Origin of the sequence: Rhodopirellula bahusiensis (assembly GCF_002727185.1) — a bacterium.
GTDB classification, from domain to species: Bacteria; Planctomycetota; Planctomycetia; order Pirellulales; family Pirellulaceae; genus Rhodopirellula; species Rhodopirellula bahusiensis.
This window is the reverse complement of sequence record NZ_NIZW01000006.1, coordinates 230,686-288,356: the sequence shown is the minus strand read 5'-3', so window position 1 is coordinate 288,356 and position 57,671 is coordinate 230,686. Positions and strand designations below refer to the sequence as shown.

General features: G+C 55.6%; 48 protein-coding genes and 1 tRNA gene (2 of these 49 only partly in view). 20 read left to right on the top strand and 29 right to left on the bottom strand.

What is annotated here, in order from left to right; all coding sequences use genetic code 11:
- The 4 genes from CEE69_RS08985 to CEE69_RS08965 all read right to left on the bottom strand — a co-directional run.
- On the bottom strand, positions 1–741 hold the start of the coding sequence (locus CEE69_RS08985; RefSeq protein ID WP_099260338.1) for a glutamate synthase subunit beta. The gene continues 762 nt to the left of window position 1, outside the view; only the first 741 of its 1,503 coding nucleotides appear in the window; its start codon is at positions 739–741; its stop codon lies off the left edge, out of view.
- Positions 742–885: 144 nt separating this feature from the next.
- Positions 886–5,451, bottom strand: coding sequence for a glutamate synthase large subunit (gene gltB, locus CEE69_RS08980; protein ID WP_099260337.1), 4,566 nt, complete (start codon positions 5,449–5,451; stop codon positions 886–888).
- A 67-nt stretch (positions 5,452–5,518) separates the two neighbouring features.
- Entirely contained in the window at positions 5,519–6,490 is a 972-nt protein-coding gene (locus tag CEE69_RS08975; protein WP_261341337.1) for a LysR family transcriptional regulator, read from the bottom strand.
- 277 nt (positions 6,491–6,767) lie between these two features.
- Entirely contained in the window at positions 6,768–7,163 is a 396-nt protein-coding gene (locus CEE69_RS08965; RefSeq protein ID WP_099260335.1) for a Dabb family protein, read from the bottom strand.
- Between the two features lie 219 nt (positions 7,164–7,382).
- Here CEE69_RS08965 and CEE69_RS08960 point away from each other — a divergent pair, with 219 nt between their 5' ends.
- A complete protein-coding gene (locus CEE69_RS08960; RefSeq protein WP_099260478.1) occupies positions 7,383–8,621 on the top strand; it encodes a DUF1559 domain-containing protein in 1,239 nt (412 codons plus the stop codon).
- A gap of 49 nt (positions 8,622–8,670) precedes the next feature.
- Here CEE69_RS08960 and CEE69_RS08955 read toward each other — a convergent pair whose 3' ends face one another.
- The 8 genes from CEE69_RS08955 to CEE69_RS08920 form a co-directional block, all read right to left on the bottom strand.
- The gene (locus CEE69_RS08955) at positions 8,671–9,852 is read right to left on the bottom strand and encodes a DUF1570 domain-containing protein (protein WP_233215068.1); all 1,182 of its coding nucleotides are present in this window, start codon (positions 9,850–9,852) and stop codon (positions 8,671–8,673) included.
- Between the two features lie 131 nt (positions 9,853–9,983).
- Entirely contained in the window at positions 9,984–11,114 is a 1,131-nt protein-coding gene (locus tag CEE69_RS08950; protein ID WP_233215067.1) for a crotonobetainyl-CoA--carnitine CoA-transferase, read from the bottom strand.
- A gap of 153 nt (positions 11,115–11,267) precedes the next feature.
- Positions 11,268–11,612 carry a rhodanese-like domain-containing protein gene (locus CEE69_RS08945; RefSeq protein WP_099260334.1) on the bottom strand — a complete coding sequence of 115 codons (345 nt, stop codon included), beginning with the start codon at positions 11,610–11,612 and terminating at the stop codon, positions 11,268–11,270.
- A 110-nt stretch (positions 11,613–11,722) separates the two neighbouring features.
- On the bottom strand, positions 11,723–13,801 hold the full coding sequence (locus tag CEE69_RS08940) for an NAD(+) synthase (RefSeq protein ID WP_099260333.1): 2,079 nt from the start codon (positions 13,799–13,801) through the stop codon (positions 11,723–11,725).
- A gap of 84 nt (positions 13,802–13,885) precedes the next feature.
- Positions 13,886–14,599, bottom strand: coding sequence for a metallophosphoesterase family protein (locus CEE69_RS08935; RefSeq protein ID WP_099260332.1), 714 nt, complete (start codon positions 14,597–14,599; stop codon positions 13,886–13,888).
- The gene (locus CEE69_RS08930) at positions 14,600–15,379 is read right to left on the bottom strand and encodes a YqgE/AlgH family protein (RefSeq protein ID WP_099260331.1); all 780 of its coding nucleotides are present in this window, start codon (positions 15,377–15,379) and stop codon (positions 14,600–14,602) included. It abuts the gene before it with no gap.
- A gap of 40 nt (positions 15,380–15,419) precedes the next feature.
- Entirely contained in the window at positions 15,420–16,430 is a 1,011-nt protein-coding gene (locus CEE69_RS08925) for a ketoacyl-ACP synthase III (RefSeq protein ID WP_099260330.1), read from the bottom strand.
- Positions 16,431–16,590: 160 nt separating this feature from the next.
- Positions 16,591–16,663 (bottom strand) — tRNA-Gly (locus tag CEE69_RS08920).
- 254 nt (positions 16,664–16,917) lie between these two features.
- Between CEE69_RS08920 and tig the strand changes: the two genes are divergently transcribed.
- Positions 16,918–18,438 carry a trigger factor gene (tig, locus tag CEE69_RS08915; protein ID WP_099260475.1) on the top strand — a complete coding sequence of 507 codons (1,521 nt, stop codon included), beginning with the start codon at positions 16,918–16,920 and terminating at the stop codon, positions 18,436–18,438.
- 115 nt (positions 18,439–18,553) lie between these two features.
- Here tig and CEE69_RS08910 read toward each other — a convergent pair whose 3' ends face one another.
- Positions 18,554–19,321, bottom strand: coding sequence for a (5-formylfuran-3-yl)methyl phosphate synthase (locus CEE69_RS08910; protein WP_233215065.1), 768 nt, complete (start codon positions 19,319–19,321; stop codon positions 18,554–18,556).
- 181 nt (positions 19,322–19,502) lie between these two features.
- Here CEE69_RS08910 and CEE69_RS08905 point away from each other — a divergent pair, with 181 nt between their 5' ends.
- Positions 19,503–20,717: a ribonuclease D gene (locus CEE69_RS08905; RefSeq protein ID WP_099260474.1), complete on the top strand. Its 1,215-nt coding sequence runs from the start codon at positions 19,503–19,505 to the stop codon at positions 20,715–20,717.
- Positions 20,718–20,775: 58 nt separating this feature from the next.
- Here the strand turns inward: CEE69_RS08905 and CEE69_RS08900 are convergent, their stop codons facing one another.
- Entirely contained in the window at positions 20,776–21,882 is a 1,107-nt protein-coding gene (locus tag CEE69_RS08900; protein WP_099260328.1) for a leucine-rich repeat domain-containing protein, read from the bottom strand.
- A gap of 287 nt (positions 21,883–22,169) precedes the next feature.
- Entirely contained in the window at positions 22,170–22,940 is a 771-nt protein-coding gene (gene bioD, locus CEE69_RS08890; RefSeq protein ID WP_099260327.1) for a dethiobiotin synthase, read from the bottom strand.
- On the opposite strand from bioD, the gene CEE69_RS08885 reads away from it, so the two are divergent.
- Positions 22,939–23,805 (top strand): carbon-nitrogen hydrolase, encoded by an 867-nt coding sequence (locus CEE69_RS08885; protein WP_099260326.1) that lies wholly within the window; start codon positions 22,939–22,941, stop codon positions 23,803–23,805. The genes bioD and CEE69_RS08885 overlap by 2 nt on opposite strands.
- A gap of 47 nt (positions 23,806–23,852) precedes the next feature.
- Here the strand turns inward: CEE69_RS08885 and CEE69_RS08880 are convergent, their stop codons facing one another.
- On the bottom strand, positions 23,853–24,680 hold the full coding sequence (locus tag CEE69_RS08880; protein WP_099260325.1) for an inositol monophosphatase family protein: 828 nt from the start codon (positions 24,678–24,680) through the stop codon (positions 23,853–23,855).
- A 99-nt stretch (positions 24,681–24,779) separates the two neighbouring features.
- Here CEE69_RS08880 and CEE69_RS08875 point away from each other — a divergent pair, with 99 nt between their 5' ends.
- From CEE69_RS08875 to CEE69_RS08855, 5 genes are read left to right on the top strand one after another with little or no spacing between them, the layout of a single operon-like run.
- Complete coding sequence (locus CEE69_RS08875) at positions 24,780–26,123, top strand: TlpA disulfide reductase family protein (RefSeq protein WP_099260324.1); 1,344 nt, start codon at positions 24,780–24,782, stop codon at positions 26,121–26,123.
- Positions 26,124–26,125: 2 nt separating this feature from the next.
- Positions 26,126–26,770 carry a DUF2238 domain-containing protein gene (locus CEE69_RS08870; RefSeq protein ID WP_233215064.1) on the top strand — a complete coding sequence of 215 codons (645 nt, stop codon included), beginning with the start codon at positions 26,126–26,128 and terminating at the stop codon, positions 26,768–26,770.
- A 46-nt stretch (positions 26,771–26,816) separates the two neighbouring features.
- The gene (locus tag CEE69_RS08865; protein ID WP_099260323.1) at positions 26,817–30,050 is read left to right on the top strand and encodes an FAD-binding and (Fe-S)-binding domain-containing protein; all 3,234 of its coding nucleotides are present in this window, start codon (positions 26,817–26,819) and stop codon (positions 30,048–30,050) included.
- Entirely contained in the window at positions 30,047–30,307 is a 261-nt protein-coding gene (locus tag CEE69_RS08860) for a MoaD/ThiS family protein (RefSeq protein WP_099260322.1), read from the top strand. Before CEE69_RS08865 ends, CEE69_RS08860 begins: the two co-directional genes overlap by 4 nt.
- Positions 30,308–30,310: 3 nt before the next feature.
- Positions 30,311–30,817 carry a molybdopterin synthase catalytic subunit gene (locus CEE69_RS08855; protein ID WP_099260321.1) on the top strand — a complete coding sequence of 169 codons (507 nt, stop codon included), beginning with the start codon at positions 30,311–30,313 and terminating at the stop codon, positions 30,815–30,817.
- Between the two features lie 55 nt (positions 30,818–30,872).
- Here the strand turns inward: CEE69_RS08855 and csrA are convergent, their stop codons facing one another.
- The 3 genes from csrA to CEE69_RS08835 form a co-directional block, all read right to left on the bottom strand.
- On the bottom strand, positions 30,873–31,097 hold the full coding sequence (gene csrA, locus CEE69_RS08850; RefSeq protein WP_007325270.1) for a carbon storage regulator CsrA: 225 nt from the start codon (positions 31,095–31,097) through the stop codon (positions 30,873–30,875).
- A gap of 456 nt (positions 31,098–31,553) precedes the next feature.
- Positions 31,554–32,018, bottom strand: coding sequence for a flagellar assembly protein FliW (fliW, locus tag CEE69_RS08840; protein WP_099260472.1), 465 nt, complete (start codon positions 32,016–32,018; stop codon positions 31,554–31,556).
- Between the two features lie 206 nt (positions 32,019–32,224).
- The gene (locus CEE69_RS08835) at positions 32,225–34,180 is read right to left on the bottom strand and encodes a flagellin N-terminal helical domain-containing protein (RefSeq protein WP_099260319.1); all 1,956 of its coding nucleotides are present in this window, start codon (positions 34,178–34,180) and stop codon (positions 32,225–32,227) included.
- Positions 34,181–34,350: 170 nt separating this feature from the next.
- Here CEE69_RS08835 and CEE69_RS08830 point away from each other — a divergent pair, with 170 nt between their 5' ends.
- Positions 34,351–34,983: a zinc-ribbon domain-containing protein gene (locus CEE69_RS08830; protein ID WP_099260318.1), complete on the top strand. Its 633-nt coding sequence runs from the start codon at positions 34,351–34,353 to the stop codon at positions 34,981–34,983.
- Between the two features lie 52 nt (positions 34,984–35,035).
- Here the strand turns inward: CEE69_RS08830 and CEE69_RS08825 are convergent, their stop codons facing one another.
- On the bottom strand, positions 35,036–35,332 hold the full coding sequence (locus CEE69_RS08825; RefSeq protein WP_099260317.1) for a DUF202 domain-containing protein: 297 nt from the start codon (positions 35,330–35,332) through the stop codon (positions 35,036–35,038).
- A 2-nt stretch (positions 35,333–35,334) separates the two neighbouring features.
- The gene (sthA, locus tag CEE69_RS08820; protein WP_099260316.1) at positions 35,335–36,828 is read right to left on the bottom strand and encodes a Si-specific NAD(P)(+) transhydrogenase; all 1,494 of its coding nucleotides are present in this window, start codon (positions 36,826–36,828) and stop codon (positions 35,335–35,337) included.
- 165 nt (positions 36,829–36,993) lie between these two features.
- Between sthA and CEE69_RS08815 the strand changes: the two genes are divergently transcribed.
- Positions 36,994–37,851, top strand: a complete 858-nt coding sequence (locus CEE69_RS08815; RefSeq protein WP_099260315.1) for a carbon-nitrogen hydrolase family protein — start codon at positions 36,994–36,996, stop codon at positions 37,849–37,851.
- Between the two features lie 28 nt (positions 37,852–37,879).
- On the opposite strand, the gene CEE69_RS08810 is transcribed toward CEE69_RS08815, so the two are convergent.
- Positions 37,880–38,773, bottom strand: a complete 894-nt coding sequence (locus tag CEE69_RS08810; protein ID WP_099260314.1) for a C39 family peptidase — start codon at positions 38,771–38,773, stop codon at positions 37,880–37,882.
- A gap of 314 nt (positions 38,774–39,087) precedes the next feature.
- On the opposite strand from CEE69_RS08810, the gene rph reads away from it, so the two are divergent.
- From rph to CEE69_RS08785, 4 genes are all read left to right on the top strand, one after another.
- Positions 39,088–39,828 carry a ribonuclease PH gene (gene rph / locus CEE69_RS08800; protein ID WP_099260312.1) on the top strand — a complete coding sequence of 247 codons (741 nt, stop codon included), beginning with the start codon at positions 39,088–39,090 and terminating at the stop codon, positions 39,826–39,828.
- Between the two features lie 169 nt (positions 39,829–39,997).
- The gene (locus tag CEE69_RS08795; protein ID WP_099260311.1) at positions 39,998–41,056 is read left to right on the top strand and encodes a Gfo/Idh/MocA family protein; all 1,059 of its coding nucleotides are present in this window, start codon (positions 39,998–40,000) and stop codon (positions 41,054–41,056) included.
- A complete protein-coding gene (larE, locus tag CEE69_RS08790; protein WP_099260310.1) occupies positions 41,053–41,973 on the top strand; it encodes an ATP-dependent sacrificial sulfur transferase LarE in 921 nt (306 codons plus the stop codon). The genes CEE69_RS08795 and larE overlap by 4 nt, the downstream gene beginning before the upstream one ends.
- A gap of 20 nt (positions 41,974–41,993) precedes the next feature.
- Positions 41,994–43,601 (top strand): serine/threonine-protein kinase, encoded by a 1,608-nt coding sequence (locus tag CEE69_RS08785; RefSeq protein ID WP_099260309.1) that lies wholly within the window; start codon positions 41,994–41,996, stop codon positions 43,599–43,601.
- A 39-nt stretch (positions 43,602–43,640) separates the two neighbouring features.
- On the opposite strand, the gene CEE69_RS08780 is transcribed toward CEE69_RS08785, so the two are convergent.
- Complete coding sequence (locus tag CEE69_RS08780; RefSeq protein WP_099260308.1) at positions 43,641–44,039, bottom strand: hypothetical protein; 399 nt, start codon at positions 44,037–44,039, stop codon at positions 43,641–43,643.
- A 262-nt stretch (positions 44,040–44,301) separates the two neighbouring features.
- Here CEE69_RS08780 and CEE69_RS08775 point away from each other — a divergent pair, with 262 nt between their 5' ends.
- The gene (locus CEE69_RS08775; protein ID WP_099260307.1) at positions 44,302–45,165 is read left to right on the top strand and encodes a GAF domain-containing protein; all 864 of its coding nucleotides are present in this window, start codon (positions 44,302–44,304) and stop codon (positions 45,163–45,165) included.
- Positions 45,166–45,201: 36 nt separating this feature from the next.
- Here the strand turns inward: CEE69_RS08775 and CEE69_RS08770 are convergent, their stop codons facing one another.
- From CEE69_RS08770 to CEE69_RS08760, 3 genes are all read right to left on the bottom strand, one after another.
- A complete protein-coding gene (locus CEE69_RS08770; protein WP_099260306.1) occupies positions 45,202–45,978 on the bottom strand; it encodes a transcriptional regulator in 777 nt (258 codons plus the stop codon).
- 430 nt (positions 45,979–46,408) lie between these two features.
- On the bottom strand, positions 46,409–47,335 hold the full coding sequence (locus tag CEE69_RS08765; protein WP_099260305.1) for an aminotransferase class IV: 927 nt from the start codon (positions 47,333–47,335) through the stop codon (positions 46,409–46,411).
- Positions 47,332–48,459, bottom strand: coding sequence for a fatty acid desaturase family protein (locus CEE69_RS08760; RefSeq protein WP_099260304.1), 1,128 nt, complete (start codon positions 48,457–48,459; stop codon positions 47,332–47,334). Before CEE69_RS08760 ends, CEE69_RS08765 begins: the two co-directional genes overlap by 4 nt.
- 172 nt (positions 48,460–48,631) lie before the next feature.
- Between CEE69_RS08760 and CEE69_RS08755 the strand changes: the two genes are divergently transcribed.
- Complete coding sequence (locus tag CEE69_RS08755) at positions 48,632–49,975, top strand: BaiN/RdsA family NAD(P)/FAD-dependent oxidoreductase (RefSeq protein WP_099260303.1); 1,344 nt, start codon at positions 48,632–48,634, stop codon at positions 49,973–49,975.
- A 69-nt stretch (positions 49,976–50,044) separates the two neighbouring features.
- Complete coding sequence (locus CEE69_RS08750; RefSeq protein ID WP_099260302.1) at positions 50,045–52,153, top strand: adenylate/guanylate cyclase domain-containing protein; 2,109 nt, start codon at positions 50,045–50,047, stop codon at positions 52,151–52,153.
- A gap of 163 nt (positions 52,154–52,316) precedes the next feature.
- Here CEE69_RS08750 and CEE69_RS08745 read toward each other — a convergent pair whose 3' ends face one another.
- The 3 genes from CEE69_RS08745 to rsfS all read right to left on the bottom strand — a co-directional run bounded on the left by CEE69_RS08745 (position 52,317) and on the right by rsfS (position 55,318).
- Positions 52,317–52,712 (bottom strand): hypothetical protein, encoded by a 396-nt coding sequence (locus CEE69_RS08745; protein WP_099260301.1) that lies wholly within the window; start codon positions 52,710–52,712, stop codon positions 52,317–52,319.
- A gap of 124 nt (positions 52,713–52,836) precedes the next feature.
- Complete coding sequence (gene argS, locus CEE69_RS08740) at positions 52,837–54,852, bottom strand: arginine--tRNA ligase (protein ID WP_099260300.1); 2,016 nt, start codon at positions 54,850–54,852, stop codon at positions 52,837–52,839.
- Positions 54,853–54,913: 61 nt separating this feature from the next.
- Positions 54,914–55,318, bottom strand: coding sequence for a ribosome silencing factor (gene rsfS / locus CEE69_RS08735; protein ID WP_099260299.1), 405 nt, complete (start codon positions 55,316–55,318; stop codon positions 54,914–54,916).
- Between the two features lie 321 nt (positions 55,319–55,639).
- Between rsfS and bcp the strand changes: the two genes are divergently transcribed.
- Together bcp and CEE69_RS08725 are read left to right on the top strand one after the other, a co-directional pair.
- Complete coding sequence (gene bcp / locus CEE69_RS08730; RefSeq protein ID WP_099260298.1) at positions 55,640–56,122, top strand: thioredoxin-dependent thiol peroxidase; 483 nt, start codon at positions 55,640–55,642, stop codon at positions 56,120–56,122.
- Between the two features lie 5 nt (positions 56,123–56,127).
- A protein-coding gene (locus CEE69_RS08725; RefSeq protein ID WP_099260297.1) for an Hsp70 family protein crosses the window boundary here: on the top strand, positions 56,128–57,671 show its 5' portion. Its footprint extends 319 nt past the window's final position; the window shows 1,544 of its 1,863 coding nt (coding positions 1–1,544); its start codon is at positions 56,128–56,130; the stop codon falls past the right edge of the window.

Sequence of the window (57,671 nt, the reverse complement as noted above, 5' to 3'; positions counted from 1 at the left end):
TGGCAAATCGCGTGGCTTGGTTGCACCACACGCCAACAAGACGGCGTCGAACTCGCTTTGCAAGTCCTTCGGCGAGATGTCCTTGCCGACATTCACTCCGGTTTTGAAGGTCACGCCTTCTTCGGTCATTTTGTCGATCCGGCGCTGAATCGCCTTCTTCGACAACTTCATGTTGGGAATCCCATACTGCAACAAACCGCCAATGCGATCGGCTCGTTCGTAAACGGTGACCAAGTGCCCGGCTTTGTTGAGTTGGTCCGCGGCGGTCAATCCGGCTGGACCACTGCCGATGACAGCGACTTTCTTTCCGGTCCGTTGCTCAGGCGGTTCGGCAACGATCCAACCTTCTTCCCAAGCACGATCCACGATCGCGTTTTCGATGTTCTTGATCGTCACAGGCGGATTGGTGATTCCCAACACGCACGAGCCTTCACAAGGTGCCGGGCAAACGCGACCGGTGAACTCAGGGAAGTTGTTGGTCTTGTGCAGACGTTCGATCGCTTCTTTCCAGCGATTGTTGTAGACCAGGTCGTTCCACTCGGGAATCAAGTTGTCGATCGGGCATCCGGTCGCGGACTGACAAAAAGGAACACCGCAATCCATGCAGCGAGCGCCCTGACGTTGCAGGTGCTCGGTCTTGGGTTCGGTGTAGATCTCGTCGTAGTCATTGATCCGGATGACTGGCAATCGCCAAGCAACTTTTTCGCGATCGAATTCCTTGAATCCAGTGGGCTTGCCCATGGCAGAGTCCTCAAAATGGGGTGATGTGTACGGTTGATGTGGGGTGGGTTTTCGCGGCGATGGCCACGCGTGCCGGGCGAAGCGATTCGCTTCGCCCGATCGTTTTCAATCGCTTTGCAAAGCAAGCGATGTGCGCCGTCATTTTCAGACGCTGACCGCGTCTTTCTCGGCAGCCATTTCGGCCAGCACGCGTTTGTAGTCCGTTGGCATAACCTTCACGCACTGCGAAACAAACGTGTCAAAGTCCGCCAATGCTTCGGCGGCCAGCGCACTCTTGGTGTAATCGTGATGCTTTTGGATCATTCCCTTGACGTCCGCGAGCTCTTCATCGCCTTCGATTTTTTCCAACTCGACGGTTGCCAAGTTGCAATGAAGGTTGAAGTCACCCTTGCGATCCCAGATGTAAGCGATACCGCCTGACATACCCGCGGCGAAGTTGCGTCCGGTTTCACCGAGACACACCACACGTCCGCCAGTCATGTATTCGCAACCGTGGTCCCCGACACCTTCGACGACGGTGCGAGCACCGCTGTTTCGAACGCAGAATCGCTCTGCAGCCCGGCCGCTGAAGTAGGCTTCGCCGCTGGTCGCACCGTACAAGCAAACGTTGCCGACGATGATTTCGTTGGCAGCATCGAAGGTACTTTCGCGAGGCGGGTAGACCATGATGCGTCCGCCGGACAAACCTTTGCCGACGTAATCGTTCGCGTCGCCTTCCAGTTCAATCGTGACACCGTGAGCGAGAAACGCACCGAGGCTTTGTCCCGCAGAACCCGTCAGATCGATGTGGATGGTGTCGTCGGGCAGGCCGGCTTGTCCGTGTCGTTTGGCGATCTCGTGCGACAAGATCGTTCCGACAGTCCGGTTGATGTTGATGATCGGCGACGTGATGCGAACGGATTCGCCGTTTTCGATCGCAGGCATCGCTTCGGCGACCAACTTGGTCATGTCCAGCGACTTTTCCAAACCGTGGTCTTGGCCTCGCGTGCAGATCACTTCGACCTTGTCGTGAGGACGCTGCGCGGGGCTGAGGACGGAGGTCAAATCCAACCCATCGCTCTTCCAGTGTTTGATCGCGTCGTCGGTCGACAACACATCGCTGCGGCCAACCATTTCGTCGATCGTGCGGAAACCGAGTCGTGCCATGATCCGGCGAGCTTCCTCGGCGACCATGAACAAGTAGTTCACCACGTGCTCGGGTTTGCCCGAGAACATCTTGCGAAGTTCGGGGTCCTGAGTCGCGATGCCGACGGGGCAAGTATTCAAGTGACACTTCCGCATCATGATGCAGCCGAGCGTGATCAACGGTGCGGTTGAGAAACCAAACTCTTCGGCTCCGAGCAATGCTGCGATGACAACGTCACGTCCGGTTTTCAAACCGCCGTCCGTTTGCAACACAACGCGGCTACGAAGATCGTTGAGCACTAGGACTTGGTGAGTTTCGGCAATCCCGAGTTCCCACGGCAACCCAGCATGCTTGATGCTGGTCAAAGGCGATGCCCCCGTTCCACCGGTGTCACCGGAGATCAGGATGTGGTCGGCATGAGCCTTGGCAACACCCGATGCAATCACACCGACGCCCACTTCGCTAACCAGCTTCACGCTGACGCGTGCCGATGGGTTGCTGTTTTTCAAATCGTGGATCAGCTGAGCCAAATCCTCGATCGAATAAATGTCGTGGTGAGGCGGAGGACTGATCAGTCCCACACCCGGCGTGCTGTAACGGATGTTGGCAATGTAGTTGTCGACTTTCTTGCCGGGCAACTCACCGCCTTCGCCGGGCTTGGCACCTTGCGAGACTTTGATTTGCAACTCATCCGCGTTGGTCAAGTATTCGATCGTGACACCGAAGCGTCCCGAAGCGATTTGCTTGATAGCGGATCGCTTGGTGTCGCCATTGGGAAGCGGCTGGAATCGTTGTGGATCTTCGCCGCCTTCACCGGTATTGCTCTTGCCACCCAAGCGGTTCATCGCGATGGCGAGTGTCTCGTGAGATTCCGCACTGATGCTGCCGAGGCTCATGGCACCGGTGCAGAATCGTTTGACAATGTCTTTGGCCGATTGAACTTCGTCCAAAGGCAACGCAGGTCCGCCAACGCCTTCCTTGAAGTCCAGCAATCCACGCAACGTGCAACGCGTTCGGTTGTCCTCGTTGATTTCGTGCGAGAACTTCCAGTACGCGTCTTCGTTGTTGTTGCGAGCTGCGATTTGCAGCGAGCTGATCGCCTGGGGACTCCAAGCGTGCTTTTCGCCTTCGGCACGCCAGTGGAATTCACCGAGGTTTGGCAATTGAGTCAAACGGTCAGCTTCCTTTTCCGGGAAACCAAGCTCGTGACGACGCAGCGTTTCTTCGGCAATGACGTCAAACGTCACGCCTTGGATGCGGCTGGCGGTGCCAACGAAGCAACGTTTGATGACTTCATCGCGGAGTCCCAACGCTTCGAAGATCTGAGCACCCTTGTAGCTTTGCAGAGTACTGATGCCCATCTTGGCCATGACCTTCAGCATGCCTTTAGCGACACCCTTTCGGTACGCGGCAACGATCTTGTCGTCGTCCAATGTGGGCGACATCAAGCCGTCGCGGTGGGCTTGCCACAACGCTTCGAATGCGAGGTACGGGTTGATCGCATCGGCACCGTAACCAATCAGCAAGCAGTGATGATGCACTTCGCGAGCTTCACCGGTTTCGACGGCAATCCCCACGCGAGTCCGCTTGGCCTTGGCAACCAAGTGATGGTGAACCGCACCGGTGGCCAACAGCATGCTGACAGGCACACGGTCGTGCGAAACGTCGCGATCGCTCAGGACGATGATTTGCAGACCTTCGTCGACGGCCGCTTCTGCTTCGGCACAAATTCGATCCAAAGTCTTCGTCAGACCAGCCTTGCCTTCGGAACGATCGAACGTCGTGTCGATTACGCGGCTGTGCCAACGCTCGTGGTCGACATGCTTGAGAGCGGCGACTTCTTCGTTGGTCAAAATCGGATGATCGATCAACAGTCGGTGGCAGTGCTCTGGCGTTGCGGCCAGCAAGTTTTGCTCAGGACCGATGTAGCATTCCAGTGACATGATGACTTCTTCGCGAATCGAATCGATCGCGGGGTTGGTCACCTGAGCAAACAGTTGCTTGAAATAGTCATAGATCATCCGCGGCTTGTCGGACAAACAAGCGAGCGCCGAGTCATTGCCCATCGAGCCGACCGGGTCACGCAGTTGCTCGACCAACGGACGGAGCATGAAGTTCATCGTTTCGGCGGTGTAGCCGAACGCTTGCATGCGAGGCAGCAAAGTGTCGCCGTCAAACCCGTGGCCTTCGGCTTCGGGGTGCAAATCAGCCAAGCGAATCCGTTGCTGCTTGAGCCATTTGCCGTAAGGTTTTTTGCGAGCGAAATCGGCCTTGAGCTCTTCGTCGGGAATCAAACGTCCCGCTTCGAAGTCGATCAAGAACATCTTGCCAGGTTGCAAACGACCCTTTTCGCGAACGATGGATGGGTCGACTGGCAACACACCGACTTCGCTGGCCATGATCACGCGATCGTCGTGGGTGATGTAGTAACGACTTGGACGCAGGCCGTTGCGGTCGAGCGTCGCGCCGATGCATTTTCCATCGGTGAACGCGATCGAAGCCGGGCCGTCCCAAGGCTCCATCATGCAGCTGAAGTATTCGTAGAAAGCACGCTTTTCTTCGGGCATGGTTTCATGCTTTTGCCATGCTTCGGGAACCATCATCATGATGGCTTCTTGCAAGGTGCGGCCGTTCATCAACAAAAACTCGAGCACGTTGTCGAACGTTCCCGAGTCACTCAAATGAGGCTCGACAACGGGGAACAACTTCTTCAGTTCGTCGCCGTAGATTTCGCTGGCGGCCGTTCCTTCGCGAGCACGCATCCAGTTCGCGTTGCCGCGAAGCGTGTTGATCTCGCCATTGTGGCTCATGAAACGAAGTGGCTGAGCACGGTCCCAGCTGGGGAACGTGTTCGTCGAAAAACGGCTGTGAACCATCGCCAAGTGCGTTTCGAAATCGTCGTCACGCAGATCGGGGAAATACGGCATCACTTGGGCCGGCGTGAGCATGCCCTTGTAGATAATGACTTTGGTCGACAAGGAACAAACGTAGAACATCAACGCTTGCTTGATCTTCGTACCGCCGCGCAGTTCGTGACTGGCTTGCTTGCGGATCAAGTAAAGCTGGCGTTCGAATTCTTCATTGGTGAGGCCATCTGCTGCACCGACGAACAACTGTTCGATGACAGGTTCGCTTTGGCGGGCCGTTGGGCCAACGTCAGCGGCATCGGTTTCTTGAGGCACGTCTCGCCAACCGATCAACTTCTGACCGGTCTCTTCGATCAAACGAGCGATCGTTTCTTTGCAGGTCTTTCGCTCCGCATCGTCAGTCGGCAAGAAAATCAAACCGGCGGAGAACTTGCCTTCCTCGGGCAGTTCAACACCGAGGTCCGCTTTGGCGACCTTCTGCAAGAACTTGTGAGGCAAGCCGCACATGATCCCAGAACCGTCGCCGGTGTTGGGTTCACAGCCGCACGCACCACGGTGGTCCATGTTTTGCAAAATCGTGTCGGCATCGATCACGATTTGATGGCTGGGTGCCCCTTTGATGTGGGCAACAAATCCGACGCCACACGCATCCTTTTCGTGCTCAGGGTCGTACAGTCCTTGGGCCGGTGGCAGGTGATACAAAGGTTGCTTGGTCATAACTGAAACAACTTGGGGATGGGGAAATGTGTGGATGATGAAAGGGCGTTTGAGTCTGGGCCGCGGATCATGCGACGACCGAGACCGCCCGGTCTTTGGTTTGGTTTTTCTTGCGGTCTGCTTTCGCAGCTTCTGACTTGGTTCTCAGTTCAGGTTCCATCTCCCGACCCAGGAGAAGCGACCCCAATTCGATTGCCGCTCGGCTGAGTTTGCTGCTGCGGCGAAAGATGATTCCAAGTGGTCTGACCATCTGAATTTCGGGACAAGCGACCACACGTAAGGTTCCGTTGGCCGTTTCTCGACGCACGGCGGCTTCGGGCACAATCCCCAACCCTCGGTTCGCTTGGATCGCACGCACCATCGAATCCGCGTTGTCGAACTCCATCTGAGTCACAACCGAAATGCCAGCCCGTTTCAAACATTGGTCGATGGCCTGACGAAGCACCAACCCTCGTTCAAAACCAACCATCTCCATGCCGCTGAGTTCTGAGGCGGAGACTTCGGTGCGTTTCGCGAAAGGATGGTTGTCGGAGCAAACCAAACGCATCGGTTCGGATTGCCAAGGAATCGTGCCCAACGCTTTCGTCGTGCGCGGGAAGCTGACCAATCCGAATTCGACGCCGCCGTCGAGCACCATTTGCACGACTCGCTGACTGCTTCCGAACTCGGTGCGGACTTTGACGTCGGGGTGCTGAGTCTCGAAGACCTTGGTGGCTTCGGGCATGTAACTCAGACCGACCGAATAGATCGCACCAACTGTCACACTGCCCGTCAGTCGTTCGCCGCGGAACCGGACTCGTTGTTCCAGTTCGTTGTATTGGCGGATTACATCACGAACGCCGCACAGGTAAATCTCGCCCGCGTCGGTCAGACCCAATGGACGACTTGAGCGATCGATCAAACAGGCCCCGACGGATTCTTCTAACCCGCTGATGGCTTGGCTAACCGCGCTCTGAGTCAATCCGCAATCGGCCGCCGCCTTTGAAAAGCTACGGAGATCTGCGACACGACAGAACAATTCAAGTGTACGAAACTGCAATGACAACCTGCTGTATTAAATTTCCTTATGATGTTCCCGGCAACTTTTAGCCGGATTGATGACGGAGGATAGCCACGGAAGCAAATTTGGTCAAGCGTTCAGCCAATCTCGCCCGTGCTGCTGCACCAACGAAAAAGCCCGGCAGCGGTTTCAGGCCGCAATTGCCGGGCTTTCTGTGTTTTTCTCGTTGGTGCCTGGACAGGTGGAGGGCAGCTTCAATTCCGCCAATTTGAGCTGGCGGAGCCTCATCAGCCGGTCCGGATCGTCATCAACCGGACTACTTATCGGCCCAGTAATCGATCACGACCACCTTTTCGAGGTGAGGCTTCAGCACTTCCACGAATGCCTTGTGGGCTGGGTGAGGCAGGTACGTTTCGCGGTCTTCCTCGCTTTCGAACGAGACAAGGAAGCAGTGCGACAGGCCATCGTTGAGACCTTCGGGCGAGTTGTTGGTTCCGAATTCGAAGTCCGCGATTTCGGGGATCTCGTTGGGGAGATTGCGAAAAGCATCGACAACAGTTTTGACGTCGGCTTCCGAGCTGGACTCTTTGAACCCAAACATCACGACGTGCCGGAGGACTTTCTTAGAGGCTTTCTCTTCAGCTCCCGTCGCTGACAACTGCATAACCGCGGCGGCAACGCAACAGATTCCTAAACCTAATAACAAACGCATGGCTTTCTCTCGATGGTGGTGGAAACGGACGAAGGGCCCATTGTCGCGTCTTCGATGACGGTCAGCTAGTCGTGCATGGGCTGATTACGGGGGCACAAGCTCGCATCCTCCGCTGGGTTGCAAATTTTTACTTGTTCCATCCTGAGGTCCTGCGTACAACGACCTCGGCACATGCATGGATGCATTGACATCACTTCCCACGTTTCTTGTGGAATTGGCATGCATCTCGACCGTTCAAAACGACGCTCTTTTCAACGGCAAGCCTTCACGCTCGTGGAACTGTTGGTCGTCATCGCCATCATTGGCGTTTTGGTTGCTTTGCTTTTGCCGGCGGTCCAAGCAGCTCGCGAAGCGGCGAGACGAATGAGTTGCGGGAACAATATGAAGCAGATCGGCTTGGGCCTGCACAACTACCACTCCGCTTTCAACCAGTTGCCAATTCACGGCGTTGGACCGACCGATGAAAATGACAACACGGCCGGACGCGGCAGTGCCAACGATGGCACTGGGTTCACGCGGATGGAGCTGACTTATTTGGTCGGTCTTCTGCCCTACGTGGAGCAACAGGCCATTTGGTCGATGGTCAGCAATCCGTTGATCGAAGCCGACGGCGATATCTGGCCTGCCTTTGGCCCGCGGCCGTGGACGATCGAGTATCCGCCTTGGGCGACGGAGATTCCAACTTTCCGATGCCCGAGTGACCCAGGGTACGGATTGCCCGGACTTGGACGCACAAATTACGCCGCCTGCACGGGCGATGGGTTCTATGAAGCCGAGCACGGGATCACAGTTTGGAACAGCAGTGCGAACCGATGGGACTACAACGATTCGCTTGCATCACAACGTGCTCGATGTGGACTTCGTGGTGCGTTCGTGCCTCGCAAGTCGATGCGTTTTCGTGATTTCACGGATGGCCTGAGCAACACGATTGCGGTGGGTGAAATCGCAACGGGGCTGGGTGATCGCGACAATCGAACGATTGGATTCACAAACGCAAAAGGTGGGTTCTTTCAAATCGCCAACAACCCCAAGCGATGCTTTGACCTCGGGTTCGTTGATCCTGAACGCCCGAATTTCTGGACTGAAGACGCTCGCGTCTACGCACCGATCTCTCAACGTGGTTTGCGGTGGGCGGACTTCCACACACTCCAATCGCAGTTCAACACGATCCTGGGTCCAAACTCAGAATTGTGTTTGGTCGGTCATTCGGACACATACGGAATCGCTCCGCCGAGCAGCTATCACGTCGGCGGCGTGCATGTCGCCATGTCCGACGGTGCGGTGAAGTTCATCACCGACTCGATCGAAGCGGGCAACTCGCGCATTCCATGCGTTTATTGCAAAGCACTGTCAGGGCAAACTGACAGTGTGACTCCCGCCGGATCAGAAAGCCCCTACGGATTGTGGGGAGCTCTTGGAACACGTGCCTCCCGCGAAGTGATCAGCGGCGAGTTTTGACATCGACTCGACTCGTGTTTTAGCCAGCTTGTCTGGCAAATTCGATTCGCTAGCGAACGCGTCGCATGTAGGTAACAAACTTGCGATCGAGCTGTTCCAGATTCATGTCCATGGAACTTTCAAAGTCCTCGATTCTTTCCCGAGGCGTTCGCTCGTCGAGCGGTTTGGACTCACTGAGTTTCTGCAGATAAGACACAAACTCTTTTCGCTGTGTCTTCAATAGGAAATACGTCAGCGCCCAGGACTCGCCGTAGGCATCTTCCGCCGTTGAGACGGAACGAAATCGTGAATCGTCCGACAGGAGGGTCGCGAGAGAATCCGCGGGGCGGGATGAAAGGTAGCGCCGAAAGCGGCCAAGATTGACTGCGTTGACGCGACCGATTCCACGCCATCCGCGCGGGTTGCTGAAATCAGGGGATTCGAAAAACATCGCCAGACCTTCGCTGACCCACATCGGGTTGTCTGCGAATCGAGTTTGCAACCCGCAGTTGTACGCCAATTGATGTGTCGCTTCGTGAATGATCGTCGCGATGTTGCGTTCGATGTTGGGCACCCGAAAAGTTGTCATTCGGTTGCTTTCCAAGTGGTAGTAACCGATGACGCTTTTCGCCGTTTCGCCGATCTCTTGGCTCGCGTATTTCAGGAATTCATCGTGGTTGGCGAGCACCAATGCCACCAGCGGATACCGAGGTTCCTCAAGATCTACGTGTTGGTTTTTCCAGTACGTGAAGAAGCCACGGTGCAGTTGTTCGAACAGAACCCCGCAATCTCTCGCGTAGGCTTCGTTGCCTTGATGAAGCAGCAAGTAATTTGCAGTCCGGTAAACCTGAAAACCCTTTGGCAACTCATCCAGCATCCGACGAGCCATCGTCTCTTGATCGATCGGCGGACCCGCGGGTTGCTTCGTTCGTTGGACGATCATGTCCGGCTGGATCGTCCACAGCTTGCCGGCGTCGCAACGCGCCAGCACCCCGCCGTCGGCAGCCTCGACCAAGATCTCCGCGTCGATGGTTCGTTCTGTTGGAGCGGAATCGTCTGCACCGTCATTAAATGTGATGACGTCCCCATGCGCTTCCGGACCGACCGGGCCAGCCCAAGTCATCAGCGAAGCAAAAAGGATCAATACGGTGCGTCTTACCACAACAAAAAAGTCCAACGAGAACGATGATTTAAGCAGACTGGCTTGCTGAGACTTCGCAAGCCAATCCACAAAAAAATGGCGACGGGCCATTCACCCGTCACCATTGTAGACCATCCAAATCATGTCAACGAATCCACCGCGTCTCGTTTGTTCATCGGACGCGGGCTGCCAGCCGAAGGGCTCGTCAAACTCATGTCTTGACCAAGCCCGCCCGGTCGCGACTACTTTCGGAAGTAGTCGGCAAAGTCATCCGCTTCGGTTGGCTGCGTTGCCGCTTTGCGAACCGGACGTGGGATTCGACGAAGCCCCTCAGGTTCCCCGCCATTGAACGAAGTCTGGCGAACCTGAACCCGACGCTTGCTGAGATTGGCCGAATCATCTTCGAACGGATTTCGCATTTCGTCGAACAGCGATCCCGCGCGTCCCTTCGAGTTGCGACTCGGAGCCGCTTCAGCTGGAACTGGCTTCGGAATCGATGGCAATCCAGGAGCCGATTTGCGAATCGTGGTCTTCGGCCCGTCGGTGAGCGGAACATTCCGGTGCTGAGGTGCCGGAGTTGGGATTCCTTGCATGCTCGGTTTTCGTTGCGCATAGGGCGTCACTTCGGTCACGCTTTGGCTCGACGTCGGCGGCATTCCGCGAGATTCCATCACAACCGGAGCTTCGATCACTTGATGATGGCCATAAGCATGAACTTCGTGGCTATACATTGCACCCGCTGACGATTCGCAGTGGCTGCAGGTCTGGCATTCCGATTCGCATGCGCGATGACAACGTTTTCCGTGAACCAAGAACGCGCCGACTTCAAAGACGCGTTCCACGCCACAGGCGGCGAGATCCAGCGTTTGATAGATCGGGTTGCACTTCTGCACTTTGTGGCGTCCCAAGAAACCGCCGCTGTCGGGTTTGCTGCAACCGGAGCATCCGACTGACTCACAGCCACAGGCCACATCGAAACCGCAGCTCGGTTCGCTGGCGAAAAAGGGCTGTACGCCACACAGAGGTTCTGCACCGCATTCCGGTTCGACGCTGCAAGAGCATTCCGTTTCGCAGCCGCAGGAAACACTCGAGCGTGCTCGCAGGGCGGGGAAAGCCAAGGGAGCTTCGCATCCGCAGGCGGGCTCCAAACCACAGGCCGGTTCGCAATCGCAAGTTGCCGATTCCAGTCCGCAGGCGGGTTCGCCGCAGCCGCAAGATTGAGCCGACGCGTCGCTGACGCCAACGCAGGCCATAGCGGCGATCATTGCCCACGCGGCCAAGAAACGAACAGCGATCACTCGCCTGCCGAATTGATTGCGGGGAGCGAAACTCAAATCAGACGAACGTCGATTTTTTGAAAGGGTCCAAGACATCAGCTACTTTCTCCGTCGAACTTTGGATGACTGACATCGCTTATCGACGAGGAATGATCGTCAGGACTAAAACAATCCGAACGACATGCAAAGTGTTCTCAAACCACGCACTTTACCAACTCGTTAAAGATTCACTTCGGATCGACCCAGCGATCAATACCGAGGAACCGATGAATCGATCTGCTGGGACCATTGATCGATTCCGCCGGCCAGGTTTTGGACTTTTTCGAACCCTTGGGACTGCAGGAACTGAGTCACCTGCATGCTGCGGCCACCGTGATGACACTGCACGACGATGTGGTCCTGGCGATGGTCGTCCAGTTCAGCCAAACGTTCTTGGATCACACTCATCGGCAGGAGCTTTGATCCTTCGATGCGGGCCGTTTCGTACTCGGCTGTTTCACGCACATCCAGCAACACGAAGTCGTCCCCGCGAGTTCGCATTTCGTCCAGATCAGCGACGGTGATTTCAAGCGGCAGGGCGGAATCGTTTGACATGAATCAGGTTCTCAGGGAACAAAAGGAGCATCGATTTGGCGGCCGGTGGTGCCAGCGGCATTGCCTCATTGTGCACGTCGTCGCGTCAAAGCGAATGGGTGGTAGCGAGCTCAATCGAGAAATGCGGCGCTCGATGCGTCCGCCGGCATCCGCCAGTCGCCTCGAGGCGACAAACTGACTGAGCCGATCTTTGGGCCGTCCGGAACACAGTTGCGTTTGAATTGATTCTGGAAAAAACGTCGGACAAAGGTTTCCGCTGTTGCCTCGATCACATCATCCGAATGCGGAGTATTGAACTCGGTTTGCTTTGCCAAGAAACACATTTTCGCAACGTCGCAACCGCCTCGCACAAAGTGGTAGAGGAAAAAATCGTGCAGCTCATAAGGCCCGATCGAGGCCTCGGTGTTTTGCCGGATCTCGCCATCTTCGGTCGGAGGCAAAAGCTCCGGTGAAATTGGTGTGTCGGCAATCCTGTGAAGTGTCTCGTGCAGCGATTTGCGATAGCGATGGTCCGCGGCGTATTGAACCAAGTAACGCACCAGCGTTTTTGGTACGGATGCGTTGACGTTGTACATCGACATGTGGTCGCCGTTGTAGGTGCTCCACCCCAACGCCTGTTCGGACAAGTCTCCCGTGCCAAGCACAAAGCCGCGGCTCATTAGCAGCATCGTTCGAAGGCGAGCCTGGACATTTTCAAACTTCAAATCCGTCGCGTCAGCATCGACCCTCTGTAGTCGCGATTGAAGCTCTTCCACATCCGTTGACGCATCGATGGAGAGCCCCAGCGGTGAATGGCCGATGTCCAGAAAAGTTCGCAACGCGAGTGGCCGGATATCGATGCTCTCCGATGTCACGCCCAATCCTTGGACCAATTGAGTCGCACTGTCGTTGGTGTGCTGGGTGGTTCCAAATCCAGGCATGATGATCGCATCGATCACCTTGCGGTCTCGTTTCAGTTGGTCCACGGCAGAGACCGCGACCAACAAGGCCAGCGTGCTGTCGAGTCCGCCGGAAATACCAATCGTCAGTGGCAAATCAGCAGGCAGTTGCTGCAATCGTTTGACCAAACCAGCGGTTTGGATCGCCAGGATTTCTGCACACCGCTCTTCGCGTTTGGATCGATCGTCAGGAACAAACGGGTGCGGATCCACTCGCCGGAGTAGTTGAGTTGACTCAGCCACTCCGGTGTTCGCGTCAGCTGTGGAGGCAACGTTCGGTTCCGTTTGCCGCCGCTCCAGCTCTACCGTCCGATACGGTCGCGGCAACGACGACTGAAAGTCATCGAATGAACCAACGACACGTCGATCATGATCGAGTCGCTGCAAATCCACATCGCGAATCAGTTCGGTTTGCACTGGCAAGTCTTCGTCGTCGGTATCGCCGATCCGTCGCGACTCGCCAATCAGCGCACCGTTTTCGGCGACCAAGCAGTGTCCGCCAAAGACCAAATCGCTGGTCGATTCGCCACCGCCCGCAGATGCATAAGCATACGCCGCGATCAATCGGCCGGATTGGCTGACGACCAAATCACGACGCCATTGGGCTTTGCCGACCAATTCGTTGCTGGCTGATAGATTTGCAATCACGTTTGCGCCAGCGATTGCTGCATGGCTGCTTGGTGGCACAGGCACCCAAAGGTCTTCGCAGATCTCAATCGCGAGCGTCGCCGAGCCGTCGCGAAAAAGCAGGTCGGTACCGAAGGGGATGTCCTGTGAATCGATCCGCACCGTTGTTGGGTCCGTTTTCGATGCCGCTAGGAAATGTCTCGCCTCATAAAATTCGCGGTAGTTGGGCAAGAACGACTTGGGCACCAAGCCGCGGATGAATCCATCTCGGACCACCGCGGCGACATTCATGACGCTGGTGCCGACCCGAAGTGGCAAGCCAACGATCACGGTGGCGCGACACGTTTGAGTGTGCGTCGCAATTCTCCTAAGTGCGTCCAGGCTTGCATCCAGCAATGTGTGGGTAGCGAATAAGTCGCCGCAGGTGTACGCGGACTGTCCAAGTTCCGGGAACAATATCAGATCCGGATCGGATTGCTGGGCGATCGCATCCATGCAGGCGATCGTCTCCGCTGCATTGGCAGCGGGATCGGCCACCACGACTTTTGGCGACACGGTCGCGATTCGGTAGAACCCGTGCTGTCGTCGCTGCTTGGGAAAATTCAATTCGTTCGAAGAAGTCAAAAGTCGTTTGTCTCGTATTCCGGGGACGCAGCAACAGCAGAGTAAAAGATCCGCCGACGGTCACCTAGTATAACAAGCCTCTGCCTAAGGTTTCCGGCCCTGAAACCACTGGACGCAACCTTTCATCAGCATCGCGATTCGCTCAATGGGAACGCGGCGAATGTGGCCGTGGCGATCCACCTGAAGAACCGTTTCGGATTCCAGTTCCATCGCGGAGAGGTAGCCGCCGCCGAAGCAATACGTGTCCATGCAGACCAAGTGGGTGTGCCGGAGCACTTCGCCGGTTGGTTGCGGCGTGTGCCCAACGTAAACGCGTTTTCCGCTTTGATGCGGCGCCGGCAGACTGGGCGGAAGGTGAGTCCAATAGGTCAACTCGTCACTCTGCGACACGACCTCGCAACTCGGGTCGTACATCGCATGGACGAAAATCTCGTTTTCGGTTTCGTAGCACGGAAGCAGCGATTCGAAGAACGCCAGGTGGTCCTTCGGGATCCTTCCGATTGAACCGCCGTAACTGGTCACGGTTGCTTTGCCGCCGCTGCGAAGCCACATGGCATCGTCCATGCCGCGCGAAACCACGCTCTGCAGCATCCACTCATGGTTTCCTCGCAATGGAACAACCTTGCACGTCGATTGCAGAGTGATCAATTGCTCGACGACGTCGCGAGAGTCGGGGCCACGGTCGATGTAGTCGCCCAGGAAAATCAGCTCGTCGTCGGCGGTCGGCGATAGTTCTTGGATCATCGATCGGAGCGCTTTCGCGCACCCGTGGATGTCGCCGATCACGTGACGAGCCATTCAGTTCACACCCGGGTCAAAACCCTGTTGCTCGGTGGGAAACGGGACGTCCGGAGTCAGGTCCTTCATGATCGCTTGGCCACAACGGTGCACCAGCTTTTCCCAAACCTCTTCGCACGGGCCAAAGATAGATTCCGTGTCAGCGGGCGTGATCAGCCAGCCACCTTCATCCAGTTCGTTTTCCAGTTGCATTGGTCCCCAACCGGAGTAGCCGACGACGAATCGCAACTTTGCGTCATCGCGGCGAGCCAGCAGTCGCAAGTGATCCTCGTCCGAGGTCACCCAAGCCGGAACATCCGCCCACTGGATCGACATCGACCCCCAGGGTTCCGCAGGATGATCATGAAGCTGAGTCTTTGAGCCAGCAGGATCGTTGCCGGCACCTTCACTGACGTCGGCGCCGCAAGGATCGCCGATGCCAGCGATGTTGTGCAAAGCCAGCACGGGGCCGTTGACTGGTCCGCCCAAGTAAATTTGATCCGAGTGAATTTGAAGGTCCGGCGTGGCGTCGTCTTTGTCTCCGGAGTCACTCGTCGTCGACGAGTTGTCTGGCGAAGCCGTCGGTGAACTGGAGTCCGCGCCGCTGGCGACTTGCCATGACGGATCGCTCATTGCGATGACGTCGCCAAATCGTTGGGGCCCGGCACGGTTGATCACCACGCCGAAGGCACCTTCGTGCGTGTGCCGGATGATCAGCACCACGGATCGAAAGAAATTGCCATCGTGCAAATACGGTGACGCGATCAGGAAGCAACCGGTGCAATTCTGGGATGTTTTCATCTCAAGCCCGGATTGTGAGCCGGCAACTGAGTGGACAAATTCAGGACTGGTCTCGGTATTGATCTTGCCAGAGGCACCCGCCCCAAGACAGTCCAACACCGAAGCCCACCAGGACATTGGTTGCGTCTCGAATCAGTTCGTCGCGCCGTCGCATTCGGTCGATCAAAATGGGCAACGTGCAGGATACTGTATTTCCAACATCTTCCAGATCGACCGGCAGCCTTTCCGGGGAAATGTCCATCCGCTTCCGAAGCTGATCCAGCATCTTCCAAGTGGCCTGGTGGAACAGGTAATGGCCAATCTTGTCGTCCGACAACCCGTTTTCCGCCAAAATTTCGTCAACCAACCTTGGGATGGCCTCAACGGTGAAGTTGATCAAGCTGGGGCCGTCCATGTACAGCCGGCTCTTCCAGCGTTTGCGGTGACGTGGCGGAATGGCATCTTCCGCCGGACGGCTGCCGCCGTTTCCGACGATTAGCATGTCGGCGCCGCTGCCATCACTGCCGAACTGATATCCCCACAGGGAAGGCTGGTCGGCGGGAGTGATCAAGGTTGCTGCGGCAGCGTCCCCGAAGATCGTCCGCAGACTGCGATCATTTTCATCGATGTATTTGCTGTAGGTTTCCGCCGTGACCAGCAAAACATTCTTCGCGACGCCAGTCCGGATCAAACCGTCTGCCATCGCGGTGCCGTAGACGAACCCGCTGCAGCCAAGATTGAAGTCAATCGCACCGCACTGCGTCCGAAGCCCAAGTCGATCCTGCAGCAAGCACGCGGTGGTCGGCAGTGGGTAGTCGGGTGTCTGGGTGCACAGCAGCACGAAATCGATCGTCGACCGATCCAGATTTTCGCGTTCGAACAATTGCTCGCACGCATGAACTGCCAAATCCGCCGCGGTTTCGTCCGGCTTCGCAATGTGCCGTTGCTGGATGCCCGTCTTTTCCGCGATCAAGTCTAGGTCCCACGAGGGGAACTGTTCCTTCAGCGTCGCATTGTCTTCCACATGTTCTGGAAGATGCACCGAGATGGGACCAATCTGGGCGTGAGGCACGTTCGTCTCGGCGAAGAGGCTAAAGAAAACTGACGTGTGTTAATTGAAAGAACGCGGAAGCGTACCAGCCATTCCGCATCAACGGCAACTCGCAAACGGGGATCCGACCCGATGGGCATAAAAAAACCACGCCCGGTTATGTTCGGGCGTGGTCTTGAAGAGCGGCTGATCGGATTCGAACCGACGACAATCACGTTGGCAACGTGATGCTCTGCCAACTGAGCTACAGCCGCGTTTCAGTTGTGTGGGGCACAGTATAGGAACCATCGGATTTGTCGCAAGTCGACTTGAAAGGATTTTTAACCGCTTGTCGATCGTCGCCGGAAAACACTACACTTTGCCGCTACATGAAACGGCCCCTGCAGAAGGTGGCCCCCCGGTCGAAGCGTCCGATCACCCCGGTCCATTCGATTTCGCTTCCCGAAGTAATCGAGAGCCAGTTCCGGTTCGATCGATTCGTTTTCCTAACACAAGGTTCAAAATCAGGATGTCCACGTCTTTCGACACCGATTCCACGCCCGCCGAAGACGCGGCTGTTCCCGTCAAAGACCCGCTGCAGTTGAACATGGAGGTTACCAAACCTCATGCCTGTTTGCGGGAGGTCGTTGTCACCATCCCACGTGGCGAAGTGGATCGCTACATGAAGGACGCGTACGACGAATTGGTTCCTGAAGCTCAGGTTCCCGGGTTCCGTGCCGGTCGTGCACCACGCAAGTTGGTTGAAAAGCAATTCAAAGACCGCATCGAAGATCGCGTCAAAGGTTCGCTGTTGATGGACAGCTTGGCCAAAGTCACCGAGGACGCTGAGTTCTCGGCGATCGGCGAACCCGACTTCGAATACGAGTCGATTGAGTTGCCCGAAAAAGGTGAATTCAAATATCAGTTCAGCATTGAAGTCCGACCTGAGTTTGACACTCCGGATTGGAAGAAACTGGAACTGAAGAAGCCCGTCGAAACGATCTCCGAAGAAGACGTCGACGCCGCACTCCAACGCGTCCTCTCACGCTACGCTTCGCTGGAAGCCAGCGACGCACCCGCCGAGCTCGGCGATCGTTTGTTGATCACCGCGAAATTCACCGACGGTGACAAAACCATCTCCGAGATGGAAGAAGAGCATGTCACGTTGGCGAGCCGCCTCAGTCTTTCCGATGCAGTTTGCGAAAACTTCGGCGAACTGATGAAGGATTGCAAAGAAGGCGACTCAGTGACCGCCAAGGTCAAACTGGGTGAAGGTCACGCCAACGAAGAAATGCAAGGCAAAGAAGTCGACGCAACCTTCACGGTTGTCGAAGTCATGAAAGAGCAGTTGCCCGAACTGACTGCTGAATTCCTCGACGAGTTGGGCGAGTTCGAAAACGAAAGCGAACTTCGCGAATTCGTGCGTTCGTCGCTGGAGCGTCAAGCCAATTTCCGCACCGAGCAAGCGATGCGTGGCAGCATCATCGAGAAGTTGCTGGATTCAGCAGATTTCGAATTGCCACCAACCTTGGTTCGTCGCCAAATGAAACGAGAACTCGACCGCAAGGTTCTTGAGTTCCGTCGCAGCGGTTTTGATGACGACATGATTCGTCGCTTCGTCAACGCCAGCAAGCAAAACATGCAACAAGGAACCGAGTCCTCGTTGCGTGAGCACTTCATCCTTGAGCAAATCGCCGACGAAGAAAAGGTCGACGCTGAACCTCAAGAGTACGAGACTGAAATCCAGTTGATCGCCGAGCAAAGTGATTCATCGCCACGTCGTGTGCGTGCTCGCTTGGAAAAGACCGGTCAAATGGATGCTCTTCGCAATCAGATCGTTGAACGCAAGGTCATTGAAATGATCTCCGAAGCAGCGACCGTCACCGATGAGCCGGTGGAAAAAGAAGCTGAGGAGAAGAACGAAGAGTTCGCCATCGATCACGAAGTGTTGCCAACCAAGGATCACGAAGCGATCCCAGCAGCCAAGTACGATGACAACACTCCGAAGGGTGCTGAACCTGAAGACAAACAGGAAAAAGAAAAGGACTGATTTCGAGTCCCATTTCCAATCGCATCAACGCCCGGTCGCTTCTCGCAGTCGGGCGTTTTTTTGTTCAATCGTCGTTTGTGATTTAGCTTTGCTCGCCAAGTGATCGGTTGCGTCTTCAGCTCGCTTGAAGAGCCATCGCGTTTTGCCACAATCCGATTCTTTCCGGATCCAGCCGCCCAGATCGATCGCGATGATCGCAAACGTCTCCGCGGACGCCCCAGCAATCCGGACGCACGCCCGTGGTGACCAGCGACTGCATCTCGCGTAGCCGGATCGACCCCGCCATCGCCAACCAGACTCCGTGGCAGTGTGCCATGCTCACCAGCGATCTCATTTGTTCGATCGCGAAATGGTCGATCAGTGTTCGCCCGTCCTTGATGAACGTATCGACCAGCATTCGACGCTGCCCTGATTTGATCACCAGCTCAAGAACTTGTTCAGGGCAGATCGTTCCTGAGGCAACGTGATCCGCATAAGCGACCGGCACCAGTTCCACCGATTGTGGCAATCGAATCGAACCCCATAGGGAACTGAGTTTTTGTGCTGTCGAGCACCCGCTCGGACCGACCTTCGCAAAAGAGAACTCTGGTGGAACGAGCGAGCCCAGTTCCGGGCCCGAGTCCGATTCGCCCAGTGCCGCCGACAGTCGAATGTGGCGGTCTTCAGGCATCGCTGCTGCGAATTGCTTGGCTGCCTCGTTCCAAACCTTCGGGTCGCAAGCCGCCAGTGCTCCTCGCGAAGGTTCTTTGAAATCCACAATGCTGACACCTGCAGAGACGGCAGTTTCGGCCTCCTCTATATCCCGCACGCTGACGAGCAATTCAGGATCGAATGAATCAGACGCTCCCACTCGGATGGGGCCAGCCTCGTTTGTCGAGGGCACCAATCTTTGGCGGGGGGGCTTCGGCTCCATTCGAATTCCTTCGTGGCATTCTGATCCGGGCTACCACTACATCCGATCGACCCGAAGCGGCTGGCAAGTTACAGTCATCGTCTAAACAGCGTTGCAGGGACGCAACTTACGTGAAATCAATGTCGCCCAACAAGACACCGGATTTGCCGCGGTGAACTACGAATCCATCGAAACGCCCACGCAGTTCGCTCAATTTTGCGATGACATTGTGGATGAACCGGTCATCGGCTTCGACACAGAATTCGTTTCCGAGGATTGCTATCGGCCTGAACTTTGTTTGGTCCAAGTCGCCGCGGGGAAACACCTCGCGGTGATCGATCCGTACACGGTCGGCGACACCAAACCGTTTTGGGACATCCTGACCGACGACCAGATTGAACCAGGCAGCCGAGTCGTGATTGCGCACGCTGCACGCGAGGAAATTCGGTTCGCGTATCGGTACACAGGCCGGCCTATCTCAGGGTTGTTCGACACTCAGTTGGCTGCCGGATTTGTTGGGATCGAGTACCCCGCTTCGTTGGCGACTCTGGTTCAAAAATTGGTGGGGCAAACGCTTCCCAAAGGTGAAACGCGAACGAATTGGCGTCACCGGCCGCTGACGAAAGATCAATTGACATACGCGTTGCACGACGTGACGACGCTCGCGGAGATGCATTCCAAACTGGTGGCCGATGTCGAAGCACTCGATCGTGTCGCTTGGTTGGATGAAGAAACGGATCGGCTGCAAAAGAAAGTCATCGACGCGGAAGAAAGTGAGAACTGGCAACGCGTCAGCGGCAGTTCTGGTTTGAAACCGCGGCAATTGGAAATCATTCGCCACCTGTGGCGTTGGCGAGAAGAGATCGCTCGCAGCAAGAACCGTTTGCCTCGCCGCGTGATGCGGGATGACTTGATGGTCGAATTGGCCAAAAAAGGATCGCCCGACGTCAAGAAAATCCGCAACATTCGCGGCATGGAACGGCGTGGGTACAACGATCAATACGACGAAATTGGGGCCGCCATCGCAGCAGCGCTCGACGTTCCCGACGAACACTTGCCGCGTCGAACTCGTGGACGCTCGCGGAGTGCTTCGCCGATGTTGAGCCAATTTCTATCCACCTCGATCGCTTGCATCAGCCGCCAGCAGAAACTGGCACCCGCCATCGTTGGCAATTCCGATGATGTCAAAGAGTTGCTATCGTACGAATTGGATCCGCGTCGTGGAACACCGACCCCATCGCTGCTGAAGGGATGGCGCGGTGACATCGTTGGAACCGCGTTCCGAAAAATCTTGCGGGGCGAACTTGCTATCCGTGTCGCCGACACCAGCGAGCAACAACCGCTCGAGTTTGTTGAGTGCGAAGGTTCCGCCCAGCCGGACGCCTGAGGCTTGGCCGCGGCAATAAGTGACGTTGATTGAGATCGTCACGATGCCGCGATGGGCGTTACTCGTGCTTGTGGTGCTGCGGGTCTCGGTCGTGATGGCGTTGGTTGATATGGACGTGCAACTGAGGATGGTTTTGGAACAACCAATCCCAGCCGGATTCAGTGATCGCAGCGTCGTCCAAGTACAACGACTCCAAGTGCGGAAGCTCGACGATAATCTTCAGGCCTTCATCTGAAAGTGGCACTCCAATTAAGTGCAGACCCCGCAGCGACTTCACTTCCAGAAGGGCACGTCCAATGTCGTTGCCCAGCAATGTTGATCCGATTCGCAGCTGACGCAGCTTTGGAAGTTCCGATAGCGAGCGGATTCCTTTTTCGGTTAGTCTGCTGTGTGGCAGGTTTAGAAACCAAATCGACTTGCGTTCGAGCAAGGGCTTCAAGCCTTCGTCGGTGATTGGCGAAAGCCTCAATCTCAAATGCCGGAGTTCCGGAATTTTCGCGATGGTGACCATGCCCTCGTCGGTGATCACGCCTTCGTCAATCAGCACCGTGTCCAGCTTGGGAAGCTCGGCGACTTCTGGTTCGTCGGACTCGCGGCTGGATCCTGTGAATGAGCTTCCAGGTGGCAGTGGAGCTTCTTCCGAGGAGGACTCGTCCGTCGCGGCGTCGTCCTCCGAACTTGCTTCATCGGCGAGCAAGTCCAGTTGCCGCTGCTCCGCCGCCTTCTCCAATTCTTCCAGAGGAATCAGGAGCAGCTTGGCATCGTCGATTTCATACGAGGTCGCGTGCAGTTGAGTCGAATCGCCGCTGAGAATCTGTTCGATCTGTTGAGCGTAGAGCTCATCCGGTTCGGGCGGCTTCTCCGGCGGTTTGGGCGGTTCGATCGGTCGTGTCGCCCACCAGGCCAGTCCGATGATCGCGACCACAGCGATGCTGACGCCGAGCTTCGTGGGCGTGCAGAGGGTGATCAATCGCTCTTTCAGGCTGATTCGCTTGGGCGGTTGATCTTCGTCGTCTGTTTCAACGACATCGCCCAATTCATCCTCGTCTTGGTCGGTCGGCGATTCAGCGGTGGATTCGCCTGAGTCTTCCGAAACCGGGGACTCCTCTTCAGGCGAATCGTTTTCTTCCTCTCGGTCGTCGTCTGTTGGTTCGTTCGATGACATGAGGAAGATTTGTATCCTGGCACCGGAGCGTCGGTGACCGACGCTCCGGTGCGCAGATAAGTTTCGTTGAGAAGCAAAACGCTGAGACGATTGACCCAGTAACCGTCGCAGCGAGTGCAAATGCTTCCGTCGGAGTGAACCGACGAAGAAACCATTCCCGCAAACGATTTCTTGTCAACGAAACTTATGTTTGGATGGTGAAGCCCAACTTTGCGTGGGTGAAGGTGGGACGGCGGTGGGAATGCCCTTGCCGTTGAAAGTGGGGTACCACTGGCGACAAATGAGTGTCAACGCCGAAACGTTGTTTGATTGAAAAAATTCACACAGCCGGCAGTTTCACGGGACGTTTCCGGCGTGGGGTTGTCGCGGTTCGCCCCGGAAAACACGACCAAACGGCCACCTGGATGCTGTACTGATGCGATCATCGGTATCGCGCACCAATGAAGCAGATCTTCGGCATTGGTTTGCGTTGACTCGTCCGGGAAATCATCGATTCGATTCAGTATCCAGCCAATGATTGGCATCCCTGCTGCCGCCGCGGCTCGCGAGGTTGAGATGACATGATGCAACACTCCCAGCCGGTCGGGGGCGACGAGCAGCAACTCAAAGGAGTGCCCGTGTTGTTCGCTCCAACGTTTCATTTCAATCGCCAAGTCGATGTTCAACCAGTCGTCACTGATTGGGCTGAAGAGTCCGCCGGCTCCTTCGATCATGACGACATCAAATTCGCCATCGCACCAAACCGCTAAACCATCTCGCAGACGCCGCGTATCAACTTGGGTCCCTTCCTTCGCAGCCGATCGCGGTGGCGACAAAGCGGCGATGAATCGTTGAGGGCAAACCGCGTCGATGTTTTTGGGACGTCCTGCCGCTTGCCAGAGCGTCGTCGCATCGACACTATACCGTTCGCCGTCGGGTCGCACTACGCAACCGCTGGCCACCGGTTTGTAGACCCCGACCCGCTGCCCGCACTCCATCATCCGCTCGACCGTTTTCGCGGTGCAGTACGTTTTGCCAACCTCGGTATCGGTTCCCGTTACGTAATAGAGACTTGCCATGAGTTCTTCGGTCAAATTGTCGTTGATTCAAATGCGTGATGCGGGGTCGAAAGACAAGTCGATCGAAGCATCGATTGGATGGATAGAAAAGGCAGCCGCCGAGGGTGCCCAGGTCATTTGTCTGCAAGAACTGTTCGCGACATGTTACCCCTGTCAGAGCGAAGACCATGACAACTTCGACTTGGCCGAATCAATTCCCGGACCCACAACCGAAGCCCTGCAGCCCGTGGCCGAACGTTTGGGCGTGGTGATTGTGGCTCCGATTTTCGAACGCCGGGCGCCGGGTGTGTATCACAACAGTGCCGTAGTTTTGGATGCGGATGGAAGCATCGCGGGAGTGTATCGAAAGATGCACATTCCCGATGACCCGTTGTACTACGAGAAGTTCTATTTCATACCCGGTGATTTAGGATTCAAAGTCATCCCCACCCGCTATGCGAAACTAGGTGTGGGAATCTGCTGGGATCAATGGTTCCCGGAAGCGGCTCGTTTGTTCGCACTGGCGGGCGCCGAGATTCTGTTGTACCCGACCGCGATTGGCTGGATCGATGAAGAGAAAGAGGAATTCGGCGAAGGCCAGCGGGATGCCTGGATGACGGCGATGCGAGCCCACGCGATTGCAAACGGCGTCTATTTGGGTGCTCCCAACCGTGTCGGAATCGAAGGACGAGTCGAATTCTGGGGTTCGTCCTTCATCGCCTCGCCGAGAGGAGAAATCCTTTCGCAAGGCGACTGCTCTAGCGATCAGATTGTATCCGCCGATTGCCAGTTCGCCGATATTGATGTCGTTCGCACTCACTGGCCATTCCTTCGTGATCGTCGCATTGATGCCTACGGTGATCTCACGAAACGCTGGATTGACTGAGCGAGTAGGTCATCTCGCATGTCGACATTGCCGCTCGCCAAACAAAGTCACTTTGGCAAGGCATGTCGCGTGGTGATGTCTTGCATCGCCGCATGAATTTTTCCGTTGCTGGCCAAGACACTGGTTGTTTCCAGCGGCAAGACTTCCCCCGTCGCGGTCGTGATCACTCCGCCTGCTTCCGTGATAAAGAGTGCTCCGGCGGCGAAGTCCCACGGCGACAGCTTGTACTCGAAGAATGCATCAAATCCGCCGCAGCCAACTTGACACAAGTCAAGGGATGCGGTCCCGAACCGGCGAATTCCATGGATGTCGTTTTGGAAGCACTCCGCGATTGCGTCCAGCGTGGCACGCATCATGTCGCCTCGATCGTAGTAGAACCCACAGCCGATCATGGATTGATTGAGCGAACTTGAATCGCTGACCTGGACTTGTTTTCCATTCTCAAAGGCACCTTGCCCCTGAACGGCGGTGAACAAATCTTCGCGAATTGGATTGTAGACGGCTCCGACGATTGGAACGCCCGATTCGTAATAGGCGATCGAAACCGCGAAATGTGGCAGGTGATGAGCGAAGTTGTTAGTGCCGTCGAGTGGGTCGATCACCCACAAGTGTTTTGCGCTGGCGTCACCGCCCTTGAGGTCCTCTTCGCCCAATAGTTCGTGCTCGGGGTATGACTCTCGAATGAGAGCCGCGACTGCTTTTTCGCTTTCTAAATCAGCGTCGCTGACAAGGTCGTAAGTCTTCCCTCCATCCGTGGATTTATCCCGCATCGTGACGCCGTTTTCGAAATAGCGGTGGAGAATTTCACCGCCGGTTTGAGCAGCCCTGACCGCGGTGTCGAGTAGGTCAGACCGCCTCAAATTGTTCTCGGACATTTTTCGAATCTTTCGGCAATTGGAGAAGGCGGCAGTTTGTTATCGTGAAGGAGTCATCCCCTGACTCTCCATCCGATTTGCCCAACGAGGAAGTTCGTCGTGAAAATCTTTTCGACCGCTCGTGTGTTTGTTTGCTGTTTTGTGATTGGTGCCGGCGGGATTGCCAAGGGGGACGATCGCACGACCGCCCCATCTGTCGAGGCGAAGAAAATTACCGCCGCGAAAGCCAGTCCTGAAAACGACAATGCGGCGGGAGCCAAGGCTGAGAAAACAGAAGCAGAAGAAGAGCCGAAGGCGATGTCGATTGGTTCGCTGGCTCCTGCACTGGACATCGAACATTGGGTCGGCGACTCCCCTTCGCCGATGTCAAATTTTGAGCCGGGCAAGGTTTACGTTGTGGAATTCTGGGCGACTTGGTGCGGCCCGTGCCTCTACAGCATGCCTCACCTGGCCGAAATGCAGAGCAAGTACGAGGACCAAGGCGTTCGTGTTGTGAGTGTCAGCACAGAGGACCTCGAAACAGTCACCGAGTTCTTGAAGCGAACTGTCAGTCCACGAATTCTGGGTATCGAGGTTCCCAAGGAGGAACCAGGCGACGAAGGAGAGGAATCAGCCGAGGAGGAAAAAGAGGAGCCCAAGTCGATTACGTTTGGCGAATTGACTTCCGCTTACAGCCTGACCACTGACCCAGACAAGTCGGTTCACGAAGACTACATGAAGGCCGCAAGTCAAAACGGCATTCCGACCGCGTTCATCGTTGGCAAGGATGGACATGTTGAATGGATTGGTCACCCCATGTCGATGGACAAGCCGCTAGAAGCCATCGTCAACGGCGATTGGGACCGTGCCGCGGCGAAAGAGAAGTTTGATCGCGACCAACAGATCAAGTTGGCCTTTCAAAAAATCATCATGGCTCATCGAGCTGGGCTGCATGACACCACTTTGGAACTCCTGCGAGACAACGCTGGCCTGTTCGAGGGGACTCGGTACGAAACGGCTTTGAAGTCGATTTGGTTCCCGACTGCCTTGGCGACTCAACAGAGCGACATCGCGTTGGAAATCATCCAAGAGAGAGTCGAAGCCAGCCCTGAAGATGCTGTGTCGATGAACCGTTGGGCATGGGAAGTCTACGAAGCTGTTGAGTCCGGATGGAAAGACAGTGACGAAATACTGAGCACCACCATTGGTGCGATGGAGTCAGCCTTGGCTTCGGAAGAAAATGAGTCCAATGATGAGATGTGGCCCGCCTACGACACGCTTGCACACTTGAAGGCATTGGCGGGTGACAAGGAGTCAGCGATCGAGTGGCAGCTTCGCGCGATCGAAGCGGCACCAGATGACGAGAAGGAAAACCTGGGGGCCTATCTGAGCGAGCTAACGGGCGTTGAACCGGAGGTCACTGAGGATTTGGAAGACGCAGACGAAGAAACCACACAAGACTGATTGTGACTTCGTTTGATCGACAGAAGCTCGCTCTGCTCGCGACGCTGTTGCTGATGGTCGTGTCGCTTCGCAATGCTTTGTTTCCTGCAGAGCAGTGGCTGCAACACACGCCGACGGTGCTCATGTTGTTGGGGCTGCTTTGGTCGACCAGCCAAGCGCGGCTGTCGTCAATTTCCTTCGCCTGCGCGATCTCGTTTGTTGTTCTGCACATCATTGGGGCACGCTGGATTTACTCCAACGTGCCCTATGACGCGTGGTGCGAGTCACTGACTGGAATGTCTCTTTCGGATCAGTTTGGCTGGCAACGCAACCACTATGATCGGTTGGTTCATTTCGCCTCGGGATGCTTCGGCGTCCCCGTCGCATTGGATTGGCTGAAGCAAACTTGGGATGCCTCTCATTCAAACGATTCTTTCCCGAAACGCTGGGGATGGTTTCTGTCACTTTGTGTTGTGATGGCCGTGGGAGCCGCGTACGAAGTCTTGGAATGGCAGATCGCCATGTTCTTTTCGCCTGCTCAGGCCGAAGCCTACAACGGTCAACAAGGCGATGTTTGGGACGCTCAAAAGGACCTTTGCCTAGCGGGAATGGGTGGACTGCTGGCCATCGGAATCCACTGGATCTGGTCGGAATTTCGCCGCGACTGAACCTGTCGTCTTGACGGAACCGGTCATGGGGCGTCGTAATGGGACAATGCAACGAGACATTGACAGCCAGCGACTTCACGACGACCTCCGCGGATTGATTTCCGGTGACGTATTGTGCGATGCAGTGTCGACGCAGTTGTACGCTTCCGACGCCAGCATTTATCAAATTCGTCCGCTGGCGGTGGTTCGTCCTCGTTCCGCCGCGGATGTCTCCGCGACTGTCCAGTACGCCTGCGAAAATGAGCTGCCGATACATCCCCGTGGCAGCGGCAGCGGTGTTTCCGGTGAATCCGTCGGGCCCGGAATCGTTGTGGACATGTCGGCCCACATGAAACGGATATCCCCGTCGGATGATGGGATGCAGGTCACGGTTCAAAGCGGCGCGACTCTATCGAGCGTCAACCGATTCTTGAAAGGCCACCGGCGTTGGTTTGGTCCCGATCCGGCCACGCGATCGATCACAACGATGGGCGGCGTCATCGCGACCAACGCATCCGGCAGTCACTATCTGCGAAGCGGTTCGGCTCGCAACACGGTTTTGTCGTTGCGGATGATTGCCGCCGACGGACGTCTGGTTGAGCTATCGCAATACGATCCATTGCCAGCCAGTGACAACGAGGCAACCAACGACGCTGGCGCCCACGACGCGATCCGAGACCCGAACTCTTCGCTCTTGGATCGATCCGGTGAGGCGGGATTCGTCAACCGAGTCTCACGCGGACTGGTCGAGATCCGCAACCGGTTCAACTACCACATCGATTCCAACGCTTTCGCGTCGCCCGCGAGTGGCGGTTATCGGCTGGATGATCTTTACGATTCCAATAACCGAGTTGACCTGGCGAAATTCTTCAGCGGTTCGCAGGGTACGTTGGGGCTGATGGTCGATGCCACGCTCCGCACCGAAGCCATTCCGGCACATCGCGGCGTGGTCCTGTTTTTCTTCCATCGACTGGACTCGGCCACCCGAGCCGCTGTGCTGGCATTGGAACATGGGCCGATCGCTTGCGATGTGATGGACCGCCGGTTGCTGCAAATCGCACGCGAAGGCGAGAAACGGTTCGCTGACCTGGTTCCTCGCGAGGCCGAAGCGGCGATGTTGGTTGAGATCCAAGGGGAATCGCTTGGCGACCTGTATGATCGACTGGCGATTTTACGTCAGTCGATTTCGAGTGGGCACGATGCAGCGTTCCAATCCGAAGACACAATTCGGGACGAAATTCGAGATCTCTACTGGACGCTGTTCCGCCGAGTGATCCCGCGACAATATCGAGTTCGCGGCACGCAAATGCCACTTCCGTTTGTCGAAGACATTCATTCCCCACCGGAGCAATTGCCCGGGATGGTGGTGGCAGTCCAAAACGTTCTCAAACGTCATCAAACAACAGCGACCATTTTTGCTCACGCCGGCCATGGGCAACTGCATGTCCGTCCGATGCTGGATTTGCAAAAGCAAGAGGACCGGAGAAAGATCCGTCCACTCAGTGAAGAAATCGCCAGCGTGGTTTGGGACCGCGGCGGGCAAATTGGCGTGGAGCATGCGGCCGGACTCAGCCGGTCTTACCTTATGCCCAAACAATCGGGGGAACTCTGGCAAGCGATGGGCCAGGTCAAACGTTTGTTCGATCCTTATCATCGATTCAATCCTGGAAAGCTCTTCGGCGCCGTTCTGCAGAAACCGGACGAGAATCTACGCCCGCTGGATCAAACCATCGAAATCGTGGCCTCGGGCCGCAGCGTGATTCCATCGTCGCTGGAGATGGCGTCGGAGAGTCCGCCCGACGAACCGGACGCGGCACCAACCACGACCGTAGCGGATGAACTCGCCAAAGACCCACCGGCGATGGAGCCAACCGGCGAACAGAATCCGTCGGAAGACGAGTCGTCGGCTGAACCACAGCCGACGAAGTGGGGTGCGTCCATGATGCCGCACCAACCCGCACCGCAATTGGAAGTGCTGCAGCATTGGCCGGGTGGGGCTCCCATCACGACCACCACGCGAGCCTGCAACGGTTGCGCTCGTTGCCGGGCGGATGCATCGGACGAACGGCAATGCCCGATGTTCCGGATCACCTCCATCGAAGAGGCCTCGCCACGAGCAAAGGCCAACCTGCTTCGCGGTGTATTGAGTGGACAATTGCCGGTTTCGGAACTCACCGGAGAACGAGCCAAGGCGGTTGCTGACCTGTGCTTCAACTGCCATTCATGTCGAGTCGAATGCCCGGCTTCGGTGAACATTCCCAAGGTCGTTGGTGAGATCAAAGCCCAGTACGTTGCCACCAATGGACTGACGTTGTCGGACTGGTTGATTGGCCGGATCGACATGTTGGCGGCACTGGGTTCTCGGGTCGCATGGCTCTCAAACTGGATGCTTCGCCGACGGTCGCTTCGTTGGTTTGCCGAACGCACGCTTGGGTTGTCCGCTTCTCGCGAAATTCCCTTGCTGGCGAGCGAGCCTTTCGTCCGATACGCAGTGCGAAGGCGTTGGAACCGAGCGTCACCGGCCGGCGGATTGAAAGTGGTTTACTTCGTTGACCATTTCGCGAACTATCACGATCCTGAAATCGGGCGTGCACTGGCGGAGATCCTGCAACACAATCGCATTGGGTTCTATGTTCCGACTGGACAAAGTTTGAGCGGAATGGGACGAATCACCGCGGGCGACCTGAAGGGCGCACGCAGAGTGGCCAAGCGTAACGTTCGCTTGTTGGCCGATGCGGTCCGGCAGGGTTACACGGTTCTCGCGACCGAACCAGCCGCAGCGTTGTGTTTGAAACACGAGTATCCGAACCTGCTCGACACCGAAGACGCTCACTTGGTTGCTGAACACAGCTTTGAGGCTTGCCATTATCTTTGGTCATTGCATCAAGAGAAACGGCTGACGTTGGAGTTCGAACCCGTTCGACATCGGATGTTGTATCACCAACCTTGCCACAGTCGTGTTCTACACAGTGACACGGCCGCGGCCAACTTGATGCGATTGATTCCGGAACTCGAAGTGGACGTCGTCGCGAAAGGATGCAGTGGGATGGCGGGAACATGGGGATTGCAGCGAAAGAACTACCGCAACAGCTTGCGAATTGGATGGCCGATGGTGTCCACCGTTCGCAAAGCGACGTCCAGCGCACCGTCGACCGAATGCAGCGCTTGCAAATTGCAGATGGAGCATGGCGGTGACTACGAAGCAATCCATCCGCTGAAGTTGCTTGCTCATTCGTATGGCCGACTGCCGGCATTGAACCTACGAGGCAAAACACCTTCGCCAGAAAGCAGCCAAGCATGACCCAGCCGCACTCCATCGAAGTGTTGTTGTTTGCCGGGGCCAGCGAGGCAGCTGGCGGTGCCGATCGCGTGATTGTTCTAACGCATGAAAATGCAACTGTCAGCGAACTGATGCAGCAGCTCGCCGAGCAACACAGTTCTCTGGCGTCGTTGGCGATGCGATCTCGTCTAGCAGTCGACCAAAGGTACGTTTCGTCCGACCACGTGATTCCGATGAACGCGGAAGTCGCGTTGATTCCACCGGTCAGTGGCGGTTGATACATGGCAACTCAAACCATCACCGATGAAACGCACCCGTCGATCAACGTTTGTCTAACAGACGAACCGTTGGAGCTGATGGTCGCCGAGACGTCCTCCAAAGAACCTTGGCTAGCACACCCCGACGCGGGTGCGATGCTTTGGTTCCGTGGAGTGACTCGCCGTAAAACGGTGCAAGGCGATCGCGTGACCGTCACGAAAGAACTTTCGTACACAGCACATCGCGAAATGGCGGCCAAGCAACTGAGAGAGCTTGCTCACGACGCCGTGAAGGAATTCACCTTGCACCGCGTTGTGATTTGGCATCGCCTGGGCGTTGTCCCGATTGGACAAGCCAGCGTGATCGTTGGATGCAGCAGTTCTCACCGAGTCGCCTCACTCGATGCGGTGGCCACCATCATGGATCGCTTGAAACGAGACGTTCCGATTTGGAAACAGGAACGATTCGAATCCGGCGACCGCCAATGGATTCATCCGTCACCCACGACGGACGATCCAACGACTCATTAATGTTCCTAGAAAACACCCATCGGGCATTTTCGCGGAACATCACTTCTGACGGCGTTCAGTCGCGAGGTGGACGAACGTCTTTTGTGGCTCCCGCACCTGTTTGTGACGCCCGGCGATTTTCTCGCTGGATCGCGTCATAAACTTCTTGGCGGTGCACTGGAATTGCTTGTGGAGCTTCAATCCCCAGACGCACTTTGTCGCCTCGGATATCAACGATGGTTACGACCACATCGTCACCAATCATGATGCTTTCGTCGCGGTGTCGGGAAAGGACGAGCATGGTGTCCTCGGCTTAGTTGTCGGAGTGGGAGAGCTTTCGAATCAATTCGTCAGGAATTTCAATGAGTTCACGGCGGCAGTCCATTGCCGAGAGTTGTTGCATTCCATCGCAAAGTTTCGGACGAGGTTCACCTGATGAAACAACACCCGTTGTTTCGCCTCGCGTACACCACTCATCGACCCACCGCATGGAATAGTTCACGCATCGGTCAGAAGGTCGGCACGTGCCGGTCGTGCCGATTCGACTTGGTACCCCGTTTGCAACGCCCACCGGTCCCCAACACTGGATCGGGACACGGAATCGTTGGCTCAGGTTCACAGTAGACGTCTTGGCGGAAAATTCAGCGGATCTGGCGGGCTGTTTCGCCGCCCGGTCATCAACTCTCGCTTACCAACGAAAAATGGCGAGCACAGTGAGTGCTCGCCATTCGCGTTTGTGTTGGTGTGTCGAGTCCGCTCAGGCAGCTCGAACCTGCGACGTCGGCAATGGTTTGGCCGACTCAGCCGCCACGGTTGGCAATGGCTGACGCATGGGACGATCGTCGTTGGTGATCACTTGGCAACCCAAGCGGCGATCCAAGTTCAACATCAATGGAGCTCGCAGATTGGTCGTCAGTTTCCCAACGTGCCCCGCAACGGTGGTCATCACGTAGACTTCCGAGCCCGAAGTCAGGTGCAAGCTCGACATATCGCGGCGACCGATGTGGACGCGATAGTCAGGGAAGAACGCACGTGGGCTGATCACGGCCAGGGCCCGATCACCACGAGCGGCACTTTGCAGCCAAGCGACCGAAGCGTTGTCAGGGTCTGGGATGAGCGCCCACTGATGAAGCGATTCCATTCCGATCAAACCCTGCGGGAACAAAAACAACTGATCGGCGTTGAGTTCCAACGTGCCGAAGCGATGACTGTCGATCCGCATGACTTGATTCCACTCGTCGAATTTTTTGGTATCCGAGGCCGGTTCTGGCCCAGACGGTTCCATCAGGTTCTCCGTCGATACTCTCATCGACCACTTGATGGTGCCAGTTCACTGAACAATCGAAAAAACGCGAAAATTCGCTGCAGCCGTTACAACCGGAATTTCCTGACACGTTGAAAAACAAGAGCCAGGCTCGAACCCATCGACTACAAGTAGTTGAGGACCGTGATGCCTGACGTTTGTCCAACGAAACGCATGGACGCTTCCAACGCGACCTGACGAGCCTGCAGTTCGCTGATCACGACCGCTAAGTCAGCATCCATCGCGTCAGACAATTGCGACTGCAGCAGAACGTTTTCGTTCTCGACCGCGGTGCGGGAATCCTGCAACGCCGAGTGCCAAACCCCGACACGGCCTCGTGTGCGGGTGCTGTCGTCGAGATCCTCGTCCAGTCGAGCCTGCAAGCGTCCGATTTCCGAGATGTCACCGTCACGAACTGCTTGCTCGAGTCGCAAAAGCGTGTCGATCGCGCCGCCGGCGTCACGTGGCTGGAAATCGCTTCCGTTCAAAACTGCGAAACTACCGTCGATCTCGCCTTCGGCCGCCGTGGCATCCTCGGGGATCCACCCCAAATAGGTGCCCGCGTCGCTGAGTCCAGGCTGCGTGACTCGAATCGGGTCGGCACCCGGAGGTGCTGTCAGACGCAGCCCATTGCCCACATCGTTCAATGCAATCTGAACGCGAAGTGTGTCTTGGTTGTCCGGGTGATCGCGAACCAAGTCGATGATGTCGCCCACCGTCGCCACATCTTCCAGTTCCAATTCCAGTTCAACGCCGTCCGGCCGAGTGATCACCAAATCGGGACCTTCGGGATTGAAATTCAACCCGCGTCCGCGTGCAAGTTCACTGATCGCCGTGTCTTCCGTTGCGGTGCGAATCCCCAGCTCCGTGGCCGCGGTGCCACCATTCTCACCGACGCTGTAGTCGACTCCCGATCGCAAGGCATGCAGCTCGATTCTGCCTTGCGTTTCGTTCAGCACCGCCTGGACTTCGGCGTCACTTCGGTTGATCGCGATGATGACATCGCCGACTGTTTCGGCTCCTGAAAAGTCGATCGTGTAGCGATCATCTCCACGATCGATGACCAACCCGTCGGATAAATCCAATCCGGCACCGTTGTTCAGATCCGATAACGGAGTCCCCGCGGTCACCTGGGGTGACAACCGGTCTCCCACCAAGGGCGGAGGTCGAAAACCATCTGGGTTGGAAATCAACAAATCCGACGCTAGTCGACTTCCGGCTGCGTCTTTGATTGCCAGCGTGCCGGGCAAACCGTCCGCGTATTGAACTGTGATGGAATCCGCACCCAACGTCACCGACAATGAACGACCGTCCAAATCAGCGGTACGCAGAATGTCGGCCACATCGCCAATCGTTGCGGCTTGCCGGAGATCCAGTTCCACGAAGTTGTTGCCGTCTGACACCGTCAGCACGCCGGGCTGGACGCCATCGCCCTGTTTCATGTCGATCAGGCGGGTGTTTTCGTTCAAACCCGCACCCAAGGAACTTCCCTCGATGAACGGTTCGCCCAATCCGATCGCGGAAGCAGCCGTGACGGTGAACTCGGTGCGAGTTCCGTCGCCGAGTTTGGTCTGGCCGGTCGCCTGGTTCCCGTTGAATCGAACCGTTCCGCTGATGTGTTCGAGCGCGGATTCGGTCTGCAGGACCCCGCCGAGCAGTTGGTGGTCAGTGAACATGCCGTTTCCAGCACTCACGATCGATTCCATTTGCTGGCGGATCGTCATCGCCAACGCTTCACGCTCGTCATCGGACAAAATGCTTTGAGCGGCTTCGACAGCGACGCCGCGGGCTTCGATGATGGCTGAGTCGACTTTGTTCAGCGTCACGTCAGCGGATTGGTAGAACGCTTCGGATGCGTCCGCGTTTCGAACCAATTGGTCGGTTCGTGAAACTTGTCGCTGAAGCCCGATTGCTCGTGCCGCCGACGCTGGATCGTCGCTGATGCTCAGCACACGACGGCCCGTGCTCAGCTGATCGTATTGACGTTGAATCGCCAATTGGTCGCTGTTGAGCTGGAACATCAACCGCTGATTTTGCAGCGGCGTGCTCGTTCGATTGGTGGCGACGGGTAGCAGTGACATGTTTCAACGATGCGATATGGTTCGAAAACACCGTCCGAAAGCACGTGGGAAGTATTTTCGGTATCGTTGTAATCGGCACGATCGACATCCAGACTGTAGATCAATCCATTCGCGATTGTCGCCAGCGCCGCCGACGAACCAGTTGAGACGCCACCGGACCGAGAGAGAACATGATTTTCATCAGCACCATGCAGTTGACTCGGACCCTGGAACGGGGGGATTTCTTTTGTCCCACCTGTGAGTCAATCCAGGGGTTCCGGCATCGAAGCAAACGTACGTTTCTGACGCTGTATTTCATCCCGGTTATTCCGATCAGCGCCCCCGAGCCCTTCATCCAGTGTGACAATTGCAAGTCGCCTTGGGACCTCAGCGTGCTGCACATCGATCAACGCACCCACGAACAAGTTCGCGAAAATCAATTTCGCAACGAAGCGATTCGATCGTGCGTTTTGATGACGCTGGAAGACGAAGAAATTTCCGAACCGGAAATTCAATCGTTGCTGCGAATCAGCCGGGTGGTCCTCAACAATCCAATCACGCGAGAAGAGTTGGGGCGACTTTGTTCAGTTGCCATGCATTCTGGCATCGAAACCCAAAACTACGTGATGACCGTCTCGAAACGCTGGAACATGCAACAGCGTTTACTCGCCCTTCAGGCGATGTTCTTAGCTGCATCGTCCTGCGAGGATGTGGTCTCCGAAGCGAAAATTCGACAACTCAGTCGGCTGAAGGACCTGCTCGAGTTGACGGAGACCGAGTTCGAAGCGGTCATCGAAGATTCGTTGATGTATGCCGGCGTCTAGTATTATCCGCAACGCCGTAAGAAGAACTAGGACTTGTGGCCTCGCTACCAGTTCATTCGCAATCGCGACGCACCCGACGCATCGTTTGAAGAAAACGAAGACACCCGGCGAAGAGCACGATCGCGCCGATCCCAATCGCGGCGTAGCCCGCAAGCAATAATTCGCGAGACTCGCCGAAGAACTTGATCAACGTCCCACCGGTTCCAACCATCATCAGTGACGTTCGCAAGTACGCCAGCAACGTTCGTTCGTTGGCGAGGTCCGTTCGGATCACTGCCAAGTCATTGCGTTTCTGCGCGAGCGAATCGCCGACTGATTCGGGTTGGGTTTCCGTGTCAGATTCGCTCATGGTTAAAAAAGCCGATTGAGCCCATTCAGTGCGGCGACCCGGTACGCTTCCGCCATCGTCGGGTAATTGAACGTCGTTTCGATGAAATAATCGATCGTGTTCTGTTTACCTGGTTGGTTCATGATCGCTTGACCGATGTGCACGATCTCCGAAGCGTTCGCACCAAAGCAATGCACACCGAGAATCTCTTTGGTCTCGCGGTGGAAGAGCAACTTCAGCATCCCAGTGGTTTCCCCCGTGATCTGAGCTCGCGCCAAGGACCGGAACTGAGCTTGGCCGACTTCATAGGGAACACATCGTTCCGTCAGTTCTCGTTCGGTGGAACCGACTGAGCTGATTTCGGGACTGGTGTAGATCCCCGCTGGAATGTCGTTGAGACGCAGATTGCCATCGACTCGTCCGAGCAGGTGCATCCCCGCCGCGCGTCCCTGCGTGTAAGCCGCGCTGGCTAGCGAGGGGATTCCAATCACGTCGCCAACGGCATAGATGTGCGGCAAACAAGTTTGGAAATGTTCGTCCACCACAATCTGGCCGCGACTGTTGGCTTCGATCGGAAGGTTCTTCAGTCCCAAGTCGTCCGTGTTGCCTTGTCGACCATTGGCCCACAAGAAAACGTCGGTCTTGAGTACCTTGCCGCTTTTGAGCCGCAGGATCACACCATCGTCCAGTCCTTCGATGCTTTCCATCGTTTCGTTGTGACGAATGATGACGCCTTGATCACGAAGGTGATACGACAACGCATCAATGATTTCGTCGTCGAGGAACTCCAGTAGTTTGTCGCGCGTGTTGATCAAGTTGACCTTGATCCCCAGGTTGCGAAACATCGAAGCGTATTCGGTTCCAATCACGCCGGCGCCATACACCGTGATCGATGTCGGCTTGTCCTTCATTTCCAGAATCGTGTCGCTGTCGAAAATTCTGGGATGCGAAAAGTCGACACCTTTGGGACGGAAGGGGCGTGATCCTGTTGAGATCACAAATGACGCGGCGGTGATTGCCTCGCCGTTGTCGATCGTGATCGTATGCTCATCGATAAAACGAGCTTGTCCGCGAGAAATTGGAACAGCATTGCGATCGTAGAATGATTGTCGCATCGTGACTTGCCGGCCGATGATCGCCTGCGTGCCACGATTGAGTTGTTCCATGCTGGGACTAGCGGCAAATCCCATCTCACGCATCACGGGATTCTTCAGCGATTTCATCGTGCTCGTCACCGCGTAACGCAGTGCTTTGCTGGGGATTGTGCCCCAGTGAGTGCATCCGCCGCCAATTTGTCGGTATCTTTCCGCGACTCCGACCCGCAACCCACCTTTTGCCGCTTGCATCGCGGCGCCTTCGCCGCCCGGTCCGGTGCCGATCACGAATAAATCGAAATCAAATTTTTCGGGAGCTGGCTTGGCGGCCGGCTTTGCTTCGTGGGCGGGCAAATTGACGTCTGGCGCTTCGGTGGACGACGCCGCCCCGTTTGCCGAGGAGGATTCGGTCGCTGATGACATGCCTCATTCCCTGAAAATTGCAATGAATCGCGAGTCAATTCTGCGTCGGCCGCCTCACCGATCGCTTCGTGTCTCGACGTGATTGGGTACCACGGAACGTCGAATTCTGTTCGAATCATGGCTCGAAAGATTCCGTCACCCCGTCGAATAAGTCTTGTTTGTACGATGTTGATTGCTTGCGTCCAGACCGGTGTCCATTTTGCCGCTGTAGATCAGAACGTCGATGACGCTTGCGCCAAGATCGATCGGCTGGGCAAACAAGGTGTCGAACTCGCTGTTTTTCCCGAGTGCGCACTGACGGGATACGGGTACGAGAGTCGTGAAGAAGCACTCGACGCTGCACCGACCATCGACGACCCGGCGATCCAAAGATTGATCGAAGCTTGTCGAGCAAACAATCTGACCATCACAATCGGGACGTTGATCCGGAAGGACCGAGACGAGCTTCACAACGCGGCGTTGATGATGGACGGCTCGGGTTTGCTGGGGCGTTACAACAAAGTCCATTTGCCTCATCTGGGTGTCGATCGGTTTGTCGATCGCGGACAAGCGTGCGACCAGATTTTGACAACTCAATCAGGTTGCAAAGTTGGTTTGGGAATTTGCTACGACAGTTCGTTCCCCGAACCGATGCGAGCATTGGGGCTCGCCGGTGCAGATGTCATCGCGCTGGGCACAAACTGGCCAGTGGCCGCATCACGAACCGCAGAGATCGTTCCTCCCGCGAGAAGCATGGAGAATCATTTGTTCTTCATCGCCGCGAATCGCATCGGCGAAGAGCGTGGCTTTGAGTATTGCGGACTGAGTTCGATCTGTGGTCCCGACGGCGTCGAGTTGGCTCGAGCCGAAGGCGCCGAAGAAACCGAGCTGTTCGTTGACGTCGATCTAGAACAAGCTCGCAACAAACGGATCGAACGGACGCCGGGAAAGCACGTCATTGATCGTTTCGCCGATCGTCGACCCGAAATGTACTCACGCTTAGGCGATCCAATCGCGACACCTCAATCGCCCGCACAAGACTGATTGGTGGTCGGGGTTGCTGATTCGTGCCTTACTGCTTCACCAGATAGATCGCTTCGCCGGTGAACCGTTTCCGCAGCTCTTCATCGCTCCAAGAAACCTTGCCCACCGCGGGATCCCCGATCAACCAGCGTCCTCCGTCGGTTTGACCGAGAACGGTGACGACGTGACCAACCGTGACGTTGCCAACAAAACCATTGTCCTGCGGGTTGTCACCATTCAATCCAAATCGAACCAAGGCAACGTTGGGCAGTTGGCCTCTTTCGAGCCAATGACTTGGGTTCCGTGATGCCACCTTTGCTTTTCGAGCATTTGCGTGCGCAACAGTCGATAACCCGCGGTACAGTCCCAGCGGTGCAGTCCCCAGCGAACTGCTCAAGCAAGCAGTCGCGAGGTCTTGTTCATCCGCTTTGATACCTGAGCGATCCAAAAGCGTGACGGCCGCCGCGGGTGCGCAGCTCGCCGAGTTGGTTTGGATGTAGACACCATCGTGCCACTGAGACATCCACTGAGGTTCCTTCGGTTGGTCCCAATCCAAAGGAAACAAAACGGGACGGGCAATCGGCGTGATCACGAAAGCAACAGCCAATGTCATCATGATTCCGGCCACCGCCGGGCGGAACTTTCGCCGCAAATCAACCGAATGCCCCGCCATGCCCGCGGAAAAGGCCAGGACCACGGGGGTCACGTTCGACCAATAGAGAGCCGCGGACGATGTGATGGCTTCGGCCCAAACCAGCCGGCCAAAGAAGCTCCAGGCGAACAAGAACGAAATCCCGACCAGTCCTAAGAACACCCAGCGATCCGATCTTTCTGAAGCGGACTGGAATCGGCATCCCAGGCGGTAGGCTCCCAATGTCATCACCGTCACCACGACCACGGCCAAAGCCAGTTCGAGATCAGGACGAGCGAATTCCAGGTCCATAAGGAACCTCCGACGAGCGACAACGGGGATGAAGTTAACTTTACGTTAATTTAACGTTGCCGTTTGGTGACCTTGCAAGCAAACAGCAATTTCACCTTGGCTTCATCATTCTTTCTCATTTGAATTGACTTTCGATGCTTGACACCGCCTGGTTTTTGCGCAGAAAGGTCCAGGAATCGAACTTCAATTGCGGGAATCCGACTGATGCACTTGCCGTGCCAACTTTCTTTTAAGCAACGCCCATCCATTTCAGGTCCAAAGTCAGATAGGCTGCCGGTTTCACTGTCCCACTGCTCGCGCCGCCCACCTGTTGCATGAACGCCCCCACCGATTCTGCTCGCCCCCACGACCAAATCCGCCCCGTCGAAATTGAATGCGGCTACTTGGAATCTAACCCTGCCAGCGTCCTATACAAAAGCGGCAAAACCATCGTGCTGTGCACGGCCTCGGTGGAAACCAGCGTGCCTCCGTGGATGGAGGGTCGAGGAAAGGGCTGGGTGACAGCTGAGTACAACATGCTGCCCGGCAGCACGAGCCCTCGGAAAAGACGTGACCGCAGCGGCAAAGTGGACGGACGCACGACTGAAATTCAACGCCTGATCGGGCGAAGTCTGCGAGCCATCGTTGATCTTCGTGCTTTGGGAGAGCGATCGATCACGGTCGATTGTGACGTCCTGCAGGCCGATGGCGGGACCCGCACCGCATCGATCACCGGCGGCTACATCGCGTTGGCTTTGGCAGTTTCAAAATTGGCAGCCGACACGGAACTTGATCCACCCGTCGACCCGTCCGCGGTTCTTCGCGATTCCGTCGCGGCGATCAGCGTCGGTGTCATCGGCGAAGACATTGTTCTGGACCTCGACTACCGCCTGGACTCGGCCGCCGATGTTGACATGAACGTGATCATGACGGGCTCCGGGCGTTTCATCGAACTGCAAGGCACCGGCGAAGAAGCCACGTTTGATGACGCTCAATTGGCAGAGCTCCTACGATTGGGCAAAATTGGAATCGCTGATTTGACCCAATTGCAAAACGCTCAACTTGCCAGTCACTAACGGCTCCTCCGAAAATCCCAACTCGAAAGGTCGTTGTATCGTCGAACTGAATGCAGCGGCAATTCATACGTTGAACTTCGGCGGGGCAAACGCGAGGATCGCCATCAACTTTCGACGTGATGGCAGATCAGCGCATGCCGCCATCCTTCCTCTTTGATCAGGACAGTGAATGTCTTCGAACGCGAAAACTCCCATGCGTGCCGCCATCTTGGGCGTTGGTTTCATGGGCTGGATCCACACGCTCGCCTATCAGCGCAGTCAGGCAGCGGACTTGGTCGGCTTTGCCAGTCGAGACGCCAAGAAACGTGCTGGTGATTGGCGGGGCATTCAGGGCAACTTCGGTCCGCCGGGTGAACAGATCGACGTATCTGGAATGAACGTCAGTGAAAGCCTGGACGGACTGTTGGCGGATGATTCCATTGATCTAATCGATGTGTGTTTGCCGCCTCATTTGCATGTCGATGCGATTCAAAAAATCCTGGCGTCCGGCAAGAAGGTGCTTTGTGAGAAACCGCTCGCCTTGTCGGCTGAGGCGGCCGGTTCGCTCTTGGAAATTGCTGAACCGGGGCAGTTGATGGTCGCACACATCCTGCCTTTTATGCCAGCGTTTCGCTTTCTGGTCGAAGCCAAATCCGATGGCCGGTATGGCAAACCAATCACCGGACGTTTTTCGCGAACGATCAGTCCTCCGGATTGGATTCCCGACTTCTATGATCCCGAGCAAGTTGGTGGTCCGTTGATCGACCTGCAGGTGCACGACGCTCACCTGGCTCGAGTCTTGTTCGGGATGCCCGTGGGAGCACACTGTGTCAGCCACAATCAAGAAGGCGTTCCCAAGCGTTACGAAACGATTCTGGACTATGGAGCGTCCGCGAGTTCAGATGAAATGACACCTGTCGTCAGTTTAGCCGGCGGCGTCATTGATTCACCCGCTCGCGGATTCACACATGGATTTGAAGTCTCGTTCGAAAAGGCGACCTTGCGATTCGAGTTCGCTGCTTATGGTGATGGATCCACGGACACCATTCCTTTGACGGTCATGCACAACGATGGGAAACTGGAGCGTCCTGAATTGGGTGAGCAAGATCCAATCGATGGTTTCGTTAGCGAAATCAACGCGGTTGCGGATGTCGTCTCGGGTGGTCCGATGCATCCGGTGCTCGATGCCCAACTCGCGACCGATGCGTTGAAGATTTGTGAAATGCAAATGGCGAGTCGTCGTCCATGACCGAAGTCCAGTCGCTGGCCGAACAACTGATCAACCATCTGAAAGAGATGGGAGGGTTGGTCGTCGCGTTTTCCGGCGGCGTCGACAGCAGTGTCGTTGCCGCGGCCGCGGATCAAACGGGTTGCGATGTCGTCGCGGTCACTGCGCAATCACCTGCGGTGGCTGGTTGGCAACTCGATTGGGCCCGTCGTGTCGCCGAGCAAATTGGTATCGCTCATCAAATTGTTTCGACCGATGAGTCAGAACGTTCTGACTACCGACGCAATCACGCCGATCGGTGCTTTTACTGCAAGCAAACCCTGTACGAATTTCTTGCGCCGATCGCCTCGCAACGTGGAGCAACGATCGTGTCGGGAACCAATTTTGATGACCTAGGTGACCATCGTCCCGGAATCATGGCCGGAACCCAGGCCCGAGTTCAAACTCCGCTGGCAGATCTGAAGATTGGCAAAACTCAGGTTCGCGAATTAGCCGCCCACTTCGGGCTGGAAAATGCTGAACTTCCCGCTTCACCGTGCTTGGCGAGCCGCATTGCCTATCATATTGAGGTGACTCCGGAACGCTTGAAACGCGTCGAAAAAGCCGAAGCCTGGCTGCGTGAAAGAGGCGTTTCGGACTGCCGAGTGCGGCTGCACGCAGACGAACTGGCGAGAATCGAGGTCCCGAGGACGGAGTTTGCCATGGTCCTCGATTGGACGCAAAACGACGATTTGGTTGCATCGTTCATTACAATGGGCTTCCGATATGTCACCTTGGAACTGGGTGGCCTGTCCAGCGGAAGTCAAAACCGTGGTTTGTCCGAACCGGAATTGGTGCAACTGTCTTCCGCTGAGAGCCGTCCCTCGTCCAGTTCGTCGCCGTCTCGTTCATCGCAAAATGTCGAGTCGTCCCTCAACATCACAAAGGCACATTCTTGAGCGATCTAGTTGGCTGTCGCGTGGGTGACTACCAAGTCTTGCGCCGCTTGGGCAGCGGTGGCATGGCGGATGTGTACGCAGCCAAACACTTGAAGCTGCGTCGTGATGCGGCGCTCAAGGTTCTGCGTCGCACCCCGCAGACCAGCCAAGAAGATTTGCAGCGATTTGAACGTGAGGCACAAGCCGCGGCGAGTTTGAATCATCCGAGCATCGTGCAGGTCTATGAGATAGGCGATCATCAAGGCACTCACTTCATCGCTCAAGAATTGATCGATGGATCCAACCTCAAACAGTGTCTGCAACAGTCCGGCCAGTTCACCGCGAAAGAAGGGATTGAGATTCTTCGGTGCGTGACGGAAGCACTGGTGGTCGCTCACACAGCGGGCGTCACTCACCGAGACATCAAGCCTGAAAACATCATGCGATCGGGCGATGGGGCTATCAAAGTCACGGACTTTGGATTGGCCCGCGTGCTGTCCAATACGGACGCCAGTGCAGCGGATCTCACCCGAGCAGGTTTGACACTCGGAACACCTCGGTACATGAGCCCCGAACAAATCCAGGGACATAAAGTCGACGGGCGAAGCGATCTCTATTCGCTCGGCGTGACCCTGTATCACTTGCTCGCGGGGCAGCCGCCATTTGATGCCGAGGAACCGTTGGCGCTCGCGGTCAAGCACCTGCATGAAATGCCGCAACCGCTCGACCACGCGAGAGGATCGGCCGATCTTCCGCCTTGGTTGGTTGCGACGATCATGCGACTGCTTCGCAAGACTCCCGCGGAACGCTTCACATCTGCGATGGAATTGCTGGATGTGATTCACGCGAACGTTTCGCCCTCCGAATCAAGTCGCGCTGTCGTTGCCAATGGAACAGAAGCAGGGTCCGGCGCGACCAAATCCATGGGGGCTGACCAAACGTCCGCCGCAGCGAATTACCTGGGTTCAACCTCCGCAACCATCCAACTGCAACGAATCACGGATGAGATCGCCAACGACCGACGACACGACTTCATGCGCTGGGTCGGGGTGATCGGTTTGGCTGTGATCGCGGCCTTGGCGGGTTGGGGCATTGCGACCTGGACGAAAGCTCCGTCCGTCGCTCAGTCTATTGGTGCTCCATTGGTCGCTCGTACGTCCAGCATCGAGGATCAATATTGGCAAGCCATTTCGCTCGATAGTGTTCCGGCTTGGAAGGCAGTCGAGGACTACTTTCCAAAGGATGAGATCACTCCCACGGAAGAAATCTATCACCTCAAAGCGGCGCTGCAGCTGACTCGATTGTTGATAGATGAAAAGCGATGGCCGGAAGCCTCCAAGGCTCTTTCGGGCGTCGAGCAATCCGCGAACGCGACTCGTCTCTATCGAGCGCTCGCGTTGGTCATGCGATACCAGATTGAGATGGGAATTGGTGCTCGAAGAGAAGCCAATCAAACCAAAACGAACCTTCGCAATTTGGTCGACGAACTGAGAAATGATCAGTCCGCGGCGTTGGAGACGTTTCGCGCATTGGTCCCATTGTCAGATAGGTTGGAATTGGGCTTGGACGAGCCCGCGGTGATTGACGGCCCGAGCGATCGTCGTTCGGCAGCTGAGTTCAAACGCATGCTTCGCCCAAGAGTTGGCTGAGCGGCGAGATCCAATGTCTCGGATAGGAGGCCGAGCTGCTCAGTCCAAATTCAATTCGTCGAAGACGTCGGCGATCAATTCCGAGTCGACTTGGCACATGGATTTCAGATCTGCATTGAGCAGCAGGCCGTATCCGTCAGCGATGTAGTCGAGCAGGGTTTCACCATCGACAATGAAGCCACCTACCTCATCGTCGCCAAAAAGATCGGCTCGCAGTTCAACAAATTCTGCTGCGGATGATTGGCCTGTGAACGCCACCAGGTAGGGCGAACCCTCCAATTCAGCGGTCAATGCTCCCAACTCGTCCGACTCATCGTCGTCTCGCAAATGGATCAGAACGTACGAATGGGCCATCAAGTGATCTGCCAACAACGCAGCGTCACGCTGCTGTATGGCAGTTCGGCATTCGTTCGTGTTGAGATCGGAATCCGCGGACATCTTGGTAAGATAACGGGTTTGGCGACTTTGCAGAATCAGGGCCCGGCATAAATCGCGATTTTGTCGCCACGACTTCTGACAGATGACGAACAAACGTTCCCCTCTTTTAGGGGCCCGGGAATTGCGCATGCTTAAATGTAATTCGAACGCTCCGATTTGAGTGTATGTTCATTAGGCTTTCTGCCATAATTGTCAGCTAGGAAGCGCAAGTTCGTTACGGTAGGCGGACTCGAATCACCATCCATGTTGCAAATGATTTGCCATGATTCTGAAAATGCTCGCTCCCACGATGGATTTTCGTGAGGCAAGTCGCGCCGTTTTAGAGCATCTGCAGTCGACCACTGGGTTGGCTCTTTGGATGATCACTCGAACGGAAGACGAAGCCTGGATCATCCTCGATCGGTCGGACCCAAATGACGTGTATCCCGTTGATTCGGGTGACATGATTCAGTGGTCCGACTCATTTTGCCAGCACATGATTGAGGGTACCGCTCCTCAGATCGCGCGGCATGCTCAACAGATACCGCTTTTCGCTGGATCGACGATCTCTCAAAAACTTTCCATCGGCGCATACGCTGGTGTTCCGATTCTGGACCGAGATGGGGAACTGTTTGGCACTCTTTGCGGCATTGATCCTGAGATCCAACCGGAAGCCTTCGAAGAACACTTGCCACTGATTCAGTTGTTGGCGCGGATGTTGGGTGGCTACCTTTCAATGGAAATGCAGTTGCAGTCGATGCAACGGAAGAGCGATCGCAGTTCGCTGCATCAAATGGTGGATCCAACGACGAGCTTCTTCAACCGTGAAGGCTGGAGCAGGTTGATCCAACGCGAACGCGAACGCGCCAATCGCTTGGGACGTCCATCCAATGTTTTGCGAGTTGAGATCAAACTCACTGTGCAAACCAATTTGTCCGAAGTCGTCTCGGCCATCAAAGACGAATTTGGTTCTGAACACTTGATTGGACACATCGCGACCGACCAATTTGAAATCTTGCTTGAAGACCATGAGATGTCATTGGTCATCGAGCGAGGGCGATCCATTCAAGATCGATTGGCATCACGGGGGATCGCATCGGATTACAACGCGTTCAACCTGAAGGTTGTCGAAACGGCCACCGCATAGCATTCGCGGTGAGATGTCAACGTAGAAGTCAGGGCTTTATAGCAAGCCGTTTTCTTCCAGTCGCACCAGCAATCGCACGATCTCGACCGGTCGAGTGAATTGGAATCGCTCCAAGATCTTTGCACGTCGGACTTCAACTGATCTTCGCGTCAAACCAACCATCGTGGCGATGTCACCCGTGGTGTCGCCCATTGCGATGGCTTCGCAAATTTGGCGGTCCACCGAATCGAATTGCTGATAGACCAACAGCGATTCGCTCAGCGAAAGTCCTTCTTCTGCTGCGTCTGTTTTTAGTAACGCAACTGGACGGATCAACGTCGCGCTGATTGCGTTGGCGCCAGAGTTGTAGTCACGACGGATGCCGCTGACATCCCAAAAGCACATTCGTCCGCGATCGTCTTTGGATTGAAACGAGTAGTCCAGTTCGGTCGCACCCAACGATATCAAATCGCTTCCACCGCTCAATATTTGAACCATGTCGATGGGCAATCTGTTAGGAAGCGACTCGGATGCTAAGAACTCAACTTCGACGAACAGATCCTCGAGTGTTTGATTCCAAGCGATCAACTTGCTGTCGCGATCCAGCAAAAAGACCCCGGATTCCAAACGCAACTGAGTGAGTGATCCACGCAGCGAATCAGTGGGAAGTTCTGGCGCGGGTATCGCGAAACGGTCCAGATTGCTCTCCGGGAGCCCCGCAGCCATGGCGTCGCTGAAATGTGTGTTCAACCAGCGGTCCATCACCCTTCGATCTTCCGCGAATGGGCGGCGGTAGGCCAGTCGATGAATCGCAGTGGAAGCTTGCTGGACCATGCCAACCCTCGACCCTTGTAGGGAGGAAAGCACTGAGGCTGAACCCAATCGAATTGGATTCACAAGAGCCTCCCACGTCTACTTCATGTTTCGTGGAAGCGATCGTAGCACACCACCGGAAGGGCCGCGTCAAATGGCTCGGAGCCAGCAGGACTATTGCAAAGTCAATCGAGGATGAGTCTCGAACCAGTGTGTTCTCTCGAAGTCATCTGGAAGAGCGTCAAAGTGGTGGTCTGTGGAGACTGCCAATGGGGCACAATGCAGTCCCCACATGACCACCTACAAAGTGGACCGATATCACGGGGCAAGCAATATCCAGTCGAACTTTGATTCGCATATGCGAACACTAACTGCATCGGACGTGTGAATATGCGCAATGACTGAACCGAAGACAAGCCCTACATTTCACCTAGAGCTCCCACGCAGATTTTCAGGCCTCGCGAACTGGTCGGATCCTGGGCTCGGGAAGCATCGCCTGCATTTGTTGGCAGATTTCGCCTTTGAGGCGTTTGTGGTGCCCTTCTTGGTAGTTGTTGGCGAACCAGATTCCCGTGTCGGTTCCGGTCAGCAGGATTTCGTCGGCCTGTAGAAGGTCTTTCGGCATCAGTGGTGCCTCGAGACACTGGATTCCCTGCTCATTTGACCACTTTCTCACCAGTCCCATTGTCACCCCTTTGAGTACATCTTCTTCCGGTGGGATGATCAATTGGCCGTCTCGTAAGATCGCCACATTTGCCAAGCTTGACTCCGTTACGCTGCCATCCGAATCGAGCAGCAATCCCGTCGCGTCTGGAGCCACCTCCTTCGCCTCAAGGTCTGCCAAGTAGTAGTGCAGCCGGTTTCGCACTTTCGCATGTCGAGGCCAGGACTCCATGGGTGGCTGAACCACTGTCGTCACAGCAATCGGCTGACCATGTGATTGACGACGAGCAACAGCTTCGTGGTCGATCTCGTTGAGATGCACTGCCCAAGTGGGATCAAACTTGGATGATCCGGCGGTCACCCAAATCGTCATCCCAACATCACTTTGTTGGACCAAGTCAGCGTTGAGTTCTAAGCACGCCTCGATCAATCGTTCGAGCTGACCGGTAGTCGGGCCCTTTTCAATCTTCAGTAACCGCAGAGTTTCGGCAAGTCTCTGGAGGTGCTGATCCGCGCAAAAGATTGTTCCCCCATAAGTGCGAAGTCGCTCGACCGCCGTCACACCCTGGCGAAACCCCAAATCGTCGATCGGCAACGAGATCTGATCAAACGATCGCCATTCGCTCACGTTCCAGGCGGGGCAACAAAAGTAGGCGTTGTGACCCAGGAACGATCCGCCGGAATCTTGGTCCGAAGCAGTTGGGACAACGTTCAAATTGACGGAACCACATTGTTGGAATCAGCCGCTTCGGACGATTTCGTTTCACGGCTATCCGACGCTCTTGATCGTCGCCACAGAGCGGCAATCTCAGTGAACAAAGATTCCGCGGAAGTCTGATGATAGAGCGAATCGGCTGGCAAACCTTCGGTGAGTCGGCGATGGGCCTTGCCAAGGTTGTGATATGGCAACCTCGGAAACAAGTGATGCAGCGCATGGAACCGGGTTCCAATTGGCCCCCACAATTCGCTTGCCCAGGCATGATTGGGATAGTTCACAGAATCCAGCAACTGTTCCGAAAAACTCATTTCACCGCCGTCATTGGTCCACCGGTGGGCACCCAGCGTGCGGACTTCGTTCAGAATCAAGATGCCCACACCCACGGCATAAGCGATCAACCAAAACGGATCGAGCCACTGATCGCGAAGCAAGCCGCCACGAATTAAGAACCAGACACACCAAGCGAAGCACAGGACTTCTTGCAGCAGGACGACACGCATCACTTTGGGTGACGCATCGGGGCGTTCATAGAACGGATCAACGACCATGGTCGAAAGATGGCGATGAACGAGCGGTCGCAAACTGGGGACGATCCAGCACAACGGACTGATGACAGCGAAACGAAAAATGGCCAGCAGAGGCAAGAACAACGCTTGTCCAATGAAGACCGCGATCATCCACGGTCCTCGGTTGCTCAACGGCAAGTACTCGCCGTCATGTTCGGTGCCGTAATGTTTGCGTCGGTGATGGTCGACGTGCGGATAATACAGAAACGAGGGCACGAAGAAGAAGATTCCACAGAGTGCATTCCAGGCAATTCGGAACGCAGTGAACCCTTTTTCGGGCAAATGAACCAGTTCATGAATGAACATCAACGCCCGCATGTACAGAATGAGCGTTAGCACATAGCACACTGCCATCCCCGCCCAAACCTGCGGAGTGAATCCGTAAAACCACGGCAACAGAAAGATGCCGTGAAGGAACACGTGACCAGCCAAAATCGAGCACAGAAAGTCCACCCAGTAGATCGTTTGGTTGGGACGCTGCAAATCGGAGATGAGTGTGCGAGCCTCTGAGAACCGGAATCCGTGGCAGGAGGCGTCGGGAGTGTTGCCGCTCATTTCGCTATGAAAAAAAGGGGGTGTGAACGCATCATCGCTGGTGATGTAAGATCAGAGTTAGTCAATCAGACAGCAAAATGCAATTCAGATTTGTGATCTTGGCCCGCCATTCGGTGGTTGCCGACACAACTTTTCGATTCCCGGATCCATTGGTGTAGCCACCTCGGTCGGGATGGTTTCCCCTCTATCAAACGCACCGGACCTCAACGCATTGACTCAAGCGGCCACCCAATCGACCGGGCTCCACATCGTCGTCGTGGGTGCCGGGGCCGCGGGAATGATGGCGGCTGCGGAAGCCGCTCGATCGGGTGCACGCGTCACTCTGCTGGAGAAAAACACAAAGACCGGTGTAAAAATCCTGATGTCCGGCGGCACCCGCTGCAACATCACGCATGACACCGATGCGAAGGGAATCACGGAAGCGTTTGGACACGCGAAACGTTTTCTGCAACCGAGCATTGGCAAGTTTGGGCCCTCGGACGTGATCGCGATGTTTCATGAGCTTGGCGTTGAAACCAAGCGGGAAGAAACCGGCAAGATCTTTCCTGTTAGCAACCGAGCGATTGACGTCCGAGATGCCCTGCATCGTTCCATGTTGGACGCCGGTGTCCGCCTGGAACTTCGCTGCTCTGTTAAAGACATTCGCCCATTGTCCGATTCGCGTGACCAGTGGAGTGTTTCCATCGACCGCGATGGTCATGCCGATGAACTGTTCGCGGACCGCGTTATCGTCACGTCCGGCGGAAGAAGCTGGCCCGGATGTGGGACAACTGGCGATGGTTATGAATGGTTGCGAGCCCTGGGGCACACGATCGTGGAGACGCGTCCCGCGTTGGTTCCTTTGGTGGGTGGAACCAATGTCACACAGGCTTTGTCTGGACTGACCTTGCCTGACGTCAACGTGTCCGTTTTCACTCCCGACCACCGATCGGGCAAGAAGCCCAAGGTTCAACGTCGGTCATCTTGGTTGTTCACCCATTTTGGTTTCTCAGGTCCGGCGGCCATGGATGTCAGTGGAGTGATGACCGCCTACGAACGCATTCAAGATTCCGTCATGAGATTGGATTTGGTGCCAGATGTTTGCGAAGTTGAACTGCGTGACATCTTGAGCAACCGATCGGGTGAAGCGGGCAAGCGATCGGTGGCGAATCTATTGCAACAATGGGTTCCCTCTCGTTTAGCACTCGCTATTTGTGAAGAGAGTCACCCGGCGAATGCAAACTGCAAACTTGCTGAGTTGCCCAACAAAGTGGGAAACTTAATGATCGAAAAACTCAAGCGTTGGCATCTGCCCGTCAATGGAACGCGTGGCTTTGCCAAAGCCGAGGTGACCGCCGGTGGTGTCCGGCTGAACGAAGTGGATCCACGAACGATGCAAAGCCGATTGGCGAAAGGTTTGTTCATCGCCGGCGAGATTTTGGATGTGGATGGCTGGATAGGAGGCTACAACTTTCAGGCCGCCTTCAGCACCGGTCGCGCAGCGGGGATCGCAGCTTCGCAAACCGACGATGCTTGAGATCAACGTCTCCTTGATCAAGAATGAATACTCAACCGACGCCTTCACTCCTCTCATGGAAGACACCGCATGCCTGATTTGATTGCTCAAGGTGCTGGGGATGGGTTCCGTTGGCGAAAAGTCCTTCCCGAATTGGTCGCCGGGGTGGATGTCCTATTGGGACGTCAGCCATCTGGTTCGCCCGATCCTGTTCCAGTGCAGTCAACCGGCGGCAACCCAGCCGACACTGACACGGCTGATTCGGAACCTTCCGAACGAGAAATTGTTCTTCAGCGAGATCGCCGTCGGACGCGAACCATTCACTGGCAAGTCGGCTGGGATCAATCGATCTCCCGTTGTCACGCGATCCTGACCATTTTGGAAAACGATCGTATCCAGGTTCATCAGGACGCACGTGGACGCAACCCGATCTTTTTTCGCGGCCGCCCGAGGGATCGTTTTGTGGTCGTGCCTGGCGAACACTTTGTAATTGGCGAAACCACGTTCACGCTCGCCCGACGACCTGGTTTCACCGACGATGTCGGGCATGTCATGCGTGGGCAGTCGATTGAAGAGCGTGCCGCAGACGCGTCGACTCCTCGCGCCGGTCCCATTCCTCCTTCGCAACGCTCTGACATGGTCGGCAGCGCCGAAGGCGTCACTGAAATGGCCTTTGACGCATCAGTCCTTCGCGAACGAGACTTCCGTGATACTCGGCGACGCATCCAATTGTTGGCTCGTCTTCCCGACATCGTTGCCGGTAGCGTCGACGATGAAGAGTTGTTGGTTCGTGTCTCCGACACCTTGCTTCGGGCAACTCCTTCGGCATCCGCGGTTGCAATAGTGAGGGCAAATGTTCCGGAGCCCATGGGGGCTGGTGATGAGAAGCTAAGCAACGAGCATCCATCGGAGATGAAGGTGCTGCATTACGACTGTCGTGAGAACGGGGCGCAGCAGCACTCGGTCAGCTCACGTTTGGTCACGACGGCACTGCAGCGTCGCGAAAGTGTTCTGCATCTATGGGAAACCGAACGCAATGGAGGGATTGAATTCACCGCGGCTGAAAATGTTGACTGGGCGTTTTGTGTTCCACTGCGAAGTGAAGCTTGTGCCGGCTGGGCCATCTATGTTGCCGGCTCACGGGCACTTGGATCCAACTGGAAAGAGCTCGCCGATGACTCGGCCACTCTCGCGGATCGCTTGGGCGATGACGTGAAGTTTGCCGAGGTGGTGGGATCGTTGATCTCTGGCATCCGACAAACATCTCACTTCCAACAACGTCACCTGGCGATGCGGCGATTCTTTGCCCCGGTGGTTCTGGATGCATTGTCAGGACAAGACCCGCAAAGCTGGTTGCAGCCACGCCAATGTGATCTATCCGTGATGTTCTGCGACCTTCGAGGTTTTTCGCGAACATCAGAAATGCAAAGTGATCAGCTGCTCTTATTGTTGGAGCAAGTCAGTGCCGCACTCGGCGTCATGACTCGTCATATTCTTGATACGGGCGGCGTGATTGGAGACTTCCACGGTGACGCCGCCATGGGTTTTTGGGGCTGGCCGATCGAGCTTCAGCTTTCGGATCCGCATTCAGATCTCTCGGCATCGGCCCATGTTGTTGCCAGTGTTCTCGCAGCAGCTCGTGCGGCGGCGGGAATTCGTATGGATTACGCGACGGGTCAAACTGAATTCCGCTGTGGCATTGGCATCGCATCGGGGTCTGCCGTGGCAGGTCGCATTGGAACCGTCGATCAGGTCAAAGTCACCGCGTTCGGTCCGGTCGTGAACCTAGCAAGTCGACTCGAAGGCCTTACCAAACACTTCGGCGTGGAAGTCCTGATGGACCATGCATCAGCCAGCTCATTGCAGGCCTGGCTGGGGCAAGATGAATTCACAGAGGAGCCCTCGCCGTTTCGGCTTCGCAAGCTCGGTCGTGTTCGCGTTGCGGGAATGAAGATTCCGGTCGATGTCTATCAATTGGTCGTGCCCAGCGGCGGCACCCAAGATCTAACAGACTCGCAAATCGATGCGTATGAACAGGGCTGGGACGAGTTCGCCAAAGGAGATTGGGACTCAGCGTACCAGCGACTGCTGGAGCTTCCGGCTTGGGATCGACCAAAAGACGTGTTGCTGCGTCTAATTCTGCAGCACCATCGAATTGCACCATCGGGGTGGGAAGGCGTGCTTGACTTCCCCAAGTGAGACGCCGCGTCTCCATCAAGCTTCAGATAGCAATCAAAAACAGCGTCGTGAAGCGCATAAAAAAACAGCGAACCGTTTGTCAGTGGTTCGCTGCTCTGTCGTGTTTCGATGCTGATTCGATCGATATCCTGATCGAATGGCAAATGACTCGATTCGACGAGTCTTAGCCCATCAATTTTTCGAGTGCGGTCAAAGCGTTCTTCGCGTCCTGCACGCTGCCCATTTCTTCGACGATCTTTTTGACTTGCAACAGCGAGTCCAACGAAACTTCGTTGCTTGCTGCTGTAGCCTTGTTGGTGCTGCCAACTGGGCGGCCGCGTTTGGCTCCCTTGCTGCTCTTTTTCACGCTTGGAGCCGACTTTTTGGCCGACTTGCGAGCGGATTTCTTAGCAGATTTGCCCATGGTGGTGGACTTCACGGTGCTGACGAATGCAGGCGTGACAACGATTCCCTTCTTGCTCAATTCAGCCGCGACTTCCATTGGCTTGGCTTCGGGGTTCGCTCCGTAGTAATCACGAATCGCTTGTGACTTGTTGGGTCCACCAGATTTTTTGGCCACGTTTCACTCCATAAGTGTGTTTAGAAAACTTAATTTCGCAACACGTTATAAAAATCAGAGTTACTGTCAATGCTTCAAAGGCAACAATAGACATAAAATAGGCGACATTGTCATAGAAGAACGCTTACATGCGTTCTGCAACATCGATTCCCAACAAAGACAGTCCTTTCTTGAGAACACGACCGGTCAGCACAACCAACGCCAGTCGAGTTTGCATGACCGAGGGATCCTCGGTGCCAAGAACACGGCAGCTCTCGTTGAAAGAGGAGTATGTCTTCGCGGTTTCAAACAAGTAATCGCACAATGCATTGGGTGCGTAACTCAAGCGGACTTGTTCGACTGCCTCTTCAAAACGCATCAGCATCAATGCAAGAGAACGCTCGTTCGGATGTGTGAAAGTCATCGGTTGCGTGGCTGCGGCTTGCTCAATCACTTGTTCAAAATCAGGCAGGCCTTCTCCGTCGGATGCCCGTCGCAAAATACTTTGGGTCCGAGCGTAGGAATATTGCACGTAAGTCGCGGTATTGCCTTCCAATGCGACCATCTTGTCGACGTCAAACTTGTAATCACTGGTTCGATGATGTGACAAATCCGCGTATTTAATGGCTCCAATGCCAATGACTTCGGCAATTTGTTGTTGCTCGTCCTCACCCATTGGAGGGTCCATCAACGCCAAGCGGTCCGGGTTGCAAACAACTTCTTTGGCTCGATTCACAGCGTCATTCAATAGGCTCTCCAAACCAATCAAAGTCCCACTTCGTGTCTTCATGGGTCGCCCATCCGGTCCTAGAACCGTTCCAAAATTGACATGGACCAACTGGACCTCGCCCATTCCCAATGGTTCCGCCATCGCGAAGAACTTCTTGAAGTGTTCGCCCTGGCGCGAATCCACCACATACAGGATCTCGTCTGGTTGAAACTCATCACGACGGTATTGAAGTGTTGCTAAGTCTGTCGTGGCATACAAAAACGCCCCATCACGCTTTTGTATGATCATGGGGCTATCAAACCCTTCTAGGAAAACACAAATCGCACCGTCACTTTTAGTCGTTAAACCAAGCTTTGTAAGATGCTCGACCACGCCCGCCAGCCGATCGTGATAGAAGCTTTCACCTAGCGTATGATCAAATTGAACGTTGAGGCGTGTGTAGATTCGGTTGATTTCGTCCTGGCAATGCGGAAGAAAATCCTTCCACAACTCCAAGTTCTCAGCATCGCCTTCGTGCAATTTCGCTGTCTCACGAAGGACCGCCACGTCCACTTCGGAGTGCTCAGCGGCCAATTTTGCCAGTTCAGGGTCTCCATCAACGGCATCGATCTTGGACTGCAATGCCTCGATATCAGCTTCGACTGATGCGATTCGTCGATTCGCGGCTTCGGCGTTTTTGCGAAGCTTCTTCTTGTCCTTGGGTTTCAGGTTCTCGTCCGTTTCACCCGACTCAGCGGCTTGTTTCGCTGTAACTGCGTCACTTTTTGCCGCCTCTAGCTTGTCCGACATCGAGACCAATGACTTTTTGGCCTTCTGATATTCAATCAGTTGGTTGGTGAGTCGATAGAGCGATGACAGTTCTGGAACTGGATTGGCTGAGACCTTGGCTGGATCACCAAAGTGGCGGTAGCCATAAATGATGATTCCAAATTGGGTGCCCCAGTCACCCAAGTGGTTGTCGGTCACGACATCTTCGCCATAGAAACGCAGCGTCCTGGCTAAGCAATCGCCAATCACCGTGCTGCGGATGTGGCCCACATGCATGGGCTTGGCAACGTTGGGCGAAGAAAAGTCCACGATCACCTTCTTGGGATCAGTGGTTTGTGACACACCGACTCGATCGTCCAACAACATCTGTTGAATCGAATCGAAGAGGACCGAATCCTTGAGACGAAGGTTGATGAATCCTGGGCCAGCGACCTCAGGCTCTTCAAAAAGATCCGTGACATTAAGATTTTGCACCAGTTCGGCTGCAACGTCTCGGGATGTTTTACCCGCCCGTTTGGCCAGTGGCATTGCCGCATTGGATTGGTAATCACCAAACTTCGGGTCCGCCGCGGGACGTATCATGCCTGCGTAGTCACTTGGCGAGTCCGTTAGCGGCTTGAGGGCTTGAACAAATCGGGCCTGAAGAACATTGGGTAGATGCATCGAACCTACACACCTGGAGAAGAGGTGGGGAAGAAAAAGAAATGGGACATCCAAACGCTTTTCAGCGTTGAGTCAAACCAAGATCCGACAGCGGAATGGGAGTGGCGTCGGCCCACAACGATTCGAGGTCGTAATACTCACGAGTCTCTTCATCGAACAGGTGAACGACAACGCTGCCGTAATCGAGCACGATCCAACTGCTTTCCTGATAACCTTCGATTCCTTGCCGATGATCGCCCAAACCCTTTTCCAATGCGTCGTCGGTTTGCTCGCTGATCGCGTGCAACTGGCGACGGCTGGTTCCGGTGGCGATGACAAAGAAATCGAATTCAGCCGATTGCTCGCTGACGTTCAAAACCATCACGTCTTGACCATTATTGTCCAACGCGACCCGAGCGGCTTCAGTTGCCAATTTACGAGCATCTTCCAATCCATGCGGACGAATTGCCCGACTGGGATGAGCCATAGGATCAGCAGATGGGGTGTCGTTGGAGGAGGAAGGCGGTTGATCAGACAAGTTCAAACAACTTTCAGGCGATGGAGGAAGGAAGAGGGTGGGTGCAATCCCACGTCTCGGAGTTGTTCCGTAGTGTAACGCCTTTGTTTTATGGGGGCACCCGGCAATCGCCGCTGCAATACGCGATTCTGCCGTGTTTTCCGGCGTCGGATTGAATTGCCCGTCTCGACTGATCCGCCCCCGCTGGCGACAAGTTGACCGATCGAAAACAATGCCCTGTTCCATCCGCCTCCTTTCAATCCATATGCCCCCAAATGGGGCGTTTTCATCATGGCTGATTTCATCGATCCCGGCAAAAAGGCCCCCGCCTTCATGCTCAAAGACCAAGACGGCCAGACCGTTCAATTGAAAGACCATGCGGGCTCTCCAGTTGTTTTGTTCTTTTACCCAAAGGACAACACGCCCGGATGCACCAAAGAAGCCTGTGCGTTTCGCGATCGATACGCGGAACTGCAATCCGCAGGTGCCCAACTGTTTGGGATCAGCACCGATTCGGCGGAAAGCCACATCAAATTTCGGGACAAGTTTGAGCTTCCGTTTCCTCTGCTGGTCGATGAAAACCACGCCATGAGCGAAAAGTACGGGGCATATCGTGAGAAAAATCTGTACGGCAAGAAATCGATGGGCATCCAACGTTCGACCTATTTGATCGACGCGGCTGGCAAGGTGGTCAAGGTTTGGAAACGCGTTCGAGTTGATGGCCATGATCAACAAGTTCTTGATGCCCTCGCCGCGCTGTCGGAGCAGAATTGATCCCCATGAGTGAGCAAAAATATTGCATCGGCATCGACTTGGGCACGACGAACAGCGTCGTTGCTTATGCCCCTCAATCCGATTCAGAAGCCAAAACGACTGACCAAGCACCCGAGATTCAGCTGCTGCCGATCCCTCAGGTTGTCGCTTCCGGTCAAGTCGAATCCCGCACCTCTCTGCCGTCTTTCTTGTATCTGCCACGCGATCAAGAAGTCGACGCGTTGGAAGTGACGAGCGAACACGCGCGGTTTCCATCTTCGACGGAAGGTGTGGCGGGCGTCTACGCGAGGCAACAGGCTGCTGACAACCCGCAACGCGTCATCGTTGCCGCGAAAAGCTGGTTGTGCCAACGCAAGGTTGATCCCGATTCACCTGTCCTTCCATGGCAATCGCCGGACGAAATTCCCCGAGTGTCTGCCGTCGAATGCACCGGCATTTTCTTGCGGCATTTGGTGGCGGCGTGGCAGGCCAAGTTCCCGGACGCTCCCATCGACCAGCAACAGGTCGTCCTGACCGTTCCCGCCTCGTTTGATCCCGCCGCTCGCGAATTGACTCGCCGTGCTGCTATCCGAGCCGGACTGAACGAGAACTTTGTCCTTCTGGAAGAGCCACAAGCGGCCGTTTATCGCTATCTCGCATCAACCGATGGCAGTTGGCGTAAATCGCTTTCGGACGGCGACACCATGTTGGTCGTTGACGTTGGTGGTGGTACCACTGACCTCACGCTCGTCGGTGTGCAGGAAGAAGACGGCGAATTGATGCTGAAACGTGTCGCGGTGGGCAACCACTTGCTGGTCGGTGGCGACAACATGGACCTCGCACTGGCCTATCAGGCCGCCGAGCAATTCCGCCAAGCTGGCCATGACTTAGACCCGTGGCAGAGCACATCACTTTGGCACGCCTGCCGTGATGCAAAAGAACGGTTGCTCAGTCACGATGGCCCGGATTCGCAATCCATCTCCGTTCTTGGTCGCGGCAGTTCGCTGATCGGTGGAACGATCACGACTGAGATTCAACGCAGCGATGCTTCGACGCTGCTGTTGGATGGTTTCTTCCCAAAATGTGCACCACAGGAACGCCCTCAAGCCAACGTAGTCAGCGGTTTCCAAGATGTCGGACTGCCTTACGAATCCGATCCCGCGATCACGAAACACATCGCTGCCTTTTTGACGGATCAGTCAGCTTTGAGCAGCGAGGGTGAAGGCAACGGCCCCGTCACGCATTTGCTTCTCAACGGTGGCGTGTTCCGGAGTCCGGTGATGCGTGAACGGCTGGAGTCGACGCTTTCCTCATGGACCGATTCCAGTGTCGATACTTTGTCGTCGGAAGATGACCTGGATCATGCCGTCGCGATTGGTGCCGCCTACTACGGTTGGACCAAGACTCACGGCGGTATCCGAATTCGCGGTGGCACGGCCAAAGCGTTTTACATCGGAATCGAAACTGCCGGCATGGCGATCCCGGGTGCTCCCCGACCACTTCGGGCCGTCTGCGTCGCGGCACAGGGGATGGAAGAAGGAACCCAAGCGGAAGTGCCTGGCCAAGAAGT

Bases quoted from the DNA above. Each gene is read 5' to 3' on its own strand.
- CEE69_RS08955 (WP_233215068.1), bottom strand. From the start codon at position 9,852: ATGGCCCGTCGCCATTTTTTTGTGGATTGGCTTGCGAAGTCTCAGCAA.
- CEE69_RS08825 (WP_099260317.1), bottom strand. From the start codon at position 35,332: ATGAGCGAATCTGACACGGAAACCCAACCCGAATCAGTCGGCGATTCG.
- CEE69_RS08760 (WP_099260304.1), bottom strand. From the start codon at position 48,459: ATGAGCGGCAACACTCCCGACGCCTCCTGCCACGGATTCCGGTTCTCA.
- CEE69_RS08750 (WP_099260302.1), top strand. From the start codon at position 50,045: ATGCCTGATTTGATTGCTCAAGGTGCTGGGGATGGGTTCCGTTGGCGA.
- CEE69_RS08935 (WP_099260332.1), bottom strand. From the start codon at position 14,599: ATGGCTCGTCACGTGATCGGCGACATCCACGGGTGCGCGAAAGCGCTC.
- CEE69_RS08770 (WP_099260306.1), bottom strand. From the start codon at position 45,978: ATGGTCCAGCAAGCTTCCACTGCGATTCATCGACTGGCCTACCGCCGC.
- CEE69_RS08755 (WP_099260303.1), top strand. From the start codon at position 48,632: ATGGTTTCCCCTCTATCAAACGCACCGGACCTCAACGCATTGACTCAA.
- CEE69_RS08865 (WP_099260323.1), top strand. From the start codon at position 26,817: ATGCAACGAGACATTGACAGCCAGCGACTTCACGACGACCTCCGCGGA.
- gltB (WP_099260337.1), bottom strand. From the start codon at position 5,451: ATGACCAAGCAACCTTTGTATCACCTGCCACCGGCCCAAGGACTGTAC.
- bcp (WP_099260298.1), top strand. From the start codon at position 55,640: ATGGCTGATTTCATCGATCCCGGCAAAAAGGCCCCCGCCTTCATGCTC.
- rsfS (WP_099260299.1), bottom strand. From the start codon at position 55,318: ATGGCTCATCCCAGTCGGGCAATTCGTCCGCATGGATTGGAAGATGCT.
- CEE69_RS08900 (WP_099260328.1), bottom strand. From the start codon at position 21,882: ATGTCATCGAACGAACCAACAGACGACGACCGAGAGGAAGAAAACGAT.
- rph (WP_099260312.1), top strand. From the start codon at position 39,088: ATGAACGCCCCCACCGATTCTGCTCGCCCCCACGACCAAATCCGCCCC.
- CEE69_RS08930 (WP_099260331.1), bottom strand. From the start codon at position 15,379: ATGAAAACATCCCAGAATTGCACCGGTTGCTTCCTGATCGCGTCACCG.
- fliW (WP_099260472.1), bottom strand. From the start codon at position 32,018: ATGCGGATCGACAGTCATCGCTTCGGCACGTTGGAACTCAACGCCGAT.
- CEE69_RS08885 (WP_099260326.1), top strand. From the start codon at position 22,939: ATGAGTTCTTCGGTCAAATTGTCGTTGATTCAAATGCGTGATGCGGGG.
- CEE69_RS08965 (WP_099260335.1), bottom strand. From the start codon at position 7,163: ATGCGTTTGTTATTAGGTTTAGGAATCTGTTGCGTTGCCGCCGCGGTT.
- CEE69_RS08835 (WP_099260319.1), bottom strand. From the start codon at position 34,180: ATGTCACTGCTACCCGTCGCCACCAATCGAACGAGCACGCCGCTGCAA.
- CEE69_RS08830 (WP_099260318.1), top strand. From the start codon at position 34,351: ATGATTTTCATCAGCACCATGCAGTTGACTCGGACCCTGGAACGGGGG.
- CEE69_RS08815 (WP_099260315.1), top strand. From the start codon at position 36,994: ATGTTGATTGCTTGCGTCCAGACCGGTGTCCATTTTGCCGCTGTAGAT.
- CEE69_RS08880 (WP_099260325.1), bottom strand. From the start codon at position 24,680: ATGTCCGAGAACAATTTGAGGCGGTCTGACCTACTCGACACCGCGGTC.
- sthA (WP_099260316.1), bottom strand. From the start codon at position 36,828: ATGTCATCAGCGACCGAATCCTCCTCGGCAAACGGGGCGGCGTCGTCC.
- tig (WP_099260475.1), top strand. From the start codon at position 16,918: ATGTCCACGTCTTTCGACACCGATTCCACGCCCGCCGAAGACGCGGCT.
- larE (WP_099260310.1), top strand. From the start codon at position 41,053: ATGACCGAAGTCCAGTCGCTGGCCGAACAACTGATCAACCATCTGAAA.
- CEE69_RS08950 (WP_233215067.1), bottom strand. From the start codon at position 11,114: ATGTCTTGGACCCTTTCAAAAAATCGACGTTCGTCTGATTTGAGTTTC.
- CEE69_RS08780 (WP_099260308.1), bottom strand. From the start codon at position 44,039: ATGTCCGCGGATTCCGATCTCAACACGAACGAATGCCGAACTGCCATA.
- bioD (WP_099260327.1), bottom strand. From the start codon at position 22,940: ATGGCAAGTCTCTATTACGTAACGGGAACCGATACCGAGGTTGGCAAA.
- argS (WP_099260300.1), bottom strand. From the start codon at position 54,852: ATGCATCTACCCAATGTTCTTCAGGCCCGATTTGTTCAAGCCCTCAAG.
- CEE69_RS08775 (WP_099260307.1), top strand. From the start codon at position 44,302: ATGATTCTGAAAATGCTCGCTCCCACGATGGATTTTCGTGAGGCAAGT.
- CEE69_RS08810 (WP_099260314.1), bottom strand. From the start codon at position 38,773: ATGGACCTGGAATTCGCTCGTCCTGATCTCGAACTGGCTTTGGCCGTG.
- CEE69_RS08855 (WP_099260321.1), top strand. From the start codon at position 30,311: ATGGCAACTCAAACCATCACCGATGAAACGCACCCGTCGATCAACGTT.
- csrA (WP_007325270.1), bottom strand. From the start codon at position 31,097: ATGCTCGTCCTTTCCCGACACCGCGACGAAAGCATCATGATTGGTGAC.
- CEE69_RS08795 (WP_099260311.1), top strand. From the start codon at position 39,998: ATGTCTTCGAACGCGAAAACTCCCATGCGTGCCGCCATCTTGGGCGTT.
- CEE69_RS08945 (WP_099260334.1), bottom strand. From the start codon at position 11,612: ATGTCAAACGATTCCGCCCTGCCGCTTGAAATCACCGTCGCTGATCTG.
- CEE69_RS08960 (WP_099260478.1), top strand. From the start codon at position 7,383: ATGCATCTCGACCGTTCAAAACGACGCTCTTTTCAACGGCAAGCCTTC.
- CEE69_RS08860 (WP_099260322.1), top strand. From the start codon at position 30,047: ATGACCCAGCCGCACTCCATCGAAGTGTTGTTGTTTGCCGGGGCCAGC.